General features: G+C 38.2%; 40 protein-coding genes and 2 tRNA genes. 24 read left to right on the top strand and 18 right to left on the bottom strand.

What is annotated here, in order from left to right; all coding sequences use genetic code 11:
* Both WD048_17325 and WD048_17320 read left to right on the top strand, forming a co-directional pair.
* Positions 1 to 674, top strand: a 674-nt coding sequence (locus WD048_17325; GenBank protein MEX0813983.1) for a transposase, incomplete at its 5' end; no start/stop codon positions are given.
* Between the two features lie 325 nt (positions 675 to 999).
* Complete coding sequence (locus WD048_17320) at positions 1,000 to 1,371, top strand: hypothetical protein (protein ID MEX0813982.1); 372 nt, start codon at positions 1,000 to 1,002, stop codon at positions 1,369 to 1,371.
* 9 nt (positions 1,372 to 1,380) lie between these two features.
* Here the strand turns inward: WD048_17320 and WD048_17315 are convergent, their stop codons facing one another.
* The 5 genes from WD048_17315 to argB are packed head-to-tail and all read right to left on the bottom strand — an operon-like array spanning position 1,381 to position 6,269.
* Complete coding sequence (locus tag WD048_17315) at positions 1,381 to 1,887, bottom strand: cytochrome P460 family protein (protein ID MEX0813981.1); 507 nt, start codon at positions 1,885 to 1,887, stop codon at positions 1,381 to 1,383.
* Between the two features lie 31 nt (positions 1,888 to 1,918).
* Entirely contained in the window at positions 1,919 to 3,130 is a 1,212-nt protein-coding gene (gene argJ, locus WD048_17310) for a bifunctional glutamate N-acetyltransferase/amino-acid acetyltransferase ArgJ (protein ID MEX0813980.1), read from the bottom strand.
* Between the two features lie 48 nt (positions 3,131 to 3,178).
* The gene (gene argC / locus WD048_17305; GenBank protein ID MEX0813979.1) at positions 3,179 to 4,222 is read right to left on the bottom strand and encodes an N-acetyl-gamma-glutamyl-phosphate reductase; all 1,044 of its coding nucleotides are present in this window, start codon (positions 4,220 to 4,222) and stop codon (positions 3,179 to 3,181) included.
* 1 nt (position 4,223) lies between these two features.
* Positions 4,224 to 5,420 (bottom strand): aspartate aminotransferase family protein, encoded by a 1,197-nt coding sequence (locus WD048_17300; GenBank protein ID MEX0813978.1) that lies wholly within the window; start codon positions 5,418 to 5,420, stop codon positions 4,224 to 4,226.
* 27 nt (positions 5,421 to 5,447) lie between these two features.
* The gene (gene argB / locus WD048_17295) at positions 5,448 to 6,269 is read right to left on the bottom strand and encodes an acetylglutamate kinase (GenBank protein MEX0813977.1); all 822 of its coding nucleotides are present in this window, start codon (positions 6,267 to 6,269) and stop codon (positions 5,448 to 5,450) included.
* 295 nt (positions 6,270 to 6,564) lie between these two features.
* On the opposite strand from argB, the gene asnB reads away from it, so the two are divergent.
* From asnB to WD048_17260, 7 genes are all read left to right on the top strand, one after another.
* The gene (asnB, locus tag WD048_17290) at positions 6,565 to 8,343 is read left to right on the top strand and encodes an asparagine synthase (glutamine-hydrolyzing) (protein ID MEX0813976.1); all 1,779 of its coding nucleotides are present in this window, start codon (positions 6,565 to 6,567) and stop codon (positions 8,341 to 8,343) included.
* A gap of 19 nt (positions 8,344 to 8,362) precedes the next feature.
* Positions 8,363 to 9,337: an NAD-dependent epimerase/dehydratase family protein gene (locus WD048_17285; protein MEX0813975.1), complete on the top strand. Its 975-nt coding sequence runs from the start codon at positions 8,363 to 8,365 to the stop codon at positions 9,335 to 9,337.
* Between the two features lie 15 nt (positions 9,338 to 9,352).
* Positions 9,353 to 10,285 carry a hypothetical protein gene (locus tag WD048_17280; GenBank protein MEX0813974.1) on the top strand — a complete coding sequence of 311 codons (933 nt, stop codon included), beginning with the start codon at positions 9,353 to 9,355 and terminating at the stop codon, positions 10,283 to 10,285.
* Between the two features lie 17 nt (positions 10,286 to 10,302).
* On the top strand, positions 10,303 to 13,191 hold the full coding sequence (locus WD048_17275) for a tetratricopeptide repeat protein (protein MEX0813973.1): 2,889 nt from the start codon (positions 10,303 to 10,305) through the stop codon (positions 13,189 to 13,191).
* 31 nt (positions 13,192 to 13,222) lie between these two features.
* Positions 13,223 to 16,123, top strand: coding sequence for a tetratricopeptide repeat protein (locus WD048_17270; GenBank protein ID MEX0813972.1), 2,901 nt, complete (start codon positions 13,223 to 13,225; stop codon positions 16,121 to 16,123).
* 83 nt (positions 16,124 to 16,206) lie between these two features.
* Entirely contained in the window at positions 16,207 to 17,553 is a 1,347-nt protein-coding gene (mtaB, locus tag WD048_17265) for a tRNA (N(6)-L-threonylcarbamoyladenosine(37)-C(2))-methylthiotransferase MtaB (GenBank protein MEX0813971.1), read from the top strand.
* A complete protein-coding gene (locus tag WD048_17260; GenBank protein ID MEX0813970.1) occupies positions 17,550 to 18,758 on the top strand; it encodes a prolipoprotein diacylglyceryl transferase family protein in 1,209 nt (402 codons plus the stop codon). Before mtaB ends, WD048_17260 begins: the two co-directional genes overlap by 4 nt.
* 10 nt (positions 18,759 to 18,768) lie before the next feature.
* Here the strand turns inward: WD048_17260 and WD048_17255 are convergent, their stop codons facing one another.
* On the bottom strand, positions 18,769 to 19,155 hold the full coding sequence (locus WD048_17255; protein ID MEX0813969.1) for a DUF423 domain-containing protein: 387 nt from the start codon (positions 19,153 to 19,155) through the stop codon (positions 18,769 to 18,771).
* A 120-nt stretch (positions 19,156 to 19,275) separates the two neighbouring features.
* Here WD048_17255 and WD048_17250 point away from each other — a divergent pair, with 120 nt between their 5' ends.
* Positions 19,276 to 21,903, top strand: a complete 2,628-nt coding sequence (locus WD048_17250; protein MEX0813968.1) for a DUF3352 domain-containing protein — start codon at positions 19,276 to 19,278, stop codon at positions 21,901 to 21,903.
* On the opposite strand, the gene ung is transcribed toward WD048_17250, so the two are convergent.
* The 3 genes from ung to prfB form a co-directional block, all read right to left on the bottom strand.
* Positions 21,900 to 22,580, bottom strand: coding sequence for a uracil-DNA glycosylase (gene ung, locus WD048_17245; protein ID MEX0813967.1), 681 nt, complete (start codon positions 22,578 to 22,580; stop codon positions 21,900 to 21,902). The two genes, WD048_17250 and ung, sit on opposite strands and share 4 nt — an antisense overlap.
* A gap of 15 nt (positions 22,581 to 22,595) precedes the next feature.
* On the bottom strand, positions 22,596 to 22,934 hold the full coding sequence (gene arsC, locus WD048_17240) for an arsenate reductase (glutaredoxin) (protein ID MEX0813966.1): 339 nt from the start codon (positions 22,932 to 22,934) through the stop codon (positions 22,596 to 22,598).
* A 3-nt stretch (positions 22,935 to 22,937) separates the two neighbouring features.
* A protein-coding gene (prfB, locus tag WD048_17235; protein MEX0813965.1) for a peptide chain release factor 2 occupies positions 22,938 to 24,036 on the bottom strand; the annotation gives its coding sequence in 2 pieces (ribosomal slippage) (positions 22,938 to 23,975 and positions 23,977 to 24,036; 1,098 coding nt in all).
* A gap of 336 nt (positions 24,037 to 24,372) precedes the next feature.
* On the opposite strand from prfB, the gene WD048_17230 reads away from it, so the two are divergent.
* From WD048_17230 to WD048_17210, 5 genes are all read left to right on the top strand, one after another.
* Complete coding sequence (locus WD048_17230) at positions 24,373 to 25,470, top strand: VWA domain-containing protein (protein MEX0813964.1); 1,098 nt, start codon at positions 24,373 to 24,375, stop codon at positions 25,468 to 25,470.
* A gap of 9 nt (positions 25,471 to 25,479) precedes the next feature.
* Entirely contained in the window at positions 25,480 to 26,982 is a 1,503-nt protein-coding gene (locus tag WD048_17225) for a sigma 54-interacting transcriptional regulator (GenBank protein MEX0813963.1), read from the top strand.
* A 64-nt stretch (positions 26,983 to 27,046) separates the two neighbouring features.
* Entirely contained in the window at positions 27,047 to 27,601 is a 555-nt protein-coding gene (locus tag WD048_17220; protein MEX0813962.1) for a glutathione peroxidase, read from the top strand.
* A complete protein-coding gene (locus WD048_17215) occupies positions 27,598 to 28,098 on the top strand; it encodes a TlpA disulfide reductase family protein (GenBank protein MEX0813961.1) in 501 nt (166 codons plus the stop codon). Before WD048_17220 ends, WD048_17215 begins: the two co-directional genes overlap by 4 nt.
* 9 nt (positions 28,099 to 28,107) lie before the next feature.
* Positions 28,108 to 28,722 (top strand): thioredoxin family protein, encoded by a 615-nt coding sequence (locus WD048_17210; protein MEX0813960.1) that lies wholly within the window; start codon positions 28,108 to 28,110, stop codon positions 28,720 to 28,722.
* An 88-nt stretch (positions 28,723 to 28,810) separates the two neighbouring features.
* Here WD048_17210 and WD048_17205 read toward each other — a convergent pair whose 3' ends face one another.
* Positions 28,811 to 30,121 (bottom strand): sterol desaturase family protein, encoded by a 1,311-nt coding sequence (locus tag WD048_17205; GenBank protein MEX0813959.1) that lies wholly within the window; start codon positions 30,119 to 30,121, stop codon positions 28,811 to 28,813.
* A 445-nt stretch (positions 30,122 to 30,566) separates the two neighbouring features.
* On the opposite strand from WD048_17205, the gene WD048_17200 reads away from it, so the two are divergent.
* The 5 genes from WD048_17200 (at position 30,567) to WD048_17180 (ending at position 34,251) form a co-directional block, all read left to right on the top strand.
* Complete coding sequence (locus WD048_17200) at positions 30,567 to 31,889, top strand: serine hydrolase (protein MEX0813958.1); 1,323 nt, start codon at positions 30,567 to 30,569, stop codon at positions 31,887 to 31,889.
* A gap of 57 nt (positions 31,890 to 31,946) precedes the next feature.
* Positions 31,947 to 33,188: an NAD(P)/FAD-dependent oxidoreductase gene (locus WD048_17195; GenBank protein MEX0813957.1), complete on the top strand. Its 1,242-nt coding sequence runs from the start codon at positions 31,947 to 31,949 to the stop codon at positions 33,186 to 33,188.
* Positions 33,185 to 33,724 (top strand): DUF4920 domain-containing protein, encoded by a 540-nt coding sequence (locus WD048_17190; GenBank protein ID MEX0813956.1) that lies wholly within the window; start codon positions 33,185 to 33,187, stop codon positions 33,722 to 33,724. Before WD048_17195 ends, WD048_17190 begins: the two co-directional genes overlap by 4 nt.
* Before the next feature lie 192 nt (positions 33,725 to 33,916).
* A tRNA-Lys gene (locus WD048_17185) sits at positions 33,917 to 33,989 on the top strand.
* A 188-nt stretch (positions 33,990 to 34,177) separates the two neighbouring features.
* A tRNA-His gene (locus tag WD048_17180) sits at positions 34,178 to 34,251 on the top strand.
* 53 nt (positions 34,252 to 34,304) lie between these two features.
* Here the strand turns inward: WD048_17180 and WD048_17175 are convergent.
* From WD048_17175 to WD048_17165, 3 genes are read right to left on the bottom strand one after another with little or no spacing between them, the layout of a single operon-like run.
* A complete protein-coding gene (locus tag WD048_17175) occupies positions 34,305 to 34,646 on the bottom strand; it encodes a DUF1801 domain-containing protein (protein MEX0813955.1) in 342 nt (113 codons plus the stop codon).
* Between the two features lie 28 nt (positions 34,647 to 34,674).
* Entirely contained in the window at positions 34,675 to 35,766 is a 1,092-nt protein-coding gene (locus WD048_17170) for an AMP-binding protein (GenBank protein ID MEX0813954.1), read from the bottom strand.
* Positions 35,763 to 36,815, bottom strand: a complete 1,053-nt coding sequence (locus tag WD048_17165; GenBank protein ID MEX0813953.1) for an o-succinylbenzoate synthase — start codon at positions 36,813 to 36,815, stop codon at positions 35,763 to 35,765. The genes WD048_17170 and WD048_17165 overlap by 4 nt, the downstream gene beginning before the upstream one ends.
* A gap of 115 nt (positions 36,816 to 36,930) precedes the next feature.
* On the opposite strand from WD048_17165, the gene WD048_17160 reads away from it, so the two are divergent.
* Positions 36,931 to 37,170: a hypothetical protein gene (locus tag WD048_17160; protein ID MEX0813952.1), complete on the top strand. Its 240-nt coding sequence runs from the start codon at positions 36,931 to 36,933 to the stop codon at positions 37,168 to 37,170.
* On the opposite strand, the gene menA is transcribed toward WD048_17160, so the two are convergent.
* From menA to WD048_17145, 3 genes are all read right to left on the bottom strand, one after another.
* Entirely contained in the window at positions 37,171 to 38,073 is a 903-nt protein-coding gene (gene menA / locus WD048_17155) for a 1,4-dihydroxy-2-naphthoate octaprenyltransferase (protein MEX0813951.1), read from the bottom strand.
* 32 nt (positions 38,074 to 38,105) lie between these two features.
* Complete coding sequence (gene menD / locus WD048_17150) at positions 38,106 to 39,812, bottom strand: 2-succinyl-5-enolpyruvyl-6-hydroxy-3-cyclohexene-1-carboxylic-acid synthase (protein ID MEX0813950.1); 1,707 nt, start codon at positions 39,810 to 39,812, stop codon at positions 38,106 to 38,108.
* 113 nt (positions 39,813 to 39,925) lie between these two features.
* Positions 39,926 to 40,540 (bottom strand): TetR/AcrR family transcriptional regulator, encoded by a 615-nt coding sequence (locus tag WD048_17145; protein MEX0813949.1) that lies wholly within the window; start codon positions 40,538 to 40,540, stop codon positions 39,926 to 39,928.
* Positions 40,541 to 40,622: 82 nt separating this feature from the next.
* Here WD048_17145 and WD048_17140 point away from each other — a divergent pair, with 82 nt between their 5' ends.
* Together WD048_17140 and WD048_17135 are read left to right on the top strand one after the other, a co-directional pair.
* Complete coding sequence (locus WD048_17140) at positions 40,623 to 41,057, top strand: cupin domain-containing protein (GenBank protein MEX0813948.1); 435 nt, start codon at positions 40,623 to 40,625, stop codon at positions 41,055 to 41,057.
* 50 nt (positions 41,058 to 41,107) lie between these two features.
* A complete protein-coding gene (locus WD048_17135; GenBank protein MEX0813947.1) occupies positions 41,108 to 41,623 on the top strand; it encodes a hypothetical protein in 516 nt (171 codons plus the stop codon).
* Here WD048_17135 and WD048_17130 read toward each other — a convergent pair whose 3' ends face one another.
* Both WD048_17130 and WD048_17125 read right to left on the bottom strand, forming a co-directional pair.
* Positions 41,624 to 42,625, bottom strand: a complete 1,002-nt coding sequence (locus WD048_17130) for a S41 family peptidase (GenBank protein ID MEX0813946.1) — start codon at positions 42,623 to 42,625, stop codon at positions 41,624 to 41,626.
* Between the two features lie 2 nt (positions 42,626 to 42,627).
* A complete protein-coding gene (locus WD048_17125; protein MEX0813945.1) occupies positions 42,628 to 43,416 on the bottom strand; it encodes a hypothetical protein in 789 nt (262 codons plus the stop codon).
* Between the two features lie 364 nt (positions 43,417 to 43,780).
* Between WD048_17125 and WD048_17120 the strand changes: the two genes are divergently transcribed.
* Positions 43,781 to 46,350 (top strand): hypothetical protein (locus WD048_17120; protein MEX0813944.1); only part of this gene is annotated, 2,570 nt, incomplete at its 3' end.

The following is a 46,350-nucleotide window of genomic DNA, read 5'->3' as shown; positions in this document are numbered from 1 at the left end:
GCACCTATGCCTATCAGCGCAGGGACGAGATACAGGCCGATGTGCCGGACAACGGGGATTGCACAAAACTGCGCAAACTTCTTTCCAGAAGGGCATTTCTAGTAAGCAAGAAAAAGGCCACCATTAACAGCCTTGCAAACCAAAAGCCAGATCTGGATTCCGATATGTATGCTCTGTTTGAGGAACAGAACGGGAAACTGGTTGAACTGTATAAACAGCAGATAACTGAAGTCGAGAAATGTATCCAGGAAACAGTCAGTCGAAACAAAAAGATGCAAAAAAATGATCAACTGGGGCGTTCGGTCATTGGTGTCGGCCCCATCATATCGGCCTCCATTATCGCCTTTAGCTCCAACTACGGGCGATTCGGCAATGCCCGCAAAATGGCAAGCTACCTCAGTATTGCCCCGTACCCCAACCAATCGGGAACTACCAGGAAGGGTAAGGACAAGGTGCACCCATTTGGCAACAAGTTCATCAAGTCCCTGCTATCCAATGGGGCACAGGTGGCCATCCAGTACGACAAGCAGCTGAAGGGCTACTACCAACGAAAGATGGACGAGGGAAAGGAATACGGGACGGTGATGAACGCAGTCAAGAACAAACTGATACAAAGGATCTTTGCGGTAATCAAAAGACGGACACCTTATGTGCCGTTGGCCAGTTATGCCTGATAAATTTTTTCCATTTTTATTTGGATACCCGTAGAAATTCAGACGGTTAAAACCATTTAGACCCCTAAACTATCAGGTAGTCCCAGACCAATCAATTCCACAAGAACTTCAGTAGAATTAACCGTCAGACAGTTAAGACAAATGCAACTTTTCATGAACTACATTTGTATAAAGTAATAAATTTATTACTTTTAAATTCGAGCTTAAAAGAGTATGTGTGTTCGATAATATCGTTTCGACTACGCTCAACGACCAACGTATTCATTTTTTAGTGATGATTTAACAGATAACGGACATGGCAACCATAAGAAAACCAAAAATCAAATTGAAAATTATAAAAGAAGATAGCGGCTACAGTGCTGTAGGGCAATGGAAAGACAGAGGTTTTGCTACACAGGGTGAAACATGGGAAGAATTGCAGGAGATGATAATTGAGATGGTCAATTTAAGTTTTGAGGATTTAGGATTTGTCTATGAAATTGATGAAATCCGTTTTGAATACGATCTTGAAAGCTTTTTTGATTTTTACAAAGTAATTAATGCAAAGGCACTTTCCAAAAGGATAGGAATGAATCAAAGCCTTTTGGCCCAGTATATTAAAGGCATTAAAAAACCTTCTTCGGCTCAAACCAAACGCATTTTAAAAGGAGTGCATCAAATAGGTTTGGAGCTTACAGAAGTCCGCTTTATTGTTTGAGGATAAACATTAATGAAAAGCAAAAGTCCGCACCAAATCCCGATTGTCAACGGCACTGTGGCAACTCAAACATTGATTGCCTTTATCGGCAATGCTTATGATGGTTTTACCATCCTCTTCGTATTCACTCCAAATCCAGCCGCCACTTTGATTGGGGTGATTGGGCAGTTTCATCATTACGGCATAGAGCTTAAAAGGACCGTTTTCTCCATCAAATACTTCTTTGAGCACTATTGAGCTATCAGGAAAAGTAGCATTAGAAGGCAATACCCCATTGGAATCTAAAGCAGACTGGGCAATGGGATTGAACAAAGTACGAATGTGACTCCCATGTGCATTTGGATTTGCTCCAGGCAGTCTGCTGTCATTACCTTTGTAAAAGCTGTAATTCTGTTTTTCAATCAGGTTAAATAAGTCTTTGTCGTTTAAAGCACCTTCAGGCACTTCATCTTTTTTACAAGCTTCTATAATTACGAGGAATGATACTAATGTGAAAAGCACCCATATCTTTTTCATGACTGATGTTTTAGTGCCTTGAATATAGTGATTATGTAGTATAAACCGAATTAAAAAGCACATAATCTGTCGTGAGGTCGCTGCCCCATCCGGTAGCTTCTGCATGTCCCGTGTGCAATTCCAGGTGAATGCGAATATTGGATTCCCGCAATAATTTTTTTACGAAGTTTCGGTCAAAATCTGCAGGTTGTCCTTCTTTGAGTACCTGAATCATTTCATTTTTATCTCCTATAAAAAGGTCTGCTTTTTTATAATTGAAAGGCACTCCGGCATTTCCACTTGCGCAGATAATTCTGCCCCAGTTGGGGTCGCGGCCATACACGGCAGTTTTTACGAGAGTAGAACCGGAAATACTGCGCACCAATTTTCTGGCAACATCCTCTGTTTTAGCTTTGCTCACTTTGTATTCAATAAATTTTGAAGCCCCCTCTCCATCCGAAACAATGAGTTTGGCAAGGTGAATCAACAGTTCCAGCAATTTGTCTTTGAATACCTGGTAGGCGGGGTCGCTTTTAGCAGTAATTTTTTTATTGCCGGCTTGTCCGTTGGCCATTACAGAAACCATGTCATTGGTAGAGGTATCACCATCTACAGTAATTAAGTTAAAAGAACGCTCAGTGCAATACAAGAGCAATTCGTTGAGCAGTTTCTTATCAATATTTACATCGGTAACAACAAAAGCCAGCATGGTGGCCATATTGGGATGTATCATACCGGAACCTTTGGCAATTCCGGCCAGATTGATTTCTACTCCTTCGTGTTCATAGCTTACAAAACCTTCTTTGGCAAATGTATCGGTAGTGAGTATTGCGTTTGCTGCGAATGAACCCGCTTTTGCTTCTTTTGAGAGTTTGGGAATGGTGGTTTCTATACCTTCTACAATATCTTGCGTAGGAAATGGCTCGCCAATCAATCCTGTGGATGCAACTATTACATCTTCCGGTTTTAAATTAAGCATTCTGGCGGTAATTTTTGCCATAGCCTCAGCGCCCAGTTTGCCTTGTTCACCAGTACAGGCATTGGCATTTCCGGCATTGCATACCAGCACCTGTGCCGTATTGTCCTTTAGGTGTTTTTTGCTCAGTTTCACTGGTTCTGCCTGCACTTTGTTTTGGGTAAAGCAGGCAGCAGCTGCACATGGTGTTTCAGAATAAATAATAGCCAGGTCTCTGCGCATGGATTTTATTCCACTGTGCGCTCCCCAGCATTTAAAACCTTTTACGTGTGTGATGTTTTGGTTCATTACTGTTGTTTGTTGATTGTCTTGATATTGAATAATTGAAATGTATTTTCATGGTTTTAGCGGAACAATTTCAAGGCCGGCATTTTCATTGAACCCATACATGATGTTCAGGTTTTGAACGGCCTGTCCTGCTGCCCCTTTCATTAAATTATCTATGGCGGAGAAAATCATTATCCTGTTGGTCCGCTTATCCCAAACCGGATAAATATCGCAAAAATTGGAAGAGCGCACATCTTTCAATGTAGGAGCTTCCTTGCGAATGCGCACAAAAGGATGTTCTTTGTAGAACAATTTATAAAGCTCAGTCAAAACTTCCTGATTCACAGGTTTTTCAGGGCTGGCATAGGCACTTACTAAAATCCCTCTATCAAGTGGCAGTAAGTGGGGGGTGAATTGCAAATCGATGTTTGCATTGACCAGGCCACCCAGTTGCTCCTGAATTTCAACCGTATGTCGGTGCGACTTGATGCCGTAGGCTTTGAAATTGTCATTTACATTGGAAAACAGGGTGGTGGGACTTGCTTTTATTCCGGCACCTGTTGTGCCCGATTTGGCATCGATGATCACTGAGTCTGCTTTAACCCAGCCCTTGCTGAACAATGGTGCCAGGGCTAATATAGATGCGGTAGGATAGCAGCCTGGGTTGGCAACCAATTTTGCATTTTTTACTTTTTCTTTGTGCAATTCCGGCAATCCATACACTGCATTTTCAAAAGCTTCGGGAAATGTATGTTCCTTTTTGTACCAATTTTCATAAACACTTTTATCGCTCAGGCGATAATCTCCTGAAAGGTCGATAATGCGAAAGTTATGGGCTTTCCATTTTTCGATATAATGCATGGAAACTCCGTGTGGCAAAGCCAGAAATACTGCATCGGGTTTGCTTTCAGGCATTTGATCTGCCGGAACAAGATTCATGTCGAGCAGTTCGCAAAATTGCGGGTGTAGGTCTGAAAAGCGTTTTCCGCTGTGGCTTTCAGATGTAATGGCCACAATTTCCACAAGGGGATGAAACAATAGCAAACGTGCCAGTTCTGAACCAGTAAAACCGGAAGCCCCAACTATAGCTACTTTTAATTTTTGATCGCTCATTTTATTTTTTCTCCATTTCTGTTAGACAGTCTGCAATATTATTGAGTAAATACTGCAATTCCTCTTTTTTGATGTTCAATGGTGGTACTAATCGCAATACATTGTCTGCTGTGGCATTCGCCAGAATTTTCTTTTCCATGAGCATTTTTACCAGTTCCCCGGCAGGTTTTTTCAATTCAACGCCTATCATCAGCCCTTTTCCGCGAACCTCTTTAATAATCGGGAAATCAGTTTTCATTTTTTCAAGAGCCTCCATAAGCCAGTTTCCAAGATCCAGCGCATTTTCGCAAAGCTTTTCATCTTCAATGACATTGAGCGTAGCAATGGCTGCTGCACAAACCAGCGGATTTCCACCAAAAGTAGTACCGTGATCGCCAAAATTTATGGCGCGGGCCACTTTTTCATTGCAAAGGAAAGCACCAACCGGAGTTCCGCCTCCCAGGCCTTTGGCAAGTGTCATAATATCCGGTTCAACTCCATAGTGTTCTTTAGCAAACATCTTTCCTGTTCTTCCTATTCCGCATTGAATTTCATCAAAGATCAAAAGAATATCGTTTTTATCGCATAATTCCCTTAATTCTTTGAGAAATTCTACCTGGACTGAATGTATGCCTCCCTCGCCCTGAACAGGTTCAAGAATAATGGCTGCAATATCGTTGTTTATATGAGCTTTGATAGCTTCTAAACTGTTGAAAGGCACGCGGTAAAATCCCTCCGGAATGGGAGCGAAGCCTTCTTGGTATTTCTTTTTTCCTGTGGCAATGGTTGCTAAGGTTCTTCCGTGAAAGGAATTTTCCATAGCAATAATACTGCCGCCTTTGCCTTTTTTAAAGGCATATTTGCGTGCAATTTTCATAGCACCCTCTACCGATTCTGCTCCGCTATTGGTGAGAAATACCCTACTCAATCCGCTGAGTGCAGTGAGTTTTTCAGATAATTCAACCTGTTGAGGGCTCACATAAAAATTGGAAATGTGAATGAGCTTTTCGGCTTGTTCCTGTATGGCTTTGACCACTTTAGGATGGCAATGCCCCACATTATTGACCGCAATTCCGGCCAGTACATCTAAGTATTTATTGTCTTCCATATCCCACAAATAGCAGCCACTGCCTTTTTTGAAGGCAAGTGGATAGCGCTTAAATGTTGGCAAATAATATTTCTGATCTTTTTCGTGAAGCTGTTTTGTGCTTAATTCCATTCTTGTAATTGATTGTTGATTAATGTTTCAGATATTCTTTGCTGTGATTGTTGTCCCGGTATTTTTTCCTTTAATCAGGTAGTCTTCAATGCTTTCGGGTTTGGTTCCATTGAGTATTACTGCGGTCTTGGCTCCATTTGCTAAAGCAATTTCACAGGATTCTACTTTTGGGATCATTCCCCCTTTAATGACCTCATTTTTAAGTTCCGGAATCTGATTTACAGAGATTTGATGTAAAATTGATTCGGGACGATTGATGTCTTTTAGCAAACCATCAACATCTGTGAGCACAATATAATAATCTACTTTTAATGCTCCGGCCAAATGTCCGGCAAACATATCGGCATTGATATTGAAATCATCAAAATTCTCATCTGCCGCAATACATGTCATTACGGGAGTATAAGCATTTTCAAGCAGTAGTTCTGGCAATTTGGTGTTTACTTTTTTCACATTACCCACTGAACCGAGATCAACCGAATTGCCCGTGGAATCTTTGTGCATTCTTTTTTCGGCTATAATACATTGTCCATCTTTACCTGAGAGTCCTACAGAATTGAGCCCAGCATTGTTTAGGTGTTTCACCAGATCACTGTTGACTTCGCCCTTGAGCGTACGTTCTATAAAGCGCAGTGCTTCTTTGGTAGTGACCCTGTGGCCATCGATAAACTGAGATTGAATATTGGCTTCTTCCAGGCTGGAATTGATAAAAGGCCCGCCTCCGTGCACCAAAATCACCTGGTAACCGCTTTCAGTAAGTTTTTTGATTTTTCGGGCAATTTCAATTTTCAAGGTGTCATTGAGCATGGCATTGCCACCGTATTTGATCAGAGCTCTTTTTGCTCCCATTGTCTATTTTTTGATTGGGCTAAATAATCAGCATTTTTTTTGGATTATGCAAATTTTGGACGGAGACAATGTGCCAAGGCCAAATGAATATAGACTTTAAAAGTCTCAAAGACTCGGGAAGTCTCACAAAAACGATTGTCACCCGCCTGACATATCTTCGGGATTGTAATGACTCCTTGTAGAGGTATGTTTTGATACGGTTGCCCTGTACTTTCCTGATAAATTCTTTATCTCTCAAGCTAAGTTCTTAACTTGTTTCCCATTTTATTCGATAGAACGATCAGCATAGCAGAACATGTGTGGAATAGCAGGATTTATAAGTGAAATAAACATAGAGGACGACATACTGGAAGCTGTTGCTGATTCACTGAAGCACCGGGGACCGGATGCTTATGGAGTTTTCAATATTCCAGGATCCAATACATGCATGGTCCATACCCGCCTTTCCTTTTTCGACCTGTCAGACAAAGGAAACCAGCCGATGCACTTTCAGGAGTTAGGCCTGACTATTAGCTATAATGGCGAAGTCTATAATTTCAGGGAAATCAGAAAAGAGCTGGAACAAAAGGGATACACTTTCATTTCAGATTCTGATACCGAAGTGGTTTTAAAAGCCTGGCACGCCTGGGGAACAAAGTCCATTGACCGCTTCAAGGGAATGTTTGCCTTTGCCATATACGACTCTAAAAACAAAAAGCTTCACCTGGTTCGTGATCGATTCGGCATCAAACCACTTTACTACACGCATCAAAAAAATACATTTGGTTTTGCTTCCGAATTAAAAGCATTGCGCGCAAGTGGCTTGTTTCAAATGGACACTGACTGGTCGGCAGTCTGTGATTTTATGGTGTATCGCTATGTGCCATCGCCCAAAAGCATATATGAAAATGTACACAAATTGCCGCCTGCCCATTACCTGGAGTATGATACAGTGGCCAATACAACTGCGATTCATGAATATTGGAAATTGGAAAGCGGAAACAAAAAAGATCCAAAAGGAGAATTGCCGGCTATGGTTGATGAATTTTTGCGAAAATCGGTTCAAAGGCATTCCAGGGCCGATGTTCCGGTGGGCATGTTTTTAAGCGGAGGCTATGACAGCAGTGCCATTGCAGCCTATTTGAAACAAAACAATTATCCCCATGCACAGGCCTTTAGCATTGGTTTTGAAAATTGGGAACGCTCTGAACATCAATATGCCCAAATTGTGGCCAATCACCTGGACATTCCGCTACAAAGTCAATTGTTGGACGCTACTTCTTTGGATTATGTCGATGAAATGCCACAGGTCTATGACGAGCCGATTGCCGATATTTCAATTGTGCCTACCTATTTGGTGAGTAAATTGGCCCGAAAAAATGTAAAAGCGGTATTATCGGGAGAAGGAGCCGATGAAATTTTTGGAGGATACTGGTGGCAAAAAGAATATTACCGGATTACACATCCTAAAAGCATTAAAGGAAAAATCAAGCAATTGATCAATGGCAAGGCCGATCCGGTGAAATTTTATGCCGATGCTGCCTCTATGGGCGAGTTTAATGTTGACGAACTTAAAAAATTGTTGCACCCAGATCTGCATCAATATATTCCAGAAGACCCGCTTTGGTTTTACCGCAAGCATTTGAAAAAAGAATGGAGTCCCTTGAAGCAAATGCAGTATATGGACATCAAATGTTTTATGGCAGAACTTATCCTCGTGAAAGTAGATCGGGCGAGTATGGCCAATTCATTGGAAGTAAGGGTGCCTTTTTTGGATCACGAATTATTTGAAACCATATTTTCCTATCACGAGGATGCTTACTATAAATCCGAAGTCAAAAAATACTGTCTACATGAAAATATTAAAGGAAAATTGCCCCAATCTATTATAAACCGTGAGAAACAAGGTTTTGTAGGGCCAGATCAGTATTATATGAAAAAAGATTTTTACAGCAAAGTTTTTCAACAGTCAAAACTTAAAAAGCAGGGGACGTTTTCGGATGATTACCTTGACCACCTAATGAATAAACCCTACGATTGGCGAAAGTGGAAAATTGCCGTTATGGATAAGTGGTTTGACAAATGGATGGCTTAATTTTATATTTTCGCCAAAGATGAACAGGAAACCAAAACTACTGATTACCGGAATTGCAGGTTTTATAGGATTTCACCTTGCCCGAAAACTATATGGAGACTATACTGTATTTGGTATTGATATTACAGATGGAAGTGTAGCTAATATAAATGGCGACAGGCTCAGGGAACTGCCAGAGGAAATTGAGTACCTGGAAACTGATATCAGAAACTATGATGCGCTAAAAACGGTGATTGGAAAATTTAAGCCCGACCTTGTAATTCACCTTGCGGCCTGCACTGGTATTGCCAAATCTGCTATAGACCCGAAACTATATTTTGATACCAATGTACAGGGTTTTTACAATGTATTGGAGGCAAGCAGAATTAATGGGGTCAACAAGATTATTTATGCAAGCAGCTCTTCGGTTTACAACAATAACAACCCTGTTTTCAAGGAAAGCGAACAGGTAGATCAACAATTGTCCTTTTATGGCACAACCAAAAGAATCAATGAGCTTACAGCTTCAAATTACGCCAAGCAATTTAATTTGCAATGTATTGGACTTCGTTTTTTTACAGTTTATGGTTCATGGGTGCGCAAAGATATGGCCGGGTGGAAATTTATGGAGTCAGTAGAAAAGGGGAATGCCCTTACGCTTTACAATGGAGGTAAAGTTTCCCGGGATTTTACCCATGTATCAGATATTGTAAAATCTATTGAACTGTTGTCAGAGAAGGTATTGGAAGGTCATATGAAGTCTGACACCGCTTGTTTTAATATTGGTTATGGAAACCCTGTATCAGTAAAAGATTATCTTCAGGAAATTAGCAAAAACTTAAATAAGGAAGCCATTTTCAATGTTGCACCATTACCTGATAATGAACTTAGTCATACACATGCTGATACAAGTTTGCTACAGGATATTATTACTTATAAACCGGCTACTGATTTAAAGTCAGGAATTGCTGAAATGGCCAGTTGGTTTAAAACTTATTACAAAAACACAAAGTGATTTTCAAGATCAATTATGACTTACAATTTCGCAACTATATCTACTGAAAGCCATCTGCATAAAGTGTTTGTGCTTTATGAATCGCTTTATGAAATAGATAAAGATGTGTGTCTTCATGTTTTAATTACAGATGTAGATGATGTAGGTTCTATTGAAAGCCCTTTTGATAATGTCATATTTTATACTCCCCACGATTGTTGTAAAGATAACCTGAGTCAAAGTATATTAAAGAAATACAATGCAAACGCAGACAAATTGCGTTGGACAATGAAACCGGTTTTTTTACTTTATTTGCTCAGGGAAATAATGTTGCAGAAGGTGATTTATGTCGACAATGACATTGCATTTTTTGGAGCTTTTAATTTTTTGTTCAAAGAACTAAGTAATTATAATGTGTTGCTTACTCCCCATAATTATTCTAGAGATCCATTGGAAAACCAAAACTGGTTGGAAGCGAATTTTAGAGTAGGTTTGTATAATGCCGGTTTTGTTGCAGTTAATAAAAATGCAATTTCTGCAATAGAGTGGTGGGCAGGATGTTGTTTGTATCGCTGTCAAAAAAATTACATGCGGGGTCTTTTTGATGATCAGAAATACCTTGACCTAATACCAATCATTGAACCAAAAACAAAAGTATTAGAGCATAAGGGATGTAATTTGGCCGGGTGGAACCTTGATATCTGCAGAAGAGGTGAGCATAATGGTAAAGTGCTGATCAATGGGCAATGGCCTGTAGTATTTATTCATTTTAATCCTACTACTTTACAGTGTTTTTATGAGGATAAAGATCCACATCTAATGCCGTGTTTTAATTCATATTCAGAAATGTTGAAGAAATATAATGTTGATTCTGATTTGAAACAGGAAGCATTTAAAGAAACCTATATCCAAAAAATCAAACTACTGATATGGAGATTGCTCAATAGGATTAACACTGTCAATTCCTGAACTTAATTAGGAACATTATGAATGTAATCAGAATAAAAAAAATAGAACAAAAGCAGTTGCGTTTCATCTGTATTTTTCTTGTGCTATTTACTTTTCTGCTTTACGGGAATACCATTGGCCATTCTTACAATATGGATGATGTTTTGGTAACTCAAAATCACAGGCTCACATCAAAGGGAATTGCTGCAATCCCTGAAATTTTCACTTCTCCATACTATGAAGACGATCAGGGCTATGCCTATGAATACAGGCCTATTGTGTTGTCTACTTTTGCGATCGAAAATAGTTTGTTTGGAGATAACCCACATGTAAGTCATTTTATCAATGTGCTACTGTATGCCCTGACAGGGGTGGTTCTTTTGATATTGCTGATTCAGCTCTTCCCCCAACTTAATATACTGTTTCCTTTAAGCGTAGTCTTACTTTTTCTTGCGCATCCACTACACACAGAAGCCATAGCGAATATCAAAAACAGGGATGAAATTCTAAGTCTATTGGGCGGGCTTGGCGCCATGTATTTTGCTTTAGCTTTAATAAATAAGAACAATTGGCTCTACGCCATAGGCATTGCAATCTGTTATTTGTTTGGTCTCTTGTCTAAAATGAGTGTATTGCCTTTTGCTTTCATCATTCCGATTGCAGTAGTTTTATTTGTAAGGCCAGGGTTGAAACAATTTTTGATTATTCATGTCCCATTGACATTGATTGCTTTTTTTTTAGTGCCTTTTAATGTGCTGAAATATCAGGCCGTATTTGGAGCATTGCTTTTAATAATCCCGATATTGCTTTTCTTTTTTTTTGATAACAAAATTACACCCTTATTACTGGAGTCGTTTGGAAAAAAGGTAAAGTGGTTCAACAGATCTTTTTCAATTGATTTTTTGAAAAAGATATATCAGAAAGATTCTGAAGAGCAAAGTGAAAATCATTTTTTGTTTCCAAATAAGCCTGTTGGGAGAGGGGTGGTTTTCTCAACTTTTTTGATAGGTGTAATTTTACTTCCCCTTGGCTTTTTATATGATAATTATTTCTGTATTTCAGTTTCTCTGTTATCAGCAGGTGGGCTTTTTTGGTATGGAAATTTGCAGGTAAGAACTGTAAGCTTTGTTTTTTTGATTGTAATAATAAGCTTAATTAACGCATACTACGATTTGTCTGTATCAATGTATTTAGTATTTCATGTACTTGCATTGGGGTTGTTTACAAACATGAAAAAAAACAGGTTGTATTATATATGCGTTTTAGCATTGGTGTATATTCCTTTTACTTTTTTTACAGAAGTAGATTTAGGACTAATACCATCAATAGTCTTTTTCACATTGGCATTTATGCATCATAGAGGATTGTTGCATAAAAGAATCTCTCAAGTCGTTTTTCTATTGTCTATAATGTTTGGATTGAGTTATGTAATTGAGCATATATTAGGCAGCAAAGAAGTGAAAGAGATAATTGTCCCCATTGCAATATCAATTGTTATTGTATCGGTATATATGATCAGGAAACCCCTGCTAATAATGAGGGTTTTATTGTGTGTTATTCCAATTGTTTTGTTAATTGATGTACATGTTAAGCTTGATTTTAAAAAAGAGCTTAATAAAGCACAATTAGAGAAAAAATTAAAAGAGGGCAAACCTGACACACCGGTATCTAAACCTAATTTGGAACCGTTTTTACTTAGCCCCCAGACTTTTTTTACAACTGATCGTCCTATTACTTTTGATGAAATGCCTTTGGCTTATGATGCCTCCTGGAATAAAAAAATCGGTACTTCTGCATATGTGCTGGGCGAATATTTAAAGCTATTGATATTCCCGCACCCTATGGGTTTTTATTATGGTTATGCTTACATCGTACCTGTATCCATAGATAATCCACAAGCTTTAATTTCCCTAATACTGCATTTGGCATTGCTTTTTCTTGCAGTTTATTTGTTCATAGCCCGCAAACATTTAATTGTAAGTTTTGGAATTGTATATTATCTGGCCTGTATTTCTGTATTCTCTAATTTTGTGTTTCCAGTAGTTGGTATGATGGCAGATCGCTTTACTTATATTGCTTCTCTGGGCTTTTGCCTGGTATTGGCATATTCACTTTTAAAAGTTTTTAAAATAGATATTGCTAAAAATGATGAAATAAAAATTAAAAAAAGTTTTATTGTTCTTGTAGTTATTATTTTAAGTGCATATTCATTAAAAACCATAGCAAGAAATAGTTTGTGGAAGGATCCTCTAACGCTCATGGAGCATGATATTAAGCACCTGGACAAATCTGCTAAAGCACATTATCTTTTGGCTAACTATAGTATGCAGCAGTATGCGAATAGTAATAATCATCAGGAACAAAGAAAATACCTTAATCAGGGAATTAAGCATTTTGAAAAAGCTACGGATATATATCCGGAATTTTTTAATGCCACATATGATCTTGGGCGTGCACATATGTCTAAAGGCAACGAAGCTGAAGCAGTTAGAGCATTTGATAGAGCTATAGAAATGGATTCAACTTATTATAATTCTGCAATTTATGTAGCGAATATTTATGCCTCAAATAATATGATCAAAAAGGCTATCCCTTATTATAGGATAATCATCAATAATTCCGATAGTCCAATAGAGTATTATTTTGAACTTATAAAATCATGGGCAGTACTGGGGGAATATCAAAAAGCAATTCAGGTCAATAAAGAGGGTATTGAGAGATACCCAAACAATATTGATTTATTGATGAATCTGGGTGAAGTATATTTGGATATTAATGACACCACTTCAGCTATAAAGTATATGGAAAGGGCTTTTGAAATTCAAAAAGATGGAAATATTGCGATGATGATTTCCGACCTATACAGAAAGCAGGGAAATATTAAAATGGCCAATTATTATGAAAGTTTTACTATACCACAGCAATAGAATATTAAATTGTCTAACAAACACCTGAGAATTGAATCAGATAATTACTATAGATAAAGAAAGTATTGTGCAAAGAAGGGTTTTGTACCTTATAATATTCATTGTTACATTTCTTCTATATGCTAATACGATTGGTCATTCCTACAATATGGATGACAATTTAGTTACAAAAAATCACAGACTTACATCAAAGGGAATTGCTGCAATACCTGAAATTTTCACTTCCCCCTACTATGAAGACGATCAGGGTTATGCCTATGAATACAGGCCTGTAGTATTATCTACTTTTGCAATAGAGCATAGCTTATTTGGTGAAAATCCTCATGTCAGTCACTTTATAAATGTGTTATTGTACGCCATAACCGGCATACTTCTGTTTTTATTGTTAATGCATCTATTTCCAAACCTGAACACGGTTTTTCACCTTACTATGGTTTTATTGTTTCTTTCGCACCCTCTACACACTGAGGCTATTGCCAACATAAAAAACAGAGATGAAATTTTAAGTTTCCTGGGTGGGCTCTGTACTATCTATTTCTCAATTAAATTGATAATTAAGAAAAATTGGTTTTATGTTATTGGTATAGCCATTAGTTTTTTATTGGCCTTATTGTCTAAAATGAGTGTTTTGCCTTTCGCTTTTATCACTCCTTTTGCAGCAATATTGTTTCTAAGACCTGGAATAAAACAACTATTAGTTATTTTGCTTCCATTGCTTGTTATTTCAGTCTTATTGGTTCCTTTAAGCTTTACCTCTCATCACATTTATTTTGGGGCAATACTATTTTCAGTTCCAATTCTATTATTTATATACTTTAATCCTGATGCAAATTATTGGTTTTCAAAAAACACAAAATTCCTGATTAAATGGTGGTCTGCTAAATTTTCATGGAGCCGATATTTTGATGATCACATTCCACTGTCAATTGAAGAAAAAAAATCAACTTTATTCTTCCCAAATAAAACCCTGAGCAGAGGGCTTGTTTTGACTTTCTTTGTGTTGGCTATTGTATTTTGTTTTACTTCAGTATTACATTCAAATTATTACTTAGCAGGGCTCTCAGTATTGTCACTTTCTATTTTAAACTGGTTCGGAAATAAAGATGTGCGTGATATTAGCTTAATACCTTTGTTGTTAATATTAGGGATTGAGAGCATGTGGTTCAATACTAGCTTTAGTTTTGATGTTTTTAGCTATGTTGTGTTTATAAATATTTTATTCTCCTCAAGACCATTAAAATCTGGCTATAATTTAATCTTGATATCAATATTTATTTTGTTTTCATTTTTAATAGATGATACAGATTTTGTATTTGCAATTATAGGCTTTATCATTACCTATTTTGCATTTGTAGGGAAAATTAAAAGCTGGATATTCTATACATTTATTGTAGTAGAGTTTATTTTGCTAATAGCCCTTTTGTTTTTTAACATTCAAATTGAAGGAGATCTAGGTGAATTAATATTACCTGCAACTCAGCCTCTTATATTTCTTATATTATTCACGACTAGAAAACCTATAACGCTAAGCCAGGTTATTGTACTGTTTATTCCTGTTTTGCTATTCATTAATCTGCATTTTTTTACGAATGTTGAAGCCCTAAACGCTTCAAATCAACCAATCGAAAACTCGATTGACGTGCTTGATACACAGGTAAATACAGAGCAGCCTGAAGAAGATGAGTCTATAGTTTATCTCTCTCCTCAAACTTTTTATTCAACAAACCGACCAATTCATTATGTGGAAATGCCACTTTCATTTGATGATACATGGAATGTAAAACTTGGCACATCTTTTTATGTCTTGGGTGAATACCTCAAGCTCTTGTTTATTCCGCATCCCATGGGTTTTTATTACGGATATGCATACATAGAGCCTGTTGGTTTAAATAATCCCCAATCCTTAATTTCATTGCTTTTGCACTTTGCATTGCTTTCATTAGCAATTTATTTGTTATACAAAAAAGAATTATTAATAGTTGGTTTTGGAATTATTTATTACCTGGCTTGTATTTCTGTATTCTCTAATATTATATTCCCGGTAGTCGGTATGATGGGTGACCGTTTTACTTATGTTGCTTCTCTTGGCTTTTGTTTGATACTTACATTTATTCTTTTTAAAGCTTTTCGAATTGATTTTTACAATGAATCTAAAATCCGCTTAAAACCGGGTTTTATTTTATTAACAGTATTCATTCTTGGAGCTTATTCCTTAAAAACAGTTGCCCGTAATAGTCTTTGGGTAGATGCGCTAACCTTGATGGAGCACGATATAAAGCATTTAGGTAAATCTGCTCAAGCGAACAATCTATTGGGGAGGTTTTCTATGCAGGAATTTGCAAAAATCAATAATCCCCGCTTAAAACAAAAGTATGTAGATCAGGGCATAAAGCATTTCAAAAAAGCCTGTGAGATTTACCCCGATTTTTTCAATGCGCGCTATGATCTTGGCCGAGTTTATATGGTGAAAGGAAATTACAATGAGGCAATAAAAGCTTTCAAAAAAGTATTGGAAATGGATTCAACCTTTACTGATGCTATGGTTAATATTGCTAATATATACGAGGAAAATGACATGCCTGAAAAAGCTGTTCCATACTATGAGCAAGCAATCAAAAACACTAATAATTCATTGCCATATTATGCATCCTTATCTTATGCCTTGTTTCGCATTGGAGATTTTGAAAAAGCAATAAAAGTCAACAAAGAAGCAATTTCAAAACACCCTACTGCCTTTGATCCTTATTCAAATTTAGCCAAGACTTATCTGGAAATTGGAGAAAAAGCTAAAGCAATAGAAAATTTTGAGCAGGCATATAGAATCAAGCAGGATCCACAACTTGCTGCAGCACTTTCCCATCTTTACAGAGAACAGGGGGATATAAAGATGGCCAATTATTATGAGAGTTTATCAAGAAGTCAGCAGCAATAAAATTGCCAGTTCTAAGAGGCCTTTAAAATCTTTTATTTTTAAAACTATTCTGTAAAAGTATAAGCCTTATCTTTGCATGCCTGATGAGTAATTTAAAGAAAGTTGCTTTATATACCTTGGGCTGTAAGCTCAATTTTTCCGAAACATCGGCTATTGGTCGGCAGTTTGAGTCTGCCGGATACTCCAAAGTGGATTTCGATCAGGAAGCCGATGTATATATCCTCAACACATGTTCGGTTACCGATAATGCAGACAAAAAGTGCCGCAGCTTGGTGCGTAAGCTTGAGCAACAGGCTCCGGATTCTAAAATTGTAATCATTGGTTGCTATGCGCAGTTACAGCCCGAAGAAATTGCTTCTATTCCAGGGGTGGATTTGGTTTTGGGCGCTAAAGAAAAATTTAATGTACTTGAATATGTCAATGACCTGGATGAAAATACACACAACTGCCAGGTTTTTGCCTCAGATATAGAAGCGATTGACAATTACAATGATGCGTGGTCTTATGGCGACCGCACCCGAACTTTCCTAAAAGTGCAGGATGGTTGCGATTATTCCTGTGCTTTTTGTACCATTCCCCTGGCACGCGGCAGAAGCAGAAGTCTTAGCATAGATTCAGTAATGCAAAATGCAAGGAAAATAGCTGCTACTGATGTAAAAGAGATTGTGCTTACCGGGGTGAATACCGGAGATTTTGGCAAAGGTCCTCACGGGGCTCCACGTCCTGGAGAAAGTTTTTTGGATTTGATTAAAGCATTGGATGAAATTGAGGAGATCAACAGGATTCGTATTTCTTCAATTGAACCCAATTTATTGAGCAAGGAAATCATTCAACTTGTAGCAAATTCACAGCGTTTTATGCCGCATTTTCATATACCGCTGCAAAGTGGATCAAACAAAATGCTGAAAGCTATGCGCAGAAGATATTTGCGAGAGCTTTATGCAGAGCGGGTTGAGCAAATTAAGGCAGCAATGCCTCATGCCTGCATTGGTGTAGATGTGATAGTGGGCTTTCCGGGCGAAACAGAAGCAGATTTCCTGGAAACCTATGAATTTCTAAATGAACTTGACATTTCTTATTTGCACGTATTTACCTACTCCGAACGTCCCAATACACTTGCTGTTGAAATGCCCGGTATTGTTCCAATGGAAGAAAGACGCAAAAGAAGTAAAATGCTGCGCAGCTTATCGGTTAAAAAGAGGCGCTATTTTTACAAGCAATTTATAAATACAGAGCGACCGGTACTTTTTGAATCTGAAAACAAACAAGGGTACATCTACGGATTTACTGACAATTATATAAAAATAAAACATCCTTTTGATGCACTATTGTGCAATACCATTCAGGAACTGCCACTGGAAAAATTAACAGCATCCGGTGAAATGTGGATTCCTGAATTTTCTCAAAACTATACTATACAAACTTCATGATTTTTAGCCAGATATTAATTTTGCGTTGCTATGCAACACTTTCCGACCTGATTTTTGATCTCACTGGACTCTATGTTCCGCTCCCTATTTTTTCTTTTGGGTTTTTTGTGGCTTTGGCCTTTTTAATTGCTGCATGGTTTATGCGCAGAGATATTATCAGAAAAGAGAAACTGGGTTATTTTCAGCCATTTACTAAAGAAGTGTGGATAGGTAAACCTGCTTCTCCATTAGAGTTGGGAGGAAATGCGCTCATAGGTTTTATTATTGGCTATAAGTTACTGCCGATTATCACCAATTATCAAGCTTTCAGTAAAATGCCACAGGAATTTATCCTTTCATCTGAAGGAAGCGTGATTGGTGGTCTTGTAGTAGCAATATTCTTATTATACCTTAAATATTATGAAAAAAACAAAGTAAAACTTGATAAACCAAAAAAAGAAAAAGTTAAAGTTTTTCCACATGAACTTACTGGTGATATTGTGATTATGGCTGCTTTTTCAGGTATTGCTGGGGCTAAAATTTTCAATTTTTTTGAAGCCCCTGGCAATTTAATGGATTTTATTAACGACCCATTAGGAAATTTCTTCAGTGGATTGGCCATATACGGTGGTATTATTGGTGGTGCTATTGGAGTAAGTTACTATGCTTGGAAAAAAAATATACATCCGCTAATACTTGCTGACACCATAGCTCCAACTTTGTTTATTGCCTATGCTGTAGGCAGAATGGGATGCCAGGTTTCTGGTGACGGTGACTGGGGAATTGTAAATACTGCTCCCAAACCCGATTGGCTGGTTTGGCTGCCCGATTGGCTGTGGGCTTATGATTATCCACACAATATCATTAACCAGGGAACAACAATCCCCGGATGTATGGAAACATACTGCAAGGTATTGGAACAACCTGTTTATCCAACGCCTCTTTATGAAGGTATTATGGCTACTATTTTGTTTGTTTTCCTTTGGAACATCAGAAAAAAGATTACAATTCCTGGCGTAATGATAAGTCTGTATCTGACACTGAATGGTGTTGAACGCTTTTTTATCGAAAAGATCAGGGTAAATACCAAATTGGAAATATTTGGCTTCCAGGCAACACAAGCTGAGTTTATTGCCGTGGTGTTTATTCTTCTTGGAATTGCAGGCATATTCTATTTTAGGAAAAAATATAAAAACTACAAACCGGGAAAGCCTGCCATTGAATAGCTTTTGGGCATTATTTCCTCAATACCGAAACTGCAAACAATACCCAGCCAACAATAAAAAGCAAGCCGCCCAAAGGCGTTATTGGTCCGAGTATCTTAGTGGGAATCAAAGTGAAAACATCTTTCACGGCTAAAAGATAGAGAGAGCCTGAGAAAAACACTATCCCAATTCCGAAAGCATAAGCTGCATAAATACTCAAGTTGTTCCATTCTTCTTTGCAGAAAAGTGCGAGCAGCAAAAGCGCAAAACTGTGGAAAAACTGATAATTGATCCCCGTTTTAAAGATGTCTAACTGATATCCACTCAAGATGTTTTTGAGGCCATGAGCCCCGAAAGCGCCCAATATTACACTCAGTGCTGCCGACAGGCAGCCAATACTCATTACTATTTTGAACATTTTGCAATTTCTTGTTTATAGCTTAAAAGTAAAAACAAAGCGGGAATAATTACCTTTGATTCCGCAATTTGTATTAGAAATGCAATTGCACAAAACCCCGATTAAAAACAAGCTTTGCAGATGAAGCGCTTGAGTATACTTATTGCTGTCCTGTTCCTTCTTGCCATTGCCGGTAGTATTTGGTTTTTTTATCAATTAGAAGAACAAGAAGAGGCAGAACTTTACGATGCTTTGCCACCTTCCACTACTTTTTTTATGGAGATAGAAAGTTGGTCTGATTTTAATAAAAAATTTACCGCTACAAACTATTATCAAGAGCTATCAACTACAGGGGCTGTTTCGCAACTGCTGAGACAAACCGAGATAATGGATCAAATATTGGCCAGACCCGATTCGGGAGCAAGTCTTTTTGACAATAGAAAATTACTGATACAGGCAGCTTTGACCAATGCCGGTGAATTTGATTATCTCTACTTGTTGGAAACCAAAAACCTCAATAAAGCAAGTTTTATCAGTTTTATAAAAAAATTAGGGAGCCAGCGTAAAATTGAAGAACGCCACTACAAAGGCATCTCTATTTTTGAAGCATCTACCAATTTAGGAATGCTGACAATAGCATACCACAAGGGAATATTAATGGCGTGTTTCACGCCCTTTATGGTGGAAGAAGCAATAGAACAATTAAATAAATCATCCTGGCTTAAGTCAGATGCCGATTTTCAATCTTTAAATGCACTTTCTTCTTCCGGAACTGGAATTAGAGTCTATATCAAAGCTTCAGACGAAGCACTCTTAAGCGAATTGCTAATTGATCAGGAAAGAAATGATCTCAAGCAATTTGTTAGAAATTTTGCCTCATGGATTCAATTGGAACTCAGCATGGAGCAATCTGTACTGGCAATCAATGGATATACTGCTGCCGGGGACACAAATTTCCTGAGCAAATTTGCAGCACTACAACCGGGGGAAATGGAAGCAGGCCGTATTTTACCTGTGAATACAGCCGTTTTTTTAAATATTCACGCACCGCTATTGTCGGAATCAGAATCGGAAGAATTTCCCTATCACAGCTACTTTGCCACTTGGGTGGGGCATTCAAGAGGTTTTGCTATACTTGAAACCCTTGACGATCAATGGGAAAGAACTTTATTATACTATATTCAGTGCACTGATTCAGAGCGGGCGAGAGAAAGCCTGAAGGAAGTGACGGAGCTGCAAAATCAAACTTTCAGCCAGGATTACAATGGTTATTCAATTGGTCGCTTGTCTGGGAATAATTATGCAGAGCTGCTTTCTGTTCCAAATGCAGGTTTGAGAGATCCTTATTATACATTGATAGGGGATTTTGTATTACTGGCCAATTCCCTTGAAGAATTGAAAAAAATCATCAGCAAGTACCTGAATGGCAATACTTTGTCCAGAGATAGAAATTACCTGGCTTTCAATAAACAAATTTCCTCAAATTCTAATTTCACATTGCACATTCAGCCGGGCTATAGTTTTCAGCTTTTGAAATCGCTTTTGAATGCAAATCTGAGCAAGGCATTAACTGACAATGAAAAGGATTGGAAAAACTTTGAATTCGGAGCATTGCAGTTTAGCAATTTCAAGGGACTTTTCTTTACCAATGGTATTTTGCAATACAACCAAAAACAGGATGTTCAGGTTGGTTCAGCAAAGGAAAAGCTATGGACACAAGAACTGGATGCAGAATTGAGCAAGGGGCCTTTTATTCTGACAAATCATACAAATGGTGCGCTGGAAATATTGGTACAGGACAAAAACAATCAAATTTACCTCATCAATAGAAATGGCAAATTGCTCTGGAAAAAAGAGCTACAGGGACAAATTTTCGGGGATGAAGTTTTTCAACTCGATTACTATAAAAACGGAAAGCTTCAAATGGTTTTCAATTCTGAATCACACATTTATTTAATTGACAGGGAAGGCAATAATGTGGCGGGATTTCCGCTGAAATTGCCTGTGAATTCCAGCAATGGATTGTTGTTGACCAATTATGACAACAAGCATATTTACCGCTATTTTATGGCTGGTCGCAACAGAATTTACGGGTTTTACCAAAGTGGTAAGCCACTTCCTGGTTGGAGCCCTAAAGTTCGGGCAGGTACCATCACACAGCCATTGGAATATTGCCAAATCAAGGGTATAGATTATATTATTGCTGCAAATGAAGAAGGAGAACTTTTCTATTTCGACAGGAGAGGAGAGAAAAAAGTACCGCCAATTTTGACAAAAACGGAGTTTGATTTTCCTTTTGCCTTTATTGAAAATCCTGAAGCGTTTAAACTTTATAATTTCAGCAAAGAAAAGCAGCAACTCTTTGTTGTGGATATGGAAGGCGCATTCAAGACCCTTGATTTTAATGACACTTTGAGTTTCTTTGACTTCAATGCATTTGATCTGGATGGGGATGGCAATACTGAAATTGTATTTACGGATACCAATACAATTTATGTGTACAATAGCACATTGCAATTGCTTGAAACCATTAGCAGTCCCATTGCTATTGACAGTAGGCCTTTTCAGTTGGACAATAAACTTGGTTTCTTATCTAAAGCATCGGGACAGATATTTTTGCTGGATGAACAATACTCAACAACAGAACTATTTCCACTAAAGGGGCACAGTAAATTTATAATTGAAGACCTTTTCAAAAATGGCAATCAGATATTGATAAGTTCTGAAGAGAAAAACAGTTTATCTGCTTTTAAAATCAGTTTGAATTAGAGTCTCCAGTTAATAGGTTCAAGTCCCCGTTCTTCCAAAAGTGCATTGCTTTTAGAAAAATGCTTGCATCCGAAAAAACCATTGTGAGCTGAAAAGGGAGAGGGGTGTGCCGCTTTCAGAATATGGTGTTTACCGGCATCTATCAATTCGGCTTTGTTTTGTGCAAAACGTCCCCACAGCAGAAAAACCAGTCCTTCCCTTTCTTGCGATAATTTTTCGATCACGGCATTGGTAAATATTTCCCAGCCTATTTTACTGTGAGAAGCGGGGCTGCTTTTGCGGACACTTAGAAAAGCATTGAGCAGCAAAACGCCTCTGTCTGCCCAGGGTTCCAGGTTTCCACTTGGAGGGATGGGCAAGTCCAGGTCCTCTTGCAGTTCTTTGAAAATATTTACCAAAGAGGGTGGGGGCTTTATCCCATCTGGAACAGAAAAACAAAGTCCATGTGCCTGTTCGGGGCCGTGATAGGGATCCTGACCTAATATAACAACCTTTACTTTGTTGAAAGGGGTGCGATTGAATGCATTGAACATCAAAGGACCCGGTGGATATATCGTTTGACCGTTTCGCTTTTCTTCAATCAGAAAATTCTTGATTTGAGTGAAATAGTCCTTTTGAAATTCTTCGCTAAGCGCTTCGAGCCATTCGGGATGAATATCTGGGTTAATGCTACTCATTTTTTTGCGACTAATTTACAATAAGTCCAATACATTTTCAGGAGGTCGGCCAATGACAGCTTTGTCACCTTTTACAACTACCGGTCTTTCTATTAATTTGGGATTTTCGTGCATCACTTTCACCCATTCTGCATCGCTGAGTTTTTTGCCCTTGAAATTGTCCTTAAAAATTTGCTCTCCTTTGCGCAGCAATTTTTCTGCCGGAATATCCAGCATTTTAAGCACACGCTTTAACTCGGCTTCAGAAGGAGGTGTTTTTAAATATTCCACAATTTCGGGTTCCACTCCTTTTTCCTGAATCAATTTAAGTGTTTCCCTGCTCTTTGTACATCTCGGATTGTGATAAATTTTCATATCTCAGTCTTTTTGATTTTCGCTTACCTGGTGCAATAAATAACTTTTTATAAAAGGATCCAAATATCCGTTGAGTACCGCTTCTGCATTGCCCGATTCAAACCCGCTGCGTGTATCTTTCACCAATTTATAAGGGTGCAATACATAATTTCTGATCTGCGAACCCCACTCGATTTTTTTCTTGCCCGATTCTATTTCAAATTTCTTTTGATTGCGCTTGGCCAACTCCATTTCATACAATTGGGATTTTAACAATTGCAGGGCCTTTTCTTTATTGCCGCCTTGCGAACGAGATTCTGTATTTTCAATAACAATACCGGTAGGAGCATGTTTTAGCCTTACACCGGTTTCTACTTTGTTTACATTCTGTCCGCCTGCACCACCAGAGCGGAATGTATCCCAACTGATGTCGGCAGGGTTGATCTCTATTTCTATACTGTCATCAACTAAGGGATAAACATACACAGAAGCAAAAGAAGTGTGTCGCCTGGCATTGGAATCGAAAGGGGAGATGCGCACCAATCTATGCACGCCATTTTCGCCCTTCAGGTGGCCATAGGCAAAATCGCCTTCAACTTCCATAGTGGCAGATTTTATGCCTGCTACATCACCTTCTACCCGGTCAATTTCTTTTACTTTATAGCTGCTTTTCTCTCCCCACATAATGTACATGCGCTCCAGCATTTCTGCCCAGTCGCAGCTTTCTGTACCTCCCGCGCCACTGTTGATCTCAATCACACAGTTCATGCCGTCTTCTTCGCCATTCAGCGTAGATTTAAACTCCAGCTCTTCAAGCGCCTCTTCAGCAGCCTGAAAAGCGGCTTTTAACTCTGCTTCACTGGATTCATCAGCTTCTGAAAATTCAAGCAATACTTCAGCATCATCAACTTTAGAGGAAGCTTCATCAAATATGCGTACCCAGTATTTGTGTTCTTTGATGGATTTCATCAGCACTTCGGCTTGTTTGGGATCGTTCCAGAAGCCAGGTTGTGCAGAGATTTTTTCTTTTTCTGCTATATCGAGTTGGTGCCTTTCAATGTCAAAGATACCCCCTCAGGGCTTCGAGCTTGCCCTTTAAATTTTTAAGCTGATCACTGTTCATTTTGTAATAAATTTTGTGCAAATATAGGGTGATTTTCGGGCTTTTGGATACGCTAAATTTCATTCAATCCGCATTTTTTATAAGCAAACAAAAATCACAGTTCGTACATTTTACTATATAAAATAAACCTGCTACCTTTTTTTTGAAAAACGGGACTTACTTCATCTGATGAGCTTGCCCCAAAATAAGCAATAGCGGCTCCTGTGCAGGCAATTAGGCTTTAAATGCTCTATTTCTGCTGCAATCACAAAACTGGATTTATAACTAACAGTAGTAGAAAATCAAAATATTGAGAACCACCCTGCCCCTTTTTTGTTAGATTGTATCAGGTAAATTATGAAAGGATATCGATTTACGGAATTCAATGAAAAGGACAATAAAAAAAGTCCTTTTGAAAAGCTTTTTGATTTATTCAAAGAGTTGCTGGTCTATACATCGGGTGATGTATCAGAAGCACTGAGCTGGTTAACCGAACTCGATAAGGAATACGGGCTCACATCATCCGGCTATGGCATGGGCGATTTTATTGAAGACCTTAAGGAGAAAGGTTTGATAAGTGAAGGCAAGGAAAAGGGCAGTTTGAAAATCACAGCCAAAACAGAGCAAAATATCCGCAAATCGGCTTTGGAACAGATCTTTGGCAAAATGAAAAAATCTACCCGCGGCAATCACAAAACAAAATATTCCGGCACTGGAGATGAAGTTTCTCCCAATTTAAAGCAATTTCAGTTTGGCGATTCCCTGGACAATATTGCAATGACAGAAAGTATGAAAAATGCTTTTGTAAATCATGGCATTGACAATTTTCAAATGTCGGGAGAAGACCTGGTGATTCGGGATACTGAATTTCAAACCCGAAGTTCTACCGTTTTGATGATAGATATTTCACATTCCATGATTCTTTACGGAGAAGACCGCATTACTCCAGCCAAAAAAGTGGCTATGGCACTGGCTGAACTGATTTCTAAAAAATACCCGAAAGACACTTTGGATATTATTGTTTTTGGCAATGATTCCTGGGAAATTCAGATCAGGGATTTGCCTTACTTGCAGGTTGGCCCCTATCATACCAATACGGTGTCCGGCCTGGAATTGGCAATGAATATATTGAGGCGGAAAAAAGGCAATAACAAACAAATATTTATGATTACCGATGGCAAACCTACTTGCCTGAAAGAACCAGATGGCACATACTATAAAAATAGCTTTGGACTGGATCAGAAGATTTTAAACAAAACCTACAACCTGGCGCGACAGTGCCGCAGACTTAAAATCCCAATCACTACATTTATGATCGCTTCTGATCCATACTTGAAAGAATTTGTAAGAACATTTACTGAAATAAATAAGGGCAAAGCTTTTTACAGTGGATTGAGAGGTTTGGCTGATTTGGTATTTGAAGATTTTGAAAGAAATAAAAGAAAAAATTTATAAAACACTATTATGCAGCATGAAATAAAAACTTTTGGCGGATTGAAAGACTCCGGGTATCAGCCCAAATCCGTGAAGGATGAAATGAGAGCAAACCTGCGAAAGAAACTGCAAAGCGGAGCGCAATTGTTTGAGGGAATCCTGGGCTATGAAGATACGGTACTGCCCGATTTACAACGCGCTATTTTATCACGGCACAATATCATTTTACTCGGGTTAAGGGGGCAGGCCAAAACAAGAATTGCCCGTCAAATGACAGAGCTGATGGATGAATATATTCCTTATGTAGCCGGTTCTGAAATCAATGATGATCCCTTTGCGCCTGTTTCAAAATTCGCCAGGGAACGCATTGCCGAAATGGGAGATAAAACGCCTATTGCATGGCTGCACAGATCAGAGCGTTTTGGTGAAAAGCTGGCAACCCCCGATGTATCCGTTGCTGATCTAATTGGCGATATTGATCCCGTTAAAGCAGCCAATCAGCGCCTGTCTTTCAGTGATGAGGCTGCATTGCATTTTGGAATTATTCCGCGTAGCAACAGGGGCATTTTTGTAATCAACGAGTTGCCCGATTTACAGGCCCGCATTCAGGTAGCTTTGTTTAATATTTTGCAGGAAGGCGATATTCAAATCCGGGGATTTAAGCTGAGGATGCCCCTGGATATTCAGTTTATATTTACGGCCAATCCTGAAGATTACACCAATCGCGGATCGATAGTTACACCATTGAAAGACCGCATTGAAAGCCAGATTCTAACCCATTATCCCCGCAATATAGAATTGAGCAAACGCATTACCCTACAGGAAATTCGCCTGAGTGATACACAAATAGAAAAAGTAGAATACCACCCCATTATGCTGGATTTGAGTGAGCAAATTGCTGTGGAGGCGCGGGAAAGTGAATATGTGGATGAGAAAAGTGGGGTTTCAGCGCGATTGACCATTTCTGCCTTTGAAAATATGATCAGCGCAGCAGAAAGGCGCATGTTGATCAACAAAGAAAATACTGCTTATTTGAGGATTTCAGATTTATGGAGCACGGTTCCGGCCATTACAGGAAAAGTGGAATTGGTGTATGAAGGCGAGCAGGAAGGGCCAAAAGTAGTGGCGCAGCAACTGATCAGTAAATCGATCAGGAATATTTTTAAGCAATATTTTCCTGATCCGGAGCTTTTGAAAAAGAAAAAAGAAAAGAACCCCTATCAGCAGATTTTAGACTGGTTTTCTGAAGGCCACCATCTGGATTTATTGCTCGATGCTAAAGAAAAGGAATATCGTCAGGCATTGGACAAGGTTGCCGGATTGAAAAATCTGGTTCAAAAGTATGCGAAAAATTTAGAGGAGCGGGAAACTTATTTTTTACAGGAATTGATGTTGCACGGCTTGGCTGAGTATTCACTGATCAGCAAAAACAGGCTGGAAAACAGTTTTGCTTTCAATGATATTTTGGGAGCCGTATTTGACCTCGGCAGCAGCGATTTTGATATGGACGATTTCAATGAAGAACACAATTGATAATTGCATAAAAAATAACTTCTTTTAATTATTTTACAGCTACTAAAACTTTAAATTTAACACCATGAACAATCTATTATTTACCCTCGTATTTAGCATTTTCATTTTTGCAGTAAACGCAGCAGATTATAATTCTGTGCATGATTTTGCTATGGAAAATATTTATGGAGAACCTGTTAAACTTGTGGATTACAAAGGCAAAGTATTACTGATTGTAAATACTGCCAGTAAATGCGGCCTTACGCCACAGTATGAAGAGCTTGAAAAATTATACCAGGAATACAAAGATCAGGGTTTAATGATATTAGGCTTTCCGGCCAATAATTTCATGAACCAGGAGCCGGGAACAGATGAAGAAATCCTGAAATTCTGCAAAGAAAACTACGGAGTGAGTTTTGATATGTTTTCCAAGATCAGTGTAAAGGGAAAGGATACGCATCCACTCTATGAATATTTGACAAGTAAAGAACAAAATGGTGTATTGGACACTAAAGTTTCCTGGAATTTCCAGAAATTTCTAGTAGATAAAGAAGGAAAGGTGATCACTACTTTTTCACCTAAGACTTCTGTTTACGATGCTGAAGCTTTGTCCAAAATCAAAAAACATCTTGAAGAATGAGGCTTGCAAAATCTAATTCCCCAAAAGTAATACTGCTCTTATTTTTACTGTTTTCAGGCATTTTAAATTTAACTGCCGGAGATGAAGTGAAAATTTTGAACTACGAGCAATTTGAAAAGCGCATAAAATCGGATAAGGAAGGTACTGTGGTATACAATTTCTGGGCAACCTGGTGTAAGCCCTGTGTAGAGGAAATTCCCTATTTCGAAAAGATCAATGCCGAATACAAAGAAAAAGGAGTGCGTGTGGTTTTTGTGAGCCTGGATTTTAAAAGTCAGTATGAGAAAAAATTGCTGCCCTTTGTTGAGAAAAATGAAATGAAATCGGAAGTCCTGCTACTGGATGCACCGGATTACAACAACTGGTTGGACAAGATCAGTACAAAATGGAGCGGTGCAATTCCGGCTACACTTATTGTGAACAACAATACAGGCCGCTGGGATTTTTACGAGCAGTCTTTCACCTATAATGAACTGAAATCAACCATTAACAAATAAAAAACCAATATGAAAACGACACTTATTTTAATCGCCAATTTTATCTTGCTTTTTCAAATCGCAAATGCAGGTGATGGAGTTGAGGTAGGAGATATTGCCCCGGGATTTGAGTTAAAAAATATTGACGAAAGAAAGCTTTCCTTGGATTCATACACCAGGGCAGAAGGTGTGATTCTGATTTTTTCATGCAATCATTGTCCTTATGTAAAGCTGTATGAAGACCGCATCAATGCACTTGATGCCAAATACAAGAAACAGGGTTACCCGGTAGTGGCCATCAATCCTAATGATCCTGAAATACAGCCGGCTGATTCTTTCGATAAGATGAAAGAACGCGCTAAGGAGAAAAATTTCACCTTTCCTTATTTGATTGACCAAACTCAGGAAATAGCAAAGGCTTATGGCGCAACACGTACACCTCATGTATATTTGCTGAAAGCTACTGAAAGCGGACAGTTTACTGTAGCTTATATCGGTGCAATAGACAATGATACCGAAGGTAAATTAACCAAAACCGAAAGGGTGAATTATGTAGAGGATGCCATTGCAGCCCTGCAAAATGGAGAATCTCCCGATCCTGATTTTACCAAAGCCATTGGTTGTACGATTAAGTGGAGTAAGTAAGGATTGCATAACCCGTATCCACTAAGTGCTTGGACATGCCACCAGCTTCCGTAGCTCCGTAGCACCTTGCTACGGATTAGTATTAAGCTCATCCAAGGGCCACATCACCTTCAGCAGTTTTGTTATTGAATTTTATCTGCTTGAGAAAAAGCAGGTTGAAAACTACTGTCAGGGTAGAAACAGCAGCTATGATATAGAAATATTCCTCTTGTCTGAATTGAATGAAAATTAAGGCCAGCAAAGTTAAATTCCTGAACAGATCGCTGATCACAGCTTTGCGGTTTGAAACCATCAACTCACCCATATTGATCAAAGTCCAGATGTAAATAGCAGCAATTCCCGTTATTTTAAGTAGCGAAACCTGCTCGCTGTATAATGAGAGGAAAGGAAAGGCCAGGCCAAGCAATCCCAATTGAATGAGTACGAATATCCCTACAGATTTTGAAAGAGGTGGATTGAATTTTTTATAAGTGCTCATGTCTATTTCTTTTGGCTCCAATTTTGGCCCAACATCTGCCGGGCGCCAGCCTACGGGCATAAACCAAATGCGGATTTTGTCCCAGTAGCTTTTAGTTGCCATTGCATTTTTAAACAGAAATTTGAAATAATTGAAATTCTGTTTGATGGGGTTCCAGTTATCAACAGGCTGCGTAATGCCATAAATAGGTTCTTCTTCCTCTTCCTTAAAAGAGCCATACATTCTGTCCCATAGCATAAAAATTCCGGCATGGTTGCGATCGATGTATTTGGGGTTTCTGCCGTGGTGCACCCTGTGGTGGGAAGGTGTATTCAATAACCATTCAAACCATGCGGGCATTTTCTTAATGGTGCGGGTATGTATCCAATACTGGTAAAAAATCCCAAAAATATAGGCAAACAAAAACATCTCTGTGGGAATGCCCATTACAGCTATTGGGATAAAATAAATAAAAGTAACAGACACCTGAAAAATTCCCTGCCGCAATGCTACGGTAAGGTTGTATTCTTCGCTTTGGTGATGCACTTCATGGGTTGCCCACAAAATATTCACCTCATGGCAATGCCGGTGAAACCAGTAATACTGATGATCTACAATAAAAATACTAAGCACATACCACAGCACACTGCTTTCTGAAATTTCGGGGATATTGAAAAGTGCCTGAACCGAAAAGTTTACAAAAACATAGTGGTAAAAAGCAATTAGGATGACATTTAGAAACAAGCTCATTACAACTTGCATCAAACCCAGGCTCATATCATTTATGGAATCATTAAGCCGGAAATAATTGGCTTTTTTCTTGTAGTTGTAAAAAAGCTCCATCAAGAGTAGAAAGAAAAACGCAGGAACTACATATGGAATCAATTGCATTGTACTAAAATCGATAAAAATCCTGAATAATTCCCTTAATTTCTGCATCATTTATATTCCAGGTATCCTTGTTTTTATTCTTTCGTATAATTATACCTGAGTTCGGAAATTATTTATTGCTCAGAATGCCAGAAAATAGTGAGATTCGACTGGAAATATTGATGGAATAGCGGGCTATTTTGAGATATTTCCAGGAAGAAGATTGCTGTTTTCTGGCATTTGAAATCCATAAAACGCAATTTGCTGCGTTGCATTTGCTTGGTTTATCCCGATAAACCTTCTCAAACGCGCCTTGCCTATTGCGTTTTAGTGAATTTCTGAGCTCTTAAATAATTATCGAACTCAGGTTGTACTGCATCAATTATTGAATTAATTGTTCAATTGATTTTGTCAGGCATTTAGTACAGCTGAAACAAATCAGTTTATGAAATCTCAGGCCGTGACAATAGAAGTCTGTCAATATTTGATATTTTTGATTGATTGCGAAAATCAGTGAATGCATAAATTTATAAACGATATATTTTCTCCGAATAAAATCTGCTGTGTGTGGGTCTTGGTATTATTGTCGTTTGCAGTAAATGCACAGGAAATCGCATCCCTTAACCAGCTTTTTAGCAATAATATCAACAATACCGGCTCTTTTCATTTTCACTACAGCCTTGATGGCAAAACACTTATGGACAAAAGTTATAGTAGTGGCAGCAAAAATGTAGGCAAGAATACAGCGATAAAAATTTCTTCTGCTTCTGAATCGATTGTGTCGGCAGTTGTATTAAGCCTTTGGGATGAAGGCTTATTGAAGTTAGACGACCCCGTTTCCAAATTTTTACCTCAATTCAGAGGTGAAATGAGTAAAATCACTATTCTTCAGTTGCTGTCACACACAAGCGGGTTGCCTTCTAATAGTATTTATTTGCACGATGAAAACCTCAATTTGAAATTTTCAGTCAATAATATCGCTAAAAATTTAAGTATAAACACGCCTCCCGGAACAGAATTCAGCTATGGTGCTGTGGGGTATCAAATTTTGGGAAGAGTGGCAGAAATAGTCAGTGAAGATACCTGGGAAAATATTATAGCAAGAAAAATCACGCAACCTTGCGGTATGAGCAATACCTATTATCGCAAAGGGAAAAGCATAAATGTGGCCGAAGATATTGTAAGTACTGCTGCAGATTTTGAGCAATTTCTCAGTATGCTATTAAACAAAGGCCAACTCAATGGAAAACAGGTGCTTTCTGAACGAGCTATCAATGAAATGATTTCAGACCAAACCAGTAAATACCCTGTTGGGTATGCCCCTTATCGTTATCAGAAGGAGGGTTTCAGTGGCTATTACGGATTAGGTGTATGGATAGATCGTTTAAAAGAAGATGGTACAGTAACAGAGATTAGTACACAAGGGGCAAAAGGATTTACGGCCTGGGTGAATTTTTGCAATAAAAGCAAAGGCATGTTCGCTATATACGGTGATTTAAAATACAGCCAGCCTGTAATTGGCGCTACCCGTAGTTATTTAACTGAAAATTACGCAACAGCCTGCAAAGACATTTCCTCAAAAGCATTGTCCAAAAAATTAAAAAACTCAAAAGGAGCAACTTATACCAATATTACTTTTGAACTCTATCGCGAAGCAAATGTCAATCTAAGGTTGTACGACCCATTGGGCAATGAATTGCAGGAATTGATTGATGGAGATTTAAAAAAAGGAAATTACAATTTCCCTGTTGATATCAGTGAATTGTCTTCCGGAGTTTACTTTTATCGCTTGAAAATTGATGATAAGGTAGAAACTAAAAAATTGACCATTCGCAAGTAAATTGAAAAGTATTGATTCAGCGCTATCACACTGAATTTCAATCTCATTAAATCCACATTGAAGAAAAGAAAAACAAAAATTTTAATTGTAGGTGCTGGTCCTGCCGGACTGAGTTGTTCCCTTTTTCTGTCGAAGATGAAAATTGAGCATATATTGCTTGAAAAAGAAAAGTTTCCGCGCGATAAAGTCTGTGGTGATGCGCTTTCAGGGAAAGTAATAGAACTGCTCAAGAAATTAGACCCTGAATTAGTAAGAAAACTGAATGCTGAAACAAGGCAAGTGGGCTCATGGGGCGTGAATTTTTATGCGCCCAATGGCAAAAAATTGCGCATTCCCTTCAAACAAGATTTTGATAAAAGCACTTTGCCTCCGGGAAACATCAGCAAGCGCATAGATTTTGACAATTTTCTGTTTGAAGAAGCGCAAAAAAGCCCTTATGCTGAAATTATTGAAGAAAGTCCTGCTCTAAAATATGAGCGCACTGAGAAAGGATATATAGCTCAAACAGCCCAAAAAGAATTCGAATGTAATTTACTGATAGCAGCCGATGGAGCATACAGTCGTTTTGCAAAGGACTTTGGCAATATCACTATGGAACCCAATCATTACTGTGCCGGTATCAGGGCTTATTATCAGGGTGTGTCTGGAATGGATAAGGACAATTTTATTGAACTTCATTTTTTAAAAGACCTGTTGCCCGGTTATTTCTGGATTTTTCCTTTGCCCAATGGTGCGGCAAATGTCGGTTTGGGTATGCGCAGCGATGTACTTAGAAAAAAGAAACTCGATTTGAAGAAAATGCTTCCAGAAGTGATTGCCTCCAACCCGGAATTAAAAGCCCGTTTTCAAAATGCAGAACCCGAAGGTAAAACAAGTGGCTTTGGCTTGCCCTTAGGCTCTAAAAAACGCGCACTATGCGGAGATCACTTTATGCTTTTAGGTGATGCAGCGTCACTTATAGATCCATTTACAGGGGAAGGAATAGGCAATGCCATGTTTTGTGGTATGTATGCCGCAGAAATAGCTAATAAAGCATTGAGCCAAAATGATTTTAAAAAAACAGTATTGCAAGATTATGAGCACAAGGTTTACAAAAGAATGTGGGATGAACTCAAATTGAGCAGACGATTGCAGCAATTGGTAAAATTTCCTTTCTTGTTTAATTTTGTGGTGAATAAAGCCGCAAGGAACCAAACACTACGCGAAACAATTTCCTGTATGTTTGAAGACCTGGATATTCGGGAACGTTTAAAACAACCATCTTTTTATTTCAAACTAATTTTTAATCAAACACAATGAGAAAACTAATCCATTTATTATTTGTACTCGTATTTTTAACCGCCTGTAATACTAGCGGAAATACTGAAGAAAACAACACAGAAACAGCAACTACAGAAAATGTAGCAACTACTGAAAATTCTGAGCAAGAAGAAGTAAGAGTAGGAGAGTGGCTGAGCAAAGGAGAAGAAATTTCACCTGAAGGGGCTATTGATATCGAAGCCTTTAAAACTAAGATAGAAGGCCAAACAGAAATAAACACCAAGTTGGAAACCAAAATCATGAGTTGCTGCCAGAAAAAAGGCTGTTGGATGAAAGTGGATTTGGGCGATGGAGAGGAAATGCGCGTCACTTTTAAGGATTATGGCTTTTTTGTACCATTAGACGCTACAGGGATGGATGTAATTATGGAAGGTAAAGCCTATTACGATACCACAAGCGTAGAAATGTTACAACATTATGCAGAAGATGCAGGAGAAAGTCCTGAAGCCATTGCTGAAATCACAGAACCAAAATTAGAATTGGCATTTGAAGCTACTGGTGTATTGTTGAAGTAATTCTGTTTATTTGCTTCCAATTCACTGAATAAAAGCAACTTTAATAGCGGCTATTTTCAAAATTTGTTATCATAGATAAGCCCCTTGCCTTTATAAGTTTATCCGAGAGGGGATTTTATTCCGTTTTAATTTGGAATTTGCCTCAATAGCTGATTATATTTGCACTGCTTTTTAAAAAAGGCAATAGTAAAAGATTCAGTAGCTCAGCTGGTAGAGCAACGCCCTTTTAAGGCGTGGGTCCTGGGTTCGAGCCCCAGCTGGATCACTAAAAAGCCACCTTCAATGGGTGGCTTTTTTGTTTCTGGAGTATTTAATTTTTTTCGTTTAAATAAGTGTTCCTGAAGTTGAAATTTATTAAATTTGCACTCGCAATTAAACGCTCTTGCTTGTTTGGAGTCATATTATTTTTATAATAAACAGGCTTTTATAAGCGAATTGCAGAAAATATAAATGGTGGTTGTAGCTCAGTTGGTTAGAGCGCTGGATTGTGGTTCCGGAGGTCGTGGGTTCGAGACCCATCATCCACCCTTAAGCAGAAAGCTTCCTTGAAAAAGGGGGCTTTTTGTTTTTCAACAATTAATTAATCTGTTGAAGCTTGTTTAATCATTTTAGATAATTCAGAGCTGTCAATATCTGAAATACTGCGAATTTTAATATGCCTCATGTTTTTTCCACTGCCTTCAAGTAAATTATTAGGATCAGTAATTTTTTCGAAATTGAAGAACCCTATGTTAATATGCTGCTTGTTTAATTTCAAATAGCAAAAATCTTTTTCAGTAGTATATACTGGTTGCCCCCATTTAAAATTTTCCTTTGCTTTTGGTACTGCTTCAGCTATTAATTGCCTAAGCTTTAATAAAATATCTTTTAATGGTTTGTCTGCATTGGCTATGTAATCATCCACTTTTTTAGATAGTTGCATGGCTAATATTTGTTGAAATTAAATAATATTATTTTATGTATACTTTTCCTTCAATCCCAATTTTTTTTATACACTTTTTTCTCAAAAATTTTCCGCTATCACTCCTTTTAAATTTTGCCAAATTATAGATAGTCTTAGGTTTTTCGTATGAATCGAGGTATTGCTCAAATATGCTATCGAATTTTATTTTTCGCAAATTAGCTTTATTTGCTTCTACTATTAAAATTACTTTTTCTCCCAGTTTTTTATCTGGCTCGGAGCTTATAAAAAATTCATAAGGAATATGTGTTTTAAGCTTAGCCTCTATTTGCTCGGGCATCAATTTTACACCACCTGAATTGATCACATTATCGAAACGCCCCAACCAGCGGAAATGCTTTTCGTCTTTCAAATCTACTATATCATTGCTTTGCAAAGGTTTGTCCAATAAATCAGGAGCCACAATCTTCAAGCAATTTCTATCGTCTTGCATAAATTTCATTCCTGATATAGCTTCAAAACAGGCTTGATTTTTACTTATATTTTTAATAGCAACATGACTCATGGTTTCAGTCATTCCATAGCTTTCATAAAAGGTTGTGGGCAATTTTTGAAGTTCTTTTTTTAAAGTATCGGAAACAGGAGCACCGCCCAGTATGCATTTCTTTATTTTTTTCCAATGCGCTGGATTTTCCAATGTATTTTCGGCTTGCAAGGGTACCATTGCCGTGAAATCAAACTCTATTTCAGGCAGTTGTTCCAATACATTTCCTTTTGGATTTCCCAGATACAAATCCCATTGATTGACCAGTGCTCGAACAATCATCATTTTTCCTGCAATATAATTTGCCGGCAGGAGCAGGGCTACCTTGCTTCCGGTATGGAGGCTGAAATATTCAGCCGTCATTGAGGCACTTTTGGCCATTTTTACTTTGGGAAGACTTATTTCTTTTGGTGTCCCAGTTGATCCTGAAGTTTGAGCGATGATAGAATTAGAATTATTAAACCATTCCAAGATAAATTGAAATACATCTTTTTCCCATTGTGGAATTTGCTTGTCAATTATTTTATTATCAGCCAATTCAAGTAATTCAGCTTTTGAATGTTTTTTCCCATTTAAAATGTAAATAGTCAAATTCATAAATCCAATTTACACAAATCCCAATTATTCGATTTGCTGAAATGCAATTGATCACCTTTTAAATATAGTGGGCTGTCAAAATTGTTATTGTACAATTGGCCCGTTCCCAAGCCCTGAGGCAATGGATTGTTTTTTGTAGCTGTCCATTGTGCTATAGCACTGAGCCCAATATTCGATTCCAGGGCCGAAGTTGCCCACCAGCCAATGTGTTGATTTTTGGCCAAGTCAATCCATTCTTCACAGGCCAAAAAACCACCCAACATACTTGGTTTTAAGATAAGATATTGAGGCTGTATTTGCTCCAATAATTCTTTTTTTTGTGTGCCGTAAACTCCTATCAATTCTTCATCCAGGGCAATATCTATAATATTTTCCTTGCAAAGTTCCTGCATCTTATCCCACTGACCAGGAGCAATAGGCTGCTCTATACTGTGCAAGTCAAAATTTGCAAGACGCTCTAATTTTTTGAAAGCTTCATTGGTTGAAAAAGCACCATTGGCATCTACACGAATTTCAATTTGATCGGCAGAAAAGTGCGCTCTTATATTTTTTAGTAAAGCCAATTCCTTTTCAAAATCAAGTGCCCCGATTTTTAATTTCAAACAGGAAAACCCCAAATCCAACTTGTCTTGAATTTGCTGTAGCATGTATTCGGGTTCACCCATCCATATTAAGCCATTGATTTGCTGTGCTGCTTTTTCTTCTGTAAAATTAGAAAGGAACAAAATGCGCCTTCCTCCATTTTTCAAATCTCTTTCAGCCATTTCCAAGCCAAATCTTACAGAGGGTATATTTTCTAAAGTAGCTTTAAGGTTTTGTAAATATCGATCAGGGGCACCACAAGCTTTTTTAAGTATTGTATCCATTTCATTCAATGGTTCTTTACTGAGCCAGTGCAGTGGGCCGCATTCACCCAACCCAAATATTTTGGGATTTTCGCTATTCCATAATTTTATAAACCAGGAATCTTTATACGTTAAGACGCCTTTTGAAGTGCCACTTGGGCGGATAAAATGAAGGCGATATTTTTGAAATTGAGCTTCGTGCATTGAAATATTAATATTGGCAATTGGCTTTAGTTAAAAGTTTTTACTTTTAATTCGATATAATGAATGCTCCTTCAAAAGTATTTGTTTAAATTGAAAACACTAAAAGTGTATAAAGATGAAAACAGATTCCCTGAAAATCTCACTTATTCAATGGCTTAGCAATTTGGAAGATAAGCATATTCTTGAATCACTTGTTCATTTCAAAAGCTTGCAAGAAGGAAATGACTGGTGGGATACTTTATCTAAAGCACAACAAGATAATATTGAAAAAGGTATAGAACAAGCTGAAAATGGAGAAGTAATTAGTAGTCAAAAACTTTGGGAAAGATATGGTAGATTATCCAGCTTAAAATAACTAAAGAATCAATCCCGCTCCACCCATCAAGCAAAATACCAGTGTACTCAATGCCAAAATCTTCAATTGCTTGTCCAATAATTCGGGTGCATTGGTTTTCCATACAAAGCGCAAATGCAGAATAAAAAGAGGAGCAGCTAATAAAAAACTATAGCCTGTAATTGGCAATTCATTTAAGCGTACAAAAACAGTCATGCTTGTAAAAGCCAGCAATATTAAAGCGGTGTGGTAGATTTTGGCATTTTCGAAACCCATTTTTACGACCAGGGATATTTTTCCCGCCATTTTATCAGAGATATGATCGCGCATATTGTTGACATTCAAAACACCCACACTCAGCAAACCCATACTGCTGGCGGGCAACAAAACCGACCACTCAAAGCCTTTGCTCATCAAGAAATAGGAACCTGCTACTCCGATAGGGCCAAAAAACAAAAAAACAAAAATATCGCCCAGACCGCGATAGCCGTAGGGATTTTTACCTGCCGTGTATTTTATAGCTGCCGCAATTGCGCCTAGCCCAAGTAAAAAGAAAAAGACATTATAGGTAAAATCAAGCCCCTGAAGCCCAAAATAAATAAGCGACAGACCTGAAACCAAAGCTAAAACAGAAAACAGGTACATCGCCTGTTTCATAGCATTGGAACTTATTGCTCCACTTTGAACGGCTCGCTGTGGACCTTTTCTATCGAGGCTGTCGGCACCGTGAATGCTATCGCCATAATCATTCGCCAGATTGGAGAGAATTTGCAAAAAAAGTGTAGTGGTAATAGCCAGGGCAAAAATCAGAGCATCAAAAGTACCGGATTCCGCTGCCAAAAATGTGCCCATAAATATTACGGAAAGTGCCAGGGGTAAAGTCCTCAATCGAAATGCAGAAAGCCAGGCTTTGGTTTGGTTCATTTTAATTTTATTTCCGGCTGTAGGAGCATTAACTACAATTGGTTCTCAATTTTCAAATATTTTTTAAGCCATTCCGCACTTTCTACATTGGGCGTGCTGATTTCCAAAATAGCTGCACGCTTTAGTTTTGAATCGTAAAAACGGGGCAGCGTAACTTTTAGTTGAGCGGCATTATCGCAAAAATAATAGCTCAAGCCATAAGTTTCGGCAATTTTTTCAGCATTGTGCTTGTGCTGGGTTTCAAAATAGCTTTCGAGTTCATCGAGTTCTCCCGGGCCATTTATAATCCTGAAGATATTCCCTCCCTTGTTGTTGATGATGATGATCCTGAAATTTTTCGGCAAATATTGATTCCATAGGGCGTTGGAATCGTAAAAGAAGGAAAGGTCGCCAACTATGGCCGTGCACCATTCCTTTGTATTTAGACTTTGTCCCAAAGCAGTGCTGACACTGCCGTCTATTCCGCTTACACCGCGATTGGAGAAAAATGTCCAGCTTTTCTTTTGCAAATCGGGAAAGAGTGCCACATAGCGCACCGGAGTACTATTGGCCAAATGCAAAATCCCCTTTTCCGGAATTCCGTTTAGCAAATGCTTAAACACAGTGAGATCGCACCAGGGAGCAGCTTCCAGCATTTTTAAATGACGTTCCAAACCTTTCTGTTCAGCAGCTTTCCATCGTTCTTTAAAATCGCTTATCCTACGGACTTCTTTTTTTGACAATTCATCAAAAAACCACGCTGCATCGCAATTCAGCTTATTGGTGAGTGCAAAATAAGTATCGATGGCTTTGTCTTGTCCGGCTTCAATATGCCAATGCGCTTTGGGTGGATTTTTGCGCAGAAATACTTTCAATTTTTTAGACAAAATAGCTCCTCCATAAGTAATCAACAACTCAGGACTAAATGCCTTTGATTGTGCTTTTTCAATCATTTCTACCGTAGGATCCACTGTTTGGATAAAATCGGCATTGGATTGATTGGACAAATATTCGCTTACGATCACCAAAGATGGATCACCGTTCAGGGCATTGATTTTTTTAGTCAACTCCGGTTGTGGAGCTGCGGAGGTCAGCAAAATCATTTTCGAAGCACTTTCATTCCACGTTTGAACCAATTTGTCCATAGCCTTTGGAGCAATTTGCACAGTGCTTTCACTTTCCTCAATGATTTTTGGGGCTAATTTTTTGTATTCTTTTAGCCCGTAAAGTGGCTCTTTCAATGGAATGTTAATGTGCACTGGCCCTTGAGGTGCAGTCAAAGCAGTATTGATGGCCTCATTCACAATGCGGTCACTGTAGTTATAATCGTCTGAATAATTCAACTGATTGGGCAATTCAAAGGATGCTTTGATGTAATTTTGATAAACCGCCTTTTGCTTTAGCGCCTGACCATCTGCCTGATCGATCAATTCATGGGGTCGGTCTGCAGAAAGCACGATCAAAGGTGTTTTGGCATAATAGGCTTCCGCTAGGGCAGGGGCGTAGTTGAGCAAAGCTGACCCGCTGGTACAAATCAATGCACAGGGCGTATTGTTTTGCTGCGCATAGCCCAGAGCTACAAAAGCTGCACTGCGTTCGTCAATAATGCTGCGGCAATTGATTTTTGGATGTCGATTGAAAGCAATTACCAATGGGGCACAGCGCGAACCCGGAGAGAGAAAAGCATTTCGCACGCCTTTTGCCGCACAAATCTCTGCCAATGCGGCAATCCATTTTTTATCGGTGGTAGCTTTGTTCATCGAGCGCAAAGATAGGGTTTCGAATGCAAGCTGAAAGATTTTGCATTAATAACCTGAGCGTTGAATAATTTTCGTACCCAGCTTAAGAAACTCAGATAAAGAATTAGTAATCTTTACTTTGTATTTTTCCCCATCCCTTTTAAAATCATTTCAAGTGCCCAGTTTAAGAGTTCTTTTGATGCTTTTCCATCCAGTTGGTTTACATCTTTATTGGCAATAAGTGGCTCAATTCCTGAAAGCACAGTGATGATTTGTTTTAATTTTTTTCGGTTTTTTACACTTAATTCTTTATTATAATTATTTAATAAATCATCTAATACAGCAGGTCTTCTTGCTCCGCGCAGGTTTGTTTTTTTGCTGGGATTTTTTGTGGATTCATCCAATGCCACACTTAGATACTTACGAAAAGCAATTTCGTGAGATTCGGCCAATTCAATAAAATAGTTTTGAATGTGCATTAAAGATGCCTTCAAACCTTTCTTTTCTACAGCCTTAAGCAATTCATCTTTTGATTTGGTTTTAAAGCTGAGTGCAGCTTCTGCAAACAGCAAGTCTACATTGGAAAAATAACGGTAAATGGTTGCTCTGGAAACCCCTGCCTGTTTGGCAACATCTTCCAATGTGAAGTTACTTCCTGATTCTACGAGTTTTTGGGCTGCCAGTAAAATAGAATCTCTTGTTTTTAATTTTTGGTGTGCACGTCCTTTTTCTAAACTCAATTTGCTCATGAGACAAAAATCTCAAAAAATTTTGGAGATTTAAAACCTTTTTTATCTTTGTGAGATATTAATCTCATAAAAAGCTTGTCAGATGGAAAACAAAAAAGAATTTTGGGTGCTAGGGCACAAAATTAGTCCACACAATGTAAGCGGCAATTACGATATGGTAACAGGAGAAACGCCCCCTAATGTCCCTGGACCACCTCCACATTACCATTCAAAACTTTCAGAACTCTTTTTTGTACTGGAAGGAAAGATGGAGTTTAATCTTGATGGAAAGTCAGTGATTCTGAACAAAGGAGAGTCAATAGATTTGTCGCCCAATTGTGTACATACCTTTAGCAATGCTGGGAATACAAGCTGTAAATGGTTGAATGTGCATAGCCCAAAAGGATTTTTATCTTTTTTTGAAAACTTTGGTATAGATGCTCATGAAGAGAATGCTGCGGAAAAATCTGTAGATGATAGTATCATTCAAAATGTGATGCAAAAAGCTGCTGATTATGATATGCTTATAAAAATTTAATTTTCCGGAATTATACAAAATAATTTTTAATTACATTGAACAAATAAATCATGAAAAATTTAACAAAGCAATCCCTACAAATGCTTTCTGTTTTAATTTTGTTATCTCTAACACTTACATCTTGTTCAAAAGATGATGAAGAGGATATTGATCCGGTAGAACAAAAGATTCAGGAAATAAAAGAAAGTACTTCGGCCTATAAGGATGTCAATGCCGCTGTTTCAGCAGGTTGGTCGGAAGTGTTATCTGAATGTGTAGAGCATCCGGATGAAGGAGGGATGGGCTTTCACTATGGGAGAATGGAATTTTTTGATGGTAGACAGAATCATCTCGAACCTCAGGTGATGTTGTTTGCTCCTGATGGAAATGGCGGATTGGAATTTGTGGGTGTGGAATTCATAATTCCTTTTAGCATTCTTGATGAAAATTCAGAGCCACCGGTAATTCTTGGCCAGGAATATCATCAGAATCACGTTCAGGAAATTTGGGCATTGCATGTATGGACTGAAAAAGAAAATCCAAAAGGTATCTTTTTTGATTGGAACCCCAATGTTTCGTGCAATTAATTAAAATTTATCTAGCGCTCGTTCAATAATGGCATCAATGCCGTTGGCTTCTTTTGCTGGATCCATATCTACGCGAATATCCGGTGGAATTCCTAATTCTGTATTCCAGCCATTTGGCAAAAGGGTTTGAGTAGCCGAAAACCGATAAGCCCAACCATTTGGCAATTCATAACCCGTGGGAGAACCGCCACCTCCTCCGGAAGTATCGCCTACTATAATTACATTAGGCAATACAGACATAATAGAGAGAAAATCATTGGTGGCACTAAAGCTTTTTCTATTGCATAGCACAATGACTTTTCCGGTGAAGCGAAAATCTCCCTCAGGTTCAATATATACTTTATTTGCTTCTGTAAAATCATTGTGATTCGGCCCATTTTTGAGGAGTGTGCTGAACACATGTCGCCTTTTGTCCGTGAAGCGAGCAGCAATTTTAAATGCATTGGATGGACTTCCTCCACCATTGTCTCTCACATCTATTATAATGCCTTTCAAGTGCCTGAATCTCAACAAAACAAAATCCAGATTGCTCTCTGAAACGGGATTTGCAAAACTGCGGTAATCAATAAATCCCACAGAATCTATAACCTGATTGCGCAGCGGGCCAGTGATAAAATGGTTTTCACCTAAATAATTGCGCAACACAATTACTGAATTGTAGTTGGGTGCATAATCAAGGTACCAGGTCCAGTTTCGGGATATATTGAAAGGTGCAATTAAGTTGACATGACCATCTTTTAGCACAAAAAGCATATCTGCCAACACATTGAAGAGTTCGATATTATTCATGTCGTCATGAATCTGAGGTCTGTAAATGGTGTAAACTGAATCCCAGTTGATGTTTTTTAACTCGAAAAAGGAATATTTTTTATCCAATGTTTCCCACAAACTTTCAAAATTTGAAACAGGATCATTGGCTGGGTCTTTATCTAAAAATAGCTTTTCACAAGAAGCTGTAAAAAGACAAAGCACGAGCACTGCTGCTATTATTCTTTTATCCATTTCTAAAATTTAAAGATTGTAGATAAAACAATGCCCTGCAATGCAGCTTTTACTTTATTTGTTCTTCTGTAACTGTAAAAATCCCAGAGGTAGCCCAGGCGGATCATATTGCCGTTTTTGAGTAAATAGGAGGCATCCAGTTGAATAGTGGCTCTGGTAAATTTATTGAAACTGTTGAAAGTCACTCGTTTTGTATGGTCTTTTACTACATCATTATCAGGGTCGCTGAAATCGGTGATTGTAATGTAATTGGGACGAATTACATAGGATAAAAAAGGCAGATTAAAATAAAAGTCAAGTAGGAGCTTTCGCTTATTAATTTCAAAAGTCCTGCTAAGTCCTGAGCTAATTCCCAAAGCAGCAATTCCTTCATAGTTGACAGTGCTGTTGCCCAATTTATAATTTAACCTGATATTTCCCGTAAATTCACTTCTGCCACCCAGGTAAAGGGCGTATTTATCATTTCCAAAGCGCTTTAAAAGTTTTAGGTAGGTATAACTAAGATCAAATCGGTACATGGGCACTTTAAAAGATTCTGTTTTATTAAAGTTGCGGGTATGCAGTTTGCCATAATGAAACATCAGGTCGAGTTGATGTTTGTTATTTGGTGTTTTTACAATATATCCGGTTTTCACACTAAGACTGCTGCCATTGTATTGCAGAGGGGACATGCCTTCGTCCTGTGCATGTTGAAGTGACCACCCCAGGCCTAAAGGGAGATAATGTTCTCGCTTTTGCGGAAAGGCTGTTGCAGAAATAAACAAAAAAAGAAGTAGGAAGCTGTATTTCAAAATTTAAATCTAGGTAAGAATGATAACTCAGAACTAAATAAAGGTAAAAATTATTTAAGATGGAAACAATAAGATTAGGTCATATAATCTTTTTTAGATTTAAATATTGTTTTGATGTCTTTTAAAAGCCTTTGAATTTGAGTTGATTTAGTCAAATAAATATGTGCTTTTGCTATTTGTTTTGTTTATTTTGTAGTTGTTTTGCTTATGCAAAGCGTGTTTGGGTTGGGGTGTATATATTTTACTTATAGTTAATGACTATGCAGTTGGTTGAATTTTTCACAATTGTTCAGTTGATGATTCCTTGTTCAATTGATTGAGTAAGCTACTCCTTATTTTAAAGGGTTAATAAAATTATAGTTGATTGAAACAATTTCAACACATATCAATATTGGTAGCTTTCACCTTGCTGAGTTTGGTATCGCTTGCTCAGCCGGCCAATGATTTTTGTTCCGGTGCGCAGACTATTACGCCTGATGGTTCTTGTGTGAATGGAACTACGGTAAACGCTGGCGATAATCTTATTGGTGTTGCAGGTTGTCAGGCTGGGGGAAATCAAAATAATCACAATGATGTATGGTATTCCTTTGTGGCTACTGGTACTGAGTTTGAGGCAGATGTAACTTCAAGTGCACCTTTTTCAGGTAATGTTGAATTGGTGTTGTTATCAGGTTCTTGCGGAGGAACCCTTTTTCTTGAGGGAAGCAGCTGTGGGCCATCGCCTTTAAATGCAAATATCTCCGGTCTTAATGTAGGGCAAAGTTATTTAATATTGATTTCCAATCAGGGAAATGGAACGGCTGGCCCATTTGAGTTGTGTGTGAATAATTCTACGCCTTCATGTACGCCAACCACTTGCCCTTCTCCTCAGGCTCTTCCTATATCCACGGGAGTACAAACATGTACAACAGAATGCAATACAGGTGCTTCTCCCGGCCCTGATTTTTTAGGGAACAATTGCTATGATTATCCCGGCCCAACTTATTGGATTGAGGTAACCACACCTTCAGATGCAGCAACACTAAATATTGATATAAATAGTGCAGACTTGTCTAATCCTTATTTTACGCTTTTTACTACATCCGATTGCCAAAATTATGTAGTAAATACATGTACGCAAGGTTCTGGGGGAGCTGTCAGTAATACAATTAGTGTAACACCCAATACAACTTATCTGATAGCTGTTTCTGATTTGAACGGAGCTAGTGGTGATTTTGAATTGTGTGTAACTCCAAATTTGGACAATTCTGCCTGTGCCACAGATAAAACCCTGGAAGTTACTTCAACATCAATGGGGTCGCCATTGACAGGACCTTATTTGCCAGGGGAAGTGGTTACTTTCTGTTTTACCATTGATGAATGGACATTGGCCAATTGTAATTACCTGCAAGGAATTGTTCCAACTTTTGGTGATTGCTGGGATCCGGTTTCATTTGATGCGCAGGGACGGCCCGTAAATATTACCCAACAGCTGCAAACTATTGGAGTATTGAATTATCCACCACCAAGACCATCCTGTCATGGTGATCCTGCTGGAACCTGGAGTTGGTTTCCCAGTGGTACAGTTACTTATAACAATATTAATAACCCAAATATTCCGAATGGGACCAATGTTGGTGCAGGCTGGTTTTTTCTGACATCTTATGATCCCTTAACTGGTTTGTGTAATGCGGGGCCAAGCAATCCAAACAATAGTTATGGGGATGCGAATTTCACTTCTTGTGCTGGACCTCTAAGTGGTTGGCAGGTTTGTTTTCAGTTACAGACACAAAGTGCTATTGCATGCAAAAATGGTGAATTGGATTGTAGTGTATCTATAAAAACTTATGCAGATGGTGAAATTGGTGTTTGGGACAATATAGGTTGTATGGTTGATGAATCTTCTGTATTTAATGCAAACCTGTATTGTTGTCCTGCAAGCTCAAACACCGTGGATACAGTGATCTGTTTTAATGAATATTACAGAACTGCCGGAGGTGATCTGGTAAATATTGCTGGAACTTATATTGATACTTTGATTGGAGCAGATGTTAATGGTTGTGATTCAATAGTTACTCAGGAACTAAGTGTGATTCCTGAAAAGACTTTTACAATAGACACCGGAGTGTGCTTTGGAGCGCATATTATTGTAAATGGAGTTGTTTACGATACTGATGTAACTGGAGCAACTCAAGTGATTTCAAATGTTGGTCCCTATGCTTGTGATTCCACAATTTATATAAACCTGAATGTTTTTGATTTAGACTCAACTTACGAATTTCAAACTTCTTGTAATCCGGCTGATACGGGAGTTGTTGTTTTGAATTTTATGAATCAAGACGGTTGTGACTCGCTGCATTTTATTACTACAACATTAGAATTACCGGTTTATTCCAATCAAAATATTACAGCTTGTGATTCGGTAAGAGTTCTGGGGGAATGGTACTCAAGTGCCACTGCATTTAATGATACGGTATTTGGCGGAGCACGCAATGGCTGTGATTCCATTGTAGAATATACCATCACTATCAATAACAGTATCAGTACTTCTGAAGCCAGGACAACATGCAATCCACAGGAAGCCGGTGTAGAAACCTTTGATTATACAAGACAAAATGGCTGTGATTCGATTCACACAATTACGACTACCTTGTTGCCATCGGATTCCACTTTTGAAACCCAAACCTCATGCTTTCCCCAAGATACTGGAGAGGTAGTATTGAATCTAAACAATCAGTATGGCTGCGACTCTGTGCATACCATTACCACTACCTTGTTCCCCTCGGATTCTACCTTTGAAAATCAAACTTCTTGTAATCCTTCAGATACAGGAGTAGTTGTATTGAATTTGAACAATCAATATGGTTGTGACTCCGTGCATACGATTACCACGACTTTGTTGCCATCAGATTCTACCTTTGAAAATCAAACTTCCTGTAACCCTTCAGATACCGG

This window comes from Chitinophagales bacterium (assembly GCA_040877935.1).
In the GTDB taxonomy this organism is placed as follows: domain Bacteria; phylum Bacteroidota; class Bacteroidia; order Chitinophagales; family CAIOSU01; genus JBBDNB01.
This window is presented reverse-complemented; position numbering and strand designations above follow the sequence as displayed.

What these genes read in the sequence shown, in the direction of transcription:
- WD048_17315 (MEX0813981.1), bottom strand. Translation starts at nt 1,887, where the DNA reads ATGAAAAAGATATGGGTGCTTTTCACATTAGTATCATTCCTCGTAATT.
- argJ (MEX0813980.1), bottom strand. Translation starts at nt 3,130, where the DNA reads ATGAACCAAAACATCACACACGTAAAAGGTTTTAAATGCTGGGGAGCG.
- argC (MEX0813979.1), bottom strand. Translation starts at nt 4,222, where the DNA reads ATGAGCGATCAAAAATTAAAAGTAGCTATAGTTGGGGCTTCCGGTTTT.
- WD048_17300 (MEX0813978.1), bottom strand. Translation starts at nt 5,420, where the DNA reads ATGGAATTAAGCACAAAACAGCTTCACGAAAAAGATCAGAAATATTAT.
- argB (MEX0813977.1), bottom strand. Translation starts at nt 6,269, where the DNA reads ATGGGAGCAAAAAGAGCTCTGATCAAATACGGTGGCAATGCCATGCTC.
- asnB (MEX0813976.1), top strand. Translation starts at nt 6,565, where the DNA reads ATGTGTGGAATAGCAGGATTTATAAGTGAAATAAACATAGAGGACGAC.
- WD048_17285 (MEX0813975.1), top strand. Translation starts at nt 8,363, where the DNA reads ATGAACAGGAAACCAAAACTACTGATTACCGGAATTGCAGGTTTTATA.
- WD048_17280 (MEX0813974.1), top strand. Translation starts at nt 9,353, where the DNA reads ATGACTTACAATTTCGCAACTATATCTACTGAAAGCCATCTGCATAAA.
- WD048_17275 (MEX0813973.1), top strand. Translation starts at nt 10,303, where the DNA reads ATGAATGTAATCAGAATAAAAAAAATAGAACAAAAGCAGTTGCGTTTC.
- mtaB (MEX0813971.1), top strand. Translation starts at nt 16,207, where the DNA reads ATGAGTAATTTAAAGAAAGTTGCTTTATATACCTTGGGCTGTAAGCTC.
- WD048_17260 (MEX0813970.1), top strand. Translation starts at nt 17,550, where the DNA reads ATGATTTTTAGCCAGATATTAATTTTGCGTTGCTATGCAACACTTTCC.
- WD048_17255 (MEX0813969.1), bottom strand. Translation starts at nt 19,155, where the DNA reads ATGTTCAAAATAGTAATGAGTATTGGCTGCCTGTCGGCAGCACTGAGT.
- WD048_17250 (MEX0813968.1), top strand. Translation starts at nt 19,276, where the DNA reads ATGAAGCGCTTGAGTATACTTATTGCTGTCCTGTTCCTTCTTGCCATT.
- ung (MEX0813967.1), bottom strand. Translation starts at nt 22,580, where the DNA reads ATGAGTAGCATTAACCCAGATATTCATCCCGAATGGCTCGAAGCGCTT.
- arsC (MEX0813966.1), bottom strand. Translation starts at nt 22,934, where the DNA reads ATGAAAATTTATCACAATCCGAGATGTACAAAGAGCAGGGAAACACTT.
- WD048_17230 (MEX0813964.1), top strand. Translation starts at nt 24,373, where the DNA reads ATGAAAGGATATCGATTTACGGAATTCAATGAAAAGGACAATAAAAAA.
- WD048_17225 (MEX0813963.1), top strand. Translation starts at nt 25,480, where the DNA reads ATGCAGCATGAAATAAAAACTTTTGGCGGATTGAAAGACTCCGGGTAT.
- WD048_17220 (MEX0813962.1), top strand. Translation starts at nt 27,047, where the DNA reads ATGAACAATCTATTATTTACCCTCGTATTTAGCATTTTCATTTTTGCA.
- WD048_17215 (MEX0813961.1), top strand. Translation starts at nt 27,598, where the DNA reads ATGAGGCTTGCAAAATCTAATTCCCCAAAAGTAATACTGCTCTTATTT.
- WD048_17210 (MEX0813960.1), top strand. Translation starts at nt 28,108, where the DNA reads ATGAAAACGACACTTATTTTAATCGCCAATTTTATCTTGCTTTTTCAA.
- WD048_17205 (MEX0813959.1), bottom strand. Translation starts at nt 30,121, where the DNA reads ATGATGCAGAAATTAAGGGAATTATTCAGGATTTTTATCGATTTTAGT.
- WD048_17200 (MEX0813958.1), top strand. Translation starts at nt 30,567, where the DNA reads ATGCATAAATTTATAAACGATATATTTTCTCCGAATAAAATCTGCTGT.
- WD048_17190 (MEX0813956.1), top strand. Translation starts at nt 33,185, where the DNA reads ATGAGAAAACTAATCCATTTATTATTTGTACTCGTATTTTTAACCGCC.
- WD048_17175 (MEX0813955.1), bottom strand. Translation starts at nt 34,646, where the DNA reads ATGCAACTATCTAAAAAAGTGGATGATTACATAGCCAATGCAGACAAA.
- WD048_17170 (MEX0813954.1), bottom strand. Translation starts at nt 35,766, where the DNA reads ATGAATTTGACTATTTACATTTTAAATGGGAAAAAACATTCAAAAGCT.
- WD048_17165 (MEX0813953.1), bottom strand. Translation starts at nt 36,815, where the DNA reads ATGCACGAAGCTCAATTTCAAAAATATCGCCTTCATTTTATCCGCCCA.
- WD048_17160 (MEX0813952.1), top strand. Translation starts at nt 36,931, where the DNA reads ATGAAAACAGATTCCCTGAAAATCTCACTTATTCAATGGCTTAGCAAT.
- menA (MEX0813951.1), bottom strand. Translation starts at nt 38,073, where the DNA reads ATGAACCAAACCAAAGCCTGGCTTTCTGCATTTCGATTGAGGACTTTA.
- menD (MEX0813950.1), bottom strand. Translation starts at nt 39,812, where the DNA reads ATGAACAAAGCTACCACCGATAAAAAATGGATTGCCGCATTGGCAGAG.
- WD048_17145 (MEX0813949.1), bottom strand. Translation starts at nt 40,540, where the DNA reads ATGAGCAAATTGAGTTTAGAAAAAGGACGTGCACACCAAAAATTAAAA.
- WD048_17140 (MEX0813948.1), top strand. Translation starts at nt 40,623, where the DNA reads ATGGAAAACAAAAAAGAATTTTGGGTGCTAGGGCACAAAATTAGTCCA.
- WD048_17135 (MEX0813947.1), top strand. Translation starts at nt 41,108, where the DNA reads ATGAAAAATTTAACAAAGCAATCCCTACAAATGCTTTCTGTTTTAATT.
- WD048_17130 (MEX0813946.1), bottom strand. Translation starts at nt 42,625, where the DNA reads ATGGATAAAAGAATAATAGCAGCAGTGCTCGTGCTTTGTCTTTTTACA.